Here is a 57671-nt window from a genome sequence, read left to right on the forward strand (position 1 = left end):
AGTCAGCGCAGGGTGAAAAGCCACAGTTCAACTCAATCGGGTTATTGATCGTGAACGGGTTACCGCGAAAAGCTCTTGGGGTGCCATTACTTTGGAACCCGACAAACGCGCCCGCGGGGTTGGAGAACTGGTAGTATACGTTGCCGTTCACACCAACCAGAACAAAGGCGACGCCGCCCGCTTCGGGATATTCGGGCGGTAGCGAAAGACTTGTCCCGGGGACGTTTCGTGTAAAGGGTGTTGCCTGCGCGCTTTGCCCTAAGCCTACAAAAAACGCCAAGGCCATTAGAACCAAAAGCAACTTGTTAACAACAATCTTTGACATATCGAACCCACGCACACCGGTTTGTATGATTTTTCATACTTAATTAACGTGGGTATGCGGACACCTGCCTTGGAACGACAAGGGGAATGATGCCCGTGTTTCTATCAAAACTGGTATTTCCTTAAGTTGTTGCGCAAAGTCATCGCCCCAAAACCCTATATCGCGAACGCCAAAGCAGTAAATGTCAATTAGTACCTTGTTTTCGTTATGTATTTTGGATTGTCAGCTGACAATTAAGCCTCCGGCGCCGTGGTGCATCGTTTTAGAAGATAGTCAAAATCAATGCCACCTGACACATGGCGCTGGATGAGTCGTTGCAAGTAGCCAGCAGGATTATGGATGCGTCCGATATTCTCAAGAATACACAGGACTGATGTAATGGCACGCTTTGCTCCCATTTGCTGTGTCGCGCGTCCATAGAGGGGAAGGTCGATACCGATCATTGGGCACAGAGCATACGCACATCGTGACAAGTCCTGCCAATTCTGCGGGGGCTCTGGGAAAAAGCTCTGGTATTCTGAGCAATGGGAAACAACATCCTCAAAGCTCGGTGTATCCGTTGGACCGCTTTTTTTAAGAGAGGTTGGTTTTTCAGAATAAGTTTTAATTTCAGGTTGTATGTGCCGCTCATTTTGGGCGTCAGCGTCGCTCATTTCGCTTGCATGAAGTTGGACATCAAGGTGATCAAGAGCCGCAACGAGGGTTGCTTCGTCAGGCTTTCGGCGCAGTAGTTTGAAAGTATCATCCGTAAGATCAGACGGCCCCTGTGTATCAATGAGACGTTGACGTAATGATGCAACTTCGGCGCGAAGCGATTGCAAATGCATACGACGATTTGAGGCGACTTCACTTGCTGCGATGATCTGCGGGGCCAACCGTGCCATAGGCGACAGATCAAAGCCAAAGGCGATGCGCGCGTCCCCTGCCCCACATCTACGTGCAAACCGCTTCCTGTTGGCGCTGTCGTGACGGCTGACAATTCCGGCACTTACCAATGTTACCAAATGACGGCGCAGCGTGCTTTCGGGCATTCCGCCAAGGCGCTCTGACAATGTGCGGTTGGCGGGAAAGACGATGCAACTGTGACGGGCGGTGCTGATCATGCGATCTGGATGAAAGCTGATCAAGGCCCGCAGCACGGAAAGGCTGCGGTGGGTGAGGCCGAAATCCGTGGCTGCATCGGTGAGGGCAGACAAAAGCTGCCACTTGTCGAGCAGGTTTTCCTCATCGACAACGCGTGCGGATTTTATTGGGACAGCCGAGATCTGCCGCCCAAACGATGTTTGGTGGTCCTGTTTCATCACATAATCACGAAAGACAAAGAGATACCGGCACTGCACCGCGATGCAGAGTTGACAGAGTTTACGGTGGGGGCTATCTCAGATGTGCAAAGATCGAGAAGGGCCTTCCGGAAGTAATTCTGGGGGGCTTTTCTTTTTTGTCCTTAGGGTCGTGCCTTTCTTGTTGTTGCTTCTTCCTCAGTCATCGCGCCGCTGTGTTCCCCAGCGGTCGTGAAGCTCTTGCAGCAGGCCTTCGGCGTTGCTGTTGATCCACGCGTCAAACCCGTCAGCGCCCTTTGCGCTGATGTTGAGAGTGACGCCCTTGTTCGTTGTCTTGATGTCGCCCAATGCCTTGCCGCCTGCATCACGCAGGGTGCGCGGCTTTGGCTTTGCTGTGGGCTTTTTGGGTGTGCTGCGCGTGGCGCGGTCAAACACAGCTTCAAAGCGTGCGTCCGAGTCGAGCTGCGCAAAATCTGGCGTGTTCATCAGTGCACTGGCATGCCCGCGGCTGTTGTTGTCTTCCAGTGCCTTGGCAAGTGCCATCCAACGATCCCGCCCGATGCCCGGCGCACTGCCAATCTGGCGCAGGAAGGGCAGGGGGAAGGCAGTGCCGACTTTGAGCATCCTTGAGAGCATCGGCAAATCAATCGAAAGTGCATCCGCGATTGTCTGCCGTGCGTAATCTTGTGCGGCCAGTTGCGCAGTAAAAGACGCTTTTTCGATAAAGCTGAGATCCTGACGGGCGGTGTTCTCCTGACCTTGCGCCATAACCAATGCGTGATCGTCCAGCTGCCTGATCATCGCCTTCACAGGCTGGCCAAGGTCGCGAAGCGCTTTCAGACGGCGGCGACCATAAACAATCTCATAGCGGCCAGCAGTTTTGTGATGCGGGCGCAAAAGCACGGGCACTTGCTGGCCGTAGGTTGCGAGGCTCTCGCGTAGCTGCGATTGCGCGGCATCGTCCACGCCTAGGCGGTCTTCGACACCGGCATCGTCAATAAGGCTTGGATCGATCTCCTGAACTGCGTTCTCTTGTAGCTTGGTCAGCGAGGATTGCAGCGCACCAACAGCGCCGCGCGGGGCTGTTGGTGCGTCAGCGGGACGCCTGCGCTCAGCCTTTGCAGGAAGATCTCCACCCAGAATACCTTTTCGTGCCATAACTTAACGCCCCCATGCTTGTTGCAGCAGCATTTCAATCTCGTCATTCACAAGATTGAGTGAATCCAGCGCACGGTCATAGGTGTTGCGATGGAACGCACTGCGCTCCACTTCATAGATGGTTTGCTGGGTCAGCCCCGCATCGCTAATCGCAGTGGATTTGAGCATGGGGGCCACCATCACCTCATCGCCAAACAACTGACGCAAGAATGCTACGACCTGTTGTTGGGGCCCGTCATTCGGCTCATAACGGTTGATGAGGAAGCGCATGAAGTCAAAAGTCATGTTTGCCCCTGCGTTAGAGACTACATCGAGCAGGTCCGCACTCATTTGAAGGAACTGAGACATGGACGCCACGTCGAGCATGTTGGGTACAATTGTGATCATCACACCCGTCGAAGCACAAAGCGCCGAAAGCGTCAGATAGCCGAGTTGCGGTGGGCAGTCAAAGATGATGACATCGTATTGATCCTCAACCTCCTGCAAGGCAGCAGCCATCCGCGCATAAAACGCGGGCTGGATGTTGTTGCGTAGTGCTTGAGGCGTTTCATGCTCGAATTCCTGCAAGAGCAGACCGCCAGGCGCGAGGTCGATGCCCGTGAAAAACGTCTTTTGGATAATCTGCGAAAAGGGCAGGGGATCATCATAGCGGATCGCGTCATAGATCGTGCCAGAATTCAAGAAGTCCACTTCGGGTCTATAGCCAAACAGGGTGGTTAGAGACGCTTGGGGGTCGATATCGACAGCCAGCACCCGCATACCTTTGAGGGCCAGACGCTGGGCCGCGTGAATGGCGCTGGTGGTTTTGCCAGAGCCGCCTTTGAAGTTCAGAAAGGAGAGCACTTGTACCTTGTCCCCCTCACGCCGCCCACGCATATAAGTTCCGGGGATCTTGGCGGAGGCTTCGAGGATTTTGCGGATTTCCAGAAGCGTTTCGGCGTCGTAATGCCTGCGACCGCCTGAACTAGACTCTACATCGGGGATTTTCTCGTCAAAATGTAGTTTGCGCAGAAAGCTGGTGGAGATGCCGAGCATCTGCGCGGCTTCCCCAGCAGAGAAGCGGCGCAACTCTTTTTTCGCATCGGGGGCGAAGACTTTGAGCATGTGGCTGTCGAGGGCCGCAGCGAGGTCTTCCGCATTCTCGCGAATACGGGTATTAATATTGAACTGCGCAAGCCGCTCTGCCATGGGTTCTGTCCGCCTGTAAACGAAGGCTCTGCGGCCTTCTTCGAGTAACGCTTTATTTCGCCAGCGCCTTTAATATCGTTTCTTAGCGGAGAATCGATACGTTTGGCAACTGATTCCTGAACAGTGGTAAAACAGCCGTCGAAAAAGAAAAGCTATACAGAGCTGTCAAAATTGTTATGACTTATAACTAAATGACACATGAAGGGCTTTCACATGGATATTTTTGGACAGGTTGCATTGGTTACAGGCGGCGGTAGTGGGCTGGGTGCAGCTACGGCGCGGCACTTGGCAGCACAGGGCGCAAAGGTTGCGATCCTTGATTTTGACATTGCCCGCGCGCAGGTTGTGGCCGACGAGATTGGCGGCATTGCAGTGCAGGCCGACGTGAGCGATGAGGCGGCAGTAAGCGCAGCCTTTGATGCGGCCACTGCACATTTCGGATCGGCACCGCGCATCGCTATCAGCTGCGCAGGCATCGGGCTTGCTGCACGGATCGTGGGCCGCGAGGGGAAGCTGTCGTTTGATGTGTTCGAGAAGACGCTCAAGGTGAATCTTTTTGGCACATATAATGTGATGAGCCACGCGGCGCGCCGCATGTCCGAGATGGAGCCGATGGAAGATGGCGAGCGTGGTATTGTGATCAACACCGCTTCGGTTGCGTTTGAGGACGGTCAGTTGGGGCAGGCGGCCTATGCTGCATCAAAGGGCGCGATTGCGTCGATGTGTTTGCCTGCCGCGCGGGAGCTGGCCCAGTCGGGCATCCGTGTGATGGCGATTGCACCGGGTCTGTTCATGACCCCGATGATGGAGAGCCTGCCCGAAGAGGTGACAACCAAGATCACGGCGAACATTCCCTTTCCCGCCCGCTTGGGGGCGCCGCATGAATATGCGCTGCTGGCAGAGCAGATCATTGCAAACAGGTTCCTGAACGGAACCACAATCCGGTTGGACGGCGCTGTGCGCCTGCCGCCACGTTAAGGAAAGCTGATGTCAGAACCCGTGCTCAATATCGAGGTCGACGGCCTTGTGGCGACCCTCACCATGAACCGCCCTGACAAGCGGAACGCGATGTGTGAAGAGCTGATCAATGCGATCGATGCATTCTTTACCACGCCACCCAAGGACGTGCGTGTTGTGATTTTGACGGGCACGGAAGGGCATTTCTGCTCGGGCCTTGATCTGTCGGAGCATGTGCACCGCACGCCCGAGGAAAACCTCTATCACTCGCGGCACTGGCATAGTGTGATGGACAAGATCCAGTTTGGCGGTCTGGCCGTTGTGTCGGCCATGTACGGGGCGGCGATTGGGGGCGGGCTTGAACTGGCGGCGGCGACCCATGTGCGGATCGCGGAGCGTTCAACCATCTTCCAGTTGCCCGAGGGGCGGCGCGGTATTTTTGTCGGTGGTGGCGCTACTGCGCGTGTGGGCCGCCTGATCGGGGCGGACCGCATGACAGAGATGATGCTGACAGGGCGCAAGTACACTGCGGATGAAGGGCAGGCCCTTGGCCTGTGCCATTACGCAGTGGACGAGGGTGCGGCGATGACATTGGCCGAAGAGCTTGCCGGTAAGATTTCGCGCAACGCGCCGTTGTCAAACTACATGATGATCCAATCGATTGCGCGGATCAATGACATGTCGCAAAGCGACGGGTTGTTCACGGAATCGCTGGTCGCGGCCATGTCGCAGACTACACCTGACGCGGAGGAGGGGCTGCGCGCATTCCTTGAAAAACGCGCGCCCCAGTTCAGATGACGCGGGCGCAGAAAACAGTCTCTAACATAGGCGATACCGTCATTGTGCATGAAAGCGAGACGCTTGACCAACTGTTCGGCTACCACCTCAAACGGGCGATGAATGTGTTCCAAATGGACCTTAAGCAGACGTTGAAGCCGTTTGACCTGCGCATGCTGACCTATACCGCACTGGTGATGATCGTCGAGAACCCGGGCCTGCGGCAATCGCAACTGGCCCATGCAATGGAGGTGGAGCGGCCCAATATGGTTGTGATCATCGACACGCTGGAAAACCGTGAATTGATCACGCGCGATCCTGTGGTGACAGACCGCCGCGCCTATGCGCTCAACGCGACGCTGGCGGGGCGGCGCTTGGCGGAGAAGGCGACGATTGCCGTGCGCACCCATGAGGAACGGCTGTTACACGCCGTACCGCCAGAGCGCCGCGAGAGTGTGATTGCGGCACTCACATTGATCCGCACCATCGGGGGAGGGGAGACCACATGAAACGGACCACAGATTTTTTACCGCATGCTGTAAAGCGGGAGGACCGCGCCGACGGGACGATCCTGTTGACCTCCGAATATCCTCTGGGTGAGGTTACGCAGCGCACGGGCGATTGGCTTCACCATTGGGCGGACGCAGTACCAGAACAGGTGTTTATTGCAGAGCGGAGCGGTGCGGGCTGGCGCGAGGAAAGCTATGCCGAGACATTGGGCCAAGTGCGTGCCATTGCGGCATCGCTGCTGGGGCGGGGAATGGGGCCGCACACGCCGATCCTCATCATGTCGGGCAACGGGGTGGATCACGCGCTGATCACCATGGCCGCGCATTACATTGGCGTTCCGACTGTGCCGGTGGCCGAGCAATACTCCCTCATCACCGGCGCGCACGGGCGGTTGAAACAGGCGATTGATCTGGTGAAACCCGCCATGGCCTATGTGGTGGATGCGGACCAATATGCCGCCGCCCTTGGGACAGATATGCTCGACGGGATCGAAGTTGTGGCGAGCAGGGTTGGCGGCAATGCAAAGGTCACTGCCTTTGACGATCTGCTCAAAGGGGTGGGGGGTGTTAACGTGGATGGCGCATTTGCCACAGTCACGCCTGACACGATTGCGAAAATCCTGATGACCAGTGGTTCGACCTCCGCGCCCAAGGGGGTGCTGACGACCCAGCGCATGATGTGCGTGAACCAGACCCAGTTGCGCGATGTGATCCCGTTTCTAAGCATGCGGCCCCCGCGTGTGGTCGACTGGCTGCCATGGAGCCATGTGTTTGGTGGATCGCATAATTTCAACATGATGCTGGCCAACGGCGGAAGTTATTACATCGACGATGGCAAACCCGCACCGGGATTGTTTGATCGCACGCTTGAAAACCTCGGGATGGTGACGGGCAGCATTGTGTTCAACGTGCCTGTTGGCTTTTCGATGTTGCTGGGCGCGTTGAAGCAGGATCAAAGCCTGCGTGAAAGGTTCTTTGCCGATCTGGATATGTTGTTTTACGCAGGCGCGTCGCTGCCGCAGGATGTCTGGGAAGGGTTTGAGGCCTTGGCGATGGAGATTAAGGGTGAAGTGCCGCTGATGACCTCCTCATGGGGCCTGACCGAGACGGCACCCGCCACGATGATGCAGCAGGAACCGACAGAGCGGTCGGGCGTGGTGGGCGTACCGATGACGGGTGTCACGCTCAAGCTGGTGCCGGATGCTGACATGCGCTGCGAAGTGCGGGTGAAGGGGCCGAACATCATGCAAGGCTATTTCAACGCGCCAGAGCAGACGGCGGCGGCGTTCGATGACGAGGGGTTCTTTATCACCGGCGATGCGATGGCTTTTGTCGATCCTGCGGACATGAACAAGGGTATGCGGTTTGACGGTCGGATATCGGAGGACTTTAAGCTCCAATCAGGCACATGGGTCCGCGCGGCGGCCCTGCGTCTGGATATGCTGGCCGCTTTGGCGCCACTGGCCGCTGATCTGGTGGTGACGGGGCAGGACCGTAGTGAAATCGGGCTGATGATTTTCCCCAACCGCGCAGCACTTGAGGCGGAGGGGTATACGCTGGAGCAAGAGGATGGCGCACTTACCTGTCCAGCACTTCTGGCGGAACTCACGCGGCGGCTGCGCCTGTGTGCGCAGGAGGGGGCGGGGTCCTCGACCCGTGTGGTGCGTGCCGTGATGCTGGCAGAGCCGCAGTCCCTCACCGACGGTGAGATTACGGCCAAGGGCAACTTGAATTTCCGTGCTGTGCTGACGCGCCGTGCGGGGCTGCTGAAGCGGCTTTATGAGGATGGTGCCACTGGCATCGCGACACTGTAAGGAACGACAAAATGGTAGATTTTTCCAAAGTCCGTGCGATTGATTTCCACACCCATGCGGAGGAGCCTTGTGGCTGTCACGCCGATGATGGCTATGACGATTTGCAGGCCACGATGGCCAGCTATTTCCGTGCGCCATGGAAGCATCCGCCGACCATCCCCGAGACGGCGCAGCATTACCGCGACCAGAACATTGCCGCCGTAATCTTTCCGGTCGATTCAGAGCGCGAGACGGGCTATCGCCGTTATAAGAACGAGGAAGTGGCCGAGTTGGCTGCCGAGAATGACGACGTGCTGATTCCGTTCGCCAGCATCGACCCGCATAAGGGCAAGATGGGCGTGCGCGAGGCGCGGCGGCTGATCAAGGATTTCGGCATCAAAGGGTTCAAATTTCACCCTACAATGCAGGGATTTTACGCCAATGACCGTATGGCTTACGGCCTCTATGAGGCGATTGCGGAGGAGGGGGGTATTGCCCTCTTCCATACAGGGCAGACGGGTGTTGGATCGGGCATGCCCGGCGGCAACGGGATGCGGCTGAAATACTCCAATCCGATGTATATGGATGATGTGGCGGTGGATTTTCCCGACATGAAAATCATCCTCGCGCACCCCAGTTTCCCGTGGCAGGAAGAGGCGCTGGCCGTGGCCCAGCACAAGCCCAACGTTTATATCGACTTGTCAGGGTGGTCGCCTAAATACTTCCCTGATATTCTGGTGAAGTACTGCAATTCGATCCTCAAGGATAAGGTGCTGTTTGGCTCCGACTGGCCGATGATCTCTCCCGAGCGGTGGCTGTCGGATTTCGAGAAGATCGCGATCAAGGATCACCTGCGCGAGAATATCATCAAGGGTAATGCGATGCGCCTGTTGGGTGTGAGCGAGTAGCCTTACTTCTGGATGGATTCGAGATAGTCGAGCATATCCTCGAATGCCGCCTCCAACACTTCACCATCTGCGCCGCCGTCGGGATAGACATGGCGCAGACCCGTGTTGGCAAATTCGGGCATGGCGGCGGCGGGATTGTCGGGATTGTTTAGCCCCATGACAAAGCGGCGGACATATTCACGTGGAAAGGTGCCATCGTTGCGCTGACTTAGCACGGTGAGATCGGGAGGCGCTACACCCAGACCCAAGGAAGCCTCCCCCGCGCCCGCACCTGTCGCGCCATGACATTGAGAGCACTCTTTTGCAAAAACGTCCTGTCCGCGTTTGATCGCGGCGGCGGAGTTAATCGTCGCTGGATTACAGCCCATGAGCAGAGACGTGCATAATGTAAGAGTCACGAATGAAGTGTGCTTCATGGTGCGGGATGTCTCCGGTTGAGGGCTGTGAAATGCCACGATAGCCTATTCTAGGCTTGAGTTGATTGATCTGTGTCAAGCGCGTGGTGGCCTAGACCCGTCCAAGCAGGTCACGGGTAATACGCTCGAAAATAGCACTGCCAACGGGGATGAGGTCATCGTCGAAATCATAGTCGGGATTGTGCAGGGCGGCGTAATCCTCCCCCGGTCCGAGGCAGAGCATCGCGGCCTTAGCATCCCAACCGAAAACGCCAAAATCCTCCGAGGCACGCATCGGTACACCCGTATCGCCGTATGGCACGCCAAGGGCATCCATTGCTTGCGTTGCCACAGCAACAGCCTCTTCATCATTGATAGAAGCGGCGAAATTGTCGTGGACCTCGAAGGTGACGCCCAACCCGAATGTCTCAGCCGCTTGGGTGGCGAGGTCGCGTGCGCTGCGTTCAAGCGCCGCCATACCCGCGTCACCCGCAGTGCGCAGAGTGGCAAAAATCACGCCCTCCCCCGGTGCGATGCCGAATGTCGGCTCCCCGATATTTACATGAGTGATTGTGACAAGGCGGAAATCATCATCCAGCGCACCGCCCGTTCCCAAGGCGTCCAGTGTCGGGATCAGCGAGGCAATCGCAGAGGCGGGGGAGATGCCGTCGTCAGGATCGGCGGCATGGGCAGTTTTTCCTGTAAAGGTGATTTTCAGCCCTAAAGAGGCGCAGTTGATCAGCCCCGCACAGGTGGCGACAAAGCCGAAGGGGCGGCCCGGCTCAATATGAATGGCAAAGGCCCAATCGGGTTTGATCTGTTGAAACGCAGGATCGGCCACAACAGCCTTTGCGCCGCTACCGTCCTCTTCAGCGGGTTGAAACATCAGCACCACGCGGCCTTGTGCAACGGGACGCCGCGCGATCATCCGCCCCAAGGCGAGCAGCATGGTCATATGCCCGTCATGGCCGCAAACATGGCTTTTGCCTGCAACTTGGGAGGACCACGGGATGTCGTTGATCTCTGCTATGGGAAGGGCGTCAAGCTCGGCGCGGAAAAGCACGGTGGCTCCGTCAATGCCGCTGTCGAACACTGCCGCAACACCGTGGCCACCCAGCCCTGTGAGAATGAATGAAGGCGCAAGCGCAGTAAGTGCCGCCTTGATGGTGGCTGCGGTTTGCACTTCCTGCCCCGACACCTCGGGGTGGCTGTGCAGGTCGCGGCGGAATGCGGTCAACTCTACGAGATCGGAATTTGTCAGCATGGAGTGTACAGCGCCTCATTGTGTCCCAACGCCATTGTGCTGCACCCCGCGTGATAAGTCGAGTTTGCAGACGCGCCCGCAGGTTTAGATAAAGCCCAAGTGCAAGTTAGCCGCGATGAGGATCAGAATTGAACCACCTGCCCATGCCATGCCTTCGCGCAGCTTTTGCTGCTGGTTAAGCCGATTGGTAAGCGAACCGCCCATATAGGCCACCAGAATATCAGAAGGAATTGCAGTGAGCGGCACCAATGCGCCAAGGATGAGTAATTGATTTCGCACATCGTTAGTGGTGCTGTTCTGTGCCGCTTCTACAAAAGGAGGCAGGAAGAGCGCAAAAAACAGTACCGTTTTGGGATTGAGCAACTCAACGATGACACCCTGCCAGACAATGGCCGAGATCGGTTTGGATGCGAGTGTGGTCACTTCCAGTTTGGCGCGGGACGCAGCACGCGCGCGCCAGATCATTTCGAGCCCCAACCAGACCAGATACACAGAGCCAACATACCTAAGGGCCACCACAATATTTGGAACCTGCTCAAAGAGTTGGGCCAGCCCCAAAGCGGTGGCGATGGCCAAAGCCATCCCGCCAAGGGCCAGCCCAAAGGCCGATGCGTAACCCGCAGTGCGGTTTTGACCGACGCTGTGGGACAAGACATAGAGCATGGACGGGCCAGGTGTCGCGCTCAGGAAAAACCCTGCGACCAGCACAGCAAAAATGTTATCGATCGGTGGCATATATCAATTTGTACCTTGCTTTAACCGACCTTCAAACGGGTTGAGGACAGCCGTGTCATTGCCCGCATTTGCAACTGCGCTTTTCTCGACACGGTCGCGCAAGTAGGGGAAATCCCGTACCAGCATCCGCTCAAGATGTGCGCCTGCATAGAAGGGCTCATACTTGGATTTTTGCCCGACTTCGAGCAGCTGCGCAAACGGTTTTATCAAAGTATTATGGTTAGTTGCGACAAAATAGGGCAGGGAATACCTCTCGGGGCGCAGGTTGAGAACGCGGTGGGGCGTCGAGCGGAAAATGCCATTGCTCCACGCCTCCATCATGTCGCCGATGTTGACGACCAAAGCATCGGGATCGACAGGCACATCGATCCATTGGTCGTCTTGGGTCATCACCTGAAGCCCCTGATTGCGGGTGTGCAGCAGGGTCAAACATTCATAATCGGTATGTGCCCCCATGTTGACCGATTTACGCTCGACTGTGGCAGCCTGACGTACGTAGTGGAGCAGACGCAGCTGCGAGATCGGTTTGCTCATCTGGTCGGTCATGGATCCTGCGGGCAGACGCAGATGCGCCTCAAGCGCGGTTGTCACCAAACGGCCAAGCGCGGAGATTTCAGAGTAATACTGCGATACCGTCTCGCGAAATCCTGTAAGCATGGGCCAGACGTTTGGCCCCAGAACGCGATTGCCAGCGAGGTAGTCGGGATCATCATGCGGCAGATCAAGTCCCATATCGAAGGCTTCATAGCTGCGGTGCACTTCGTCCGGATAATCGCCCTTTTCTGTGAAGGGGACATAGCCGCGATGGTTTGTGCTCTTGCCGATATAATACTGGTTTTTGAACTCTTCCTGAAGGCCAAAAAATTGTTCAGCGACACGGTAAACTTCGTTAACGGTTTGGCGGTCGATGCCGTGATCGCATATGCGGAAAAACCCGAATCTGCGGGCAGCATCCCCGATGGCATCGGCCGCATCCATGAATTTTCGCGGGTCGCCTGTTTTTAGCCCTTCGACGCTAATCAATGGTAATTGAACAGTTTTCTCAAGTGTTGAGTTGGCAAAAGTCATCGTATCCCCCTTCTGATGGCATTTACCTTTTGTTAAAGCGCATTGGTTAACAAAATCTTTCGAAGGGTCACTCAGCGGGAAAATAGAGGTGAAAAGTCGAGCCTTTGCCAAGGTCGGATTTCACTTCGACGGTGCCGCCCGATTGCCGCATGAAACCCAGCACCATAGACAGGCCGAGGCCTGTACCATCCCCCACGGGTTTGGTGGTGTAGAAGGGGTCAAAAATCTGCTGTAGGCTTTCTTGGGCGATGCCTGTGCCACTGTCACTCACGCTCAGGCGAACATAGTTTCCGGGCAAAAGGGTGGTGGAGAGTGTTTGCTGCTCGTGCAGGCCTTGGCTGACGTTTTTGGTAGAGATCGTGATGGTACCAAGGCTGTCCATGGCATCGCGGGCATTGCCCAGAAGGTTTGCTACTACCTTTTCCAGAACGCCCAGATCGACCTCAACGCTGCGCAGATCAGGCGCTAGGTCAAGCTTTACTGCACCATATTCACTGCTGTCGGCCACAGACCTTATGAACGTATTAAGATCGGTTGTTTGGGGGTTCAGCCGGGTGCGCTGGGAAAAGGCGAGCATCGACTGGATCACCGCAACACCGCGTTTCGCGGCAGTTTGTGCGGCGTTCAATGTTTCGGTTGGTAGCCCAGCGGGGATGTCCTCTTCAAGGAACTCAAGATTGCCCGAGATGACGGTAAAGAGGTTATTAAACTCATGGGCAAAGCTGCCTGTGAGGCGGCCAACCGCCTCAAGCTTGCGGGTGTTGAACAGCTCTGCTTCAAGCGCCTTGCGATTGGTGGACTCGCGGCTGAGTTGGGCATGCGCCTCGACCAGATCGTGATAGCGCTGCTGCGAGCGCTCGGCCTCTGCCAGTAATTCAAGCTTGGCCCCTGTGAGTGCGGCGATGGTGATGAGCACTTCGAGTTCACCATCGCCAAAGGCGTTCGGTTCGGGGTGTTCACTATCAATGACACCGACGACACGGTTGTCACATAAAATGGGTACACAGATTTCCGAACGGGCCTGCTGGGTGTCGGTTATGTAATGCGCATCCAGTTTCAGATCGTGAACCACGATTGCCTCGCGGCGCTCTGCGGCCTGACCTGTTATACCATTGCCAAAGGGGATTCTCAGCGGGTTTAGTATATTGCGACCAAAGGGATTCTTCTCGCCAAGGGCTGCGACCTGAAGCAGCTCTGTCTGGGAGTCGTTGGCCTGATAAATGACGCAGTCGTTGAACTTGAGCCGACCAACAACATTTTGGGCCACGTACCAAAACAGGTCTTCGACACTGGGTATTGAAATCAGGTCCACAGCAAATGAATTAAGTATTCTAAGCGTTGTAATGTCGGTGTCTTGAACAGTATTTTCTCTATTTTCACCGTCTGGTGCGTGCATATTTATTGCCCCCTTCCGGCATTAGCTTATTCAATATAAACAACTTTTTCGAAAATTGGTAAATAAATTTCACTTTTGATCAAAATAAGCAGTCGGTTGCGCAAAATCCGCAACCGCCGTGTTTTATCGGTTCTCAATTTCGTAGGTAGCGCTTAGGAATAGGCCGCTTCGACGATGAACTCGACTTTGAGTTCGGGGCGCGCCAGTTTGGCCTCGCCGCAGGCGCGTGTGGGGGCATGACCCGCTGGAACCCAAGCGTTCCACACTTCGTTAAGGCCTGCAAAATCGCTCATATCAGCGAGCCATATGGTCACGCGCAGCATGTGTTCGCGCGATGATCCTGCCTGCACCAGAAGGGCGTCGATTTTGTCGAGACAGGCGTGGACCTGATCCTGAATCGTCTCCCCTTCGGCGACCTGACCCGTGAGGTAGGCAACGCCGTTATATTTCACGATTTTAGAGGAGCGTTCACCTGGTTCAATGCGTTCGATCATGGTCATATTCCTGTGCTGGTTGTTGGCACGGTTATGGGTGCAGGGGGCAGGTTAGGCAAACCCGAAATCGGACCAGAGCAGGGATATTGCGAAAACGTCAGTCCGCGATGTCCAGATTAGCGCGGGCCTGCGCGATCAGGGAAAGCACGCGCGGGGCGTCGCCAATTTCATGCGATAGCAGGAGCGCGAGTTTGGCCAGAAAAAGCTCCCCCTTTTTCTCGCCGACGGCATCAAGGGTTTCAGCAAGCGCGTCATAAACGGTTTCGACATCGGTGCTGTTCATATTGTGGCTCCTGTCAGGGCGTGGGTCAGGCCGTCTGCGATCTGTATTGGGGTTGCTGTATGCCAACGGGCCGCGATGTGCAGATCGGGGCGGATGAGATAGACGCTGTCTGCTCCTGCCGCGAGGCGCTGCGCCCCTTCTGAATCTTGAGGAAGCAGGATGACCTTCACTCCTTCAAGGTTGATGGCATCGGCCAGCGTCTCGTTGAACACCACGACCGAGAAGCCAGCCCCCAGCAGATCAACCAAGTGGCCTGCTTCGCACTGCGCGTCGGGCAGAATGGCGCCTGCAACAGGGCCGCCATTGAACATAGGATCATCGGCGATCACAGCCGGACTATCCGCATAGGTATAAGGCGTCATCTGGCGCGGGTTGGCGAGCCGCCCTGCGAAGGGATGGCTCAGTGCGAGGTTCAGCGCGGCATCGCGCATTAGGGTCCAGCCACGGGTGGGCGGCGTCATAAACCGCGCTGATTGTGTGGCATTTGCAAAGACATCCAACGTGGCGCCCCGCCGCTCGGGCGTGTAGCTGTCCAGCAGGCTTGGCGCGGCCTTGCCGTTCAGAACCCAGCCGAGTTTCCATGCGATGTTATGGGCATCGGCGAGGCCATTGTTCAGCCCGCGCACGCCAAAGATTGGCACGATATGGGCGCTGTCACCGATAAAGAAAATGCGCCCGTCGCGGTAATCGTCAAGGGCCAGTGTATTCGCGGAATAGGTGCTCCACCACTCAAGCTCCCATGGACCGTCATAGCCGATTTCCTCAAGAACTGCCGTGACGGAGGCGCGGACGGTGGCCTCCTCCATCGCGTGTGCGCCGTCTTCATCATCGGCAAGCTGGTAGTCGATGCGCCAGATATCGTCGGGTTGTTTGTGGATCAGAATGGTCGCACCACGGCGGCAGTCCGGGTCAAAAAGCGCGCGGCGGATGGTGGGATAGTCATGCGGCATCTGCACATCGGCGATGACATAGCGCCCCTCGTAGTTGTCCCCTTTGAGGCGCAGGCCGCGCATTTTCCGCATCTGGCTGCGCGCGCCATCAGCGGCGAGCACCCAATCGGCGTTGAGGGTGTATATGCCGTTCGGGTCTGTGACTTTGAGTTGCACGGTGCTGTCGTGATCCGATACCCCTGCGACTTCGCTCTGCCAGCGCACTTCGATCAGCGGTTCTTTTTCAACGGCGTTCCAAAGGAACTGTTCGATATACTGTTGCTGGAGGTTGTACATGGGGCGATATTTCTCGGATGCGCTGTCGGGCATCTGGAATTCAAGGATTTGTGTACCGCGGTAAAAGCTGCGGCCTGTGGTCCAGCCCAGTGCCTTTTCCAGAAACGGAGCTGCGGCGCCGATACGCTCGAATATATTGATGCTGGAACGGGCGATGCAAATGGCGCGGCTGCCGTCGTTGAAGGTCGATTTATTGTCGAACAGGATCGAGCGGATGCCCTCCCGCGCCAGCCCGAGGGCGGCGGTCATGCCGATGGGACCTGCGCCCACAATCGCGACAGGGGCGGGGTTGCCCGAACCGGTGCTTCGCACAGGCGCGTCAAAATGCGGATAGGTGAAATAGAGTGAATCGGTCTCGCTGCGCCCTTCGGGTCTCATCGTATCCTCCACGTTTTTGCACATCATAGGAAGGGTCCGCTGTTGTGTCTGTCCTCTTTGGGAGGGGACATGCTTTTGAGGCAAAGCCATGCTAGGTTTTGTCGATGAATGCGACAGCACACCATATTGATCTATGTCTTGCCCATCTGGGGCAGGCGCGTTTTGCGCAGGTGTTTTGCGATTTTGTCGAGACGCTTGAGATTGACCAGATCATGGTCTTTTCCATCGAGGCGCAGGGAGCCTCCTGCCTGCTGTCGCGCCATTTTCGTGAGGGCGCTTTGGCCGATGTGCTGGCGGCGCAATACCTTGACGGCTGGTACAAGCAGGATCCCCTGCTGCCAAAGCTCCTTGCGGCGGAGCCTGATACGATTACCCTGTGCACATTCGAGCAAATCCAGAGCGGGATGAGCGACGCTTACCGCCAGATTTTCTTTGACGCACCCGGATTGTATGCGAAAACGACCTTGATAGGGGTGCGGCGTGATTTGCGGCTGTTTATCAGTCTCTATCAAGGGGATTTAACAGCTGTTCAGCCTGATCCGGCGCTTGCGCGGTTGGTGGGACGGCTGGCGCTTTTGCATTTTGACCAGCTGAGGCAATCGGACCATCCAGCGCTGTTGGACGTCCTCAGCCTGCGGGAGCGGGCGGTCTGTTCGGGGATGCTGGCGGGGCAGAAGGCCGAAGAAATTGCGGCGCAGATCGGGGTCGCGCCCTCGACTGTCGTGACCTACCGCAAGCGGGCCTACGGAAAGTTAGGCATCAGCTCACGGGCGAGCCTGTTTGCGCTGTGTCGTGCAGGCGATCCAGCTGTGTCGACAGAGGAATAAGCGCCATGTCGCAACGTGATCTCGAGTTTGATTATGTCGTTGTGGGCGGGGGCGCTGCGGGTTGTGTCCTTGCCGCGCGTTTGGCGGCGGAAAGTGATGGCACTGTTGCGTTGCTGGAGCGGGGGCGTCGCGATACAAACCGCTGGATTCATATCCCCGCTACCTTTTTCAAGGCGCTGCAAAGTCAGGATAGTGACGCGGTGGTGTCCGAGCCTGATGCCTCGCTCAACGGGAAGCCCATTCCCGTGCCGCAGGGCAAAGTGTTGGGCGGCGGGTCGTCGGTGAATGGCATGATCTATATGCGCGGCCAGCACCGTGACTATGACGATTGGGCGCAGGTGCATGGCTGCACGGGCTGGTCCTTTGCCGAAGTCCTGCCGATCTTTCGCAGGCAGGAAGCGAACACGCGGCTGGATAATCCTTTTCACGGGACTGCGGGCAAACTGGTGGTGGCCGACCCCTCCGCGCCGCATCCTGTGGGGGCGCAGATTATCGCGGCGGCGGTGTCCGCAGGCATCGCGCCCACGGATGATTTCAACGGGGCCGCGCAGGAAGGCGCGGGGTGGTATCAGGTCACTGCCCACGCGGGGCAACGCCAATCTGCGGCGCATTGCTTTTTGCGGCCCGAACTTGATCGCGAAAACCTGAGCGTTCTGACGGGGGTTCTTGCCTGCCGCATCGACATTCAAAACCGTCGCGCCGTGGCAGTGGAAGTGCGCAATGACGCGGACGTGGTGCAGACCATCAAAGCGCGGCGGGAGATCATCCTGACGGCGGGTAGTTTTCACAGTCCCAAGCTGCTGATGTTGTCAGGCATCGGGCCGCGCGATGAGTTGGAGCGTCACGGCATCGCGATTGTGCATGAGGCCGATGAGGTCGGGCGCAATTATCAGGATCATGTGGGCGCGCCCGTCACGCGGCATCTGGTAGGGGCAAAAGGGCTTCACGGGGCCGATCGTGGTTTGGCCGCATTGAAACACGGGTTTGATTATTTTCTGCGCAATCGCGGGTTGCTGACCTCGAACCTGTTGCAAGCTGGGGCCTGTGTGGACACAAGCGGGGAGGGCAGGGCGGACGTGCAATATAACTTTGCCCCCTTTGCCCCTGGCGCACCGGGTCAAGCGCCGCTGGGCTTTCACGCGATGCAAATCCATCCCATGACCATGCGGCCCAAGTCGCGGGGGCGTTTGGGGCTGAGGTCGAAGGACCCGAGTGACGGGCCGAAGTTTTTTGCAGGTGTGCTGGGACATGAGGACGATATGGACACGCTGCGGCGCGGTGTGTGGCTGGCGCAGGACATCTATAGACAGCCGGAGTTAAAAGAGATCATCGGCGATGAGGTCTGGCCCAGACCTGATGTCAGGACGCAAGCGGGGTCAAACCGCCTTGATGATGCGATCCGCGATCATGCCCGTACGATATTTCACCCTGCTGGAACCTGTCGTATGGGGCCGACCCCTGCGGCCGTGGTGGACCTTGAGCTGAGGGTGAATGGCATTGACGGGCTGCGTGTGGCGGATTGTTCGATCATGCCTGCGCTTGTTTCTGGCAATACAAATGCACCGACGATGATGATTGCGGACCGCGCGGCCGATTTCATTACTGGGAGTAAAAAGTTGACGCAGGCTTCCGAAAAGTCATAAATTCGTTGACTCAACGCGTCATTAGTTAACAGATTAATGAATAATAAAAAAAGTTCTGGGAGGAACACATGTCAAAACATTATCTCGCGGGGGCGATCATCGCCGCCAGCCTTTTTGCAGCACCTGCATTTGCCCAAGCCAACCTGACCGCCGAGACAGCATCTGCTGGCGGTTCAACGCATTTGGCGCCGTCGCACCTGACCGAAGTGACTGGCACGCGCGGCATTGCCAACATCCAGCTGGCCGAGGGCCAGACGCTTACCAACTCGATCCAGAACGTGGCCGAGGGTAAAACAGATATCGCCAGCGCGCCGCACATCCTGCCGTTTTTGATGAGCCGCGGTGTCGGTCCCTACGGGAAGCTGGGCAAGGAAAAGGGGGCCGAACTCGCCTCCAACCTGCGCTCTATCTACCCTTACACGCTGGGGATTTTCTTTCTCTATGCCTATGATGCCAAAAACCTCGGTGGCTGGGACGATCTCGAGGGCAAGGTGCTGTTTAACGGCCCGCCACGCGGGGGTGCCTTGAACAATGCCCGCACCATGATCGAGTTGATCACGGGTCTTAAGGATGGCGACGGCTACACTGGTATTCAGGCCAACTGGGGTCAGGCGACGGCAGTCATTAGCGGCGGGGAGCCGGACGGCGTTGTTCTGCCAGAGCTGTTCCCGAACACGCGGGTTTCCACGCTTGGCTCCTCGGGCAAAGTGACCGCATGGTCAATGCCCAAGGATGTCTATGAGAGCGAAGCGATGCAGAAGTATATGAAAGCGCCGGGCAGTGCCTCGGTCGAGCTTCCTGTTGCTGATCTTCAGGCCGCGATGGGCGATGATTGGACTTTTGTCTCCGAGGACGGCACCTTCCGTGCGCTGGCAACCATTGGCGGTGATGTGGTGAACAAGGATATGGATGAACAGCTCGTCTATGATCTGGTGTCTGCCTATATCGCCACGCTGGATGAGTTGAAGGCCAAAGCGCCGTTTGGCAATACGGTCAACTATGACAACCCCGGATTTGGCATGTGTGGTGCGAACCCGATGAAGTACCACAAAGGGGCTGCCCGCGCGTGGGAAGACGCCGGTTTTGAAGTGCCTGATTGCGCAAAAGATGAATCTTAAGCCAACCCTCTAACGACAAACCGCCGCCCCTGTTTAACCATCGGGGCGGCGGCCTTTTCAGCGCTTGGGAGAATGATGTCATGACGGATCAAACCGATCAGCCAGCGGATGCGGGGTTCTTCCCCAATCGGGCGGTTTATGTCGTGGCGCTTGTCTTTGTGGTGCTGGGTATCCTGAACAGCATGCCCACCATTCCCGGCTGGGATGATATGTGGCGTAATGTGACGGGTGTGGAAAAGCTCAAGGTGCGCAATTTCGCGACCGAGATTTTCTATCCTATAATTTTCTTTGTGATGATGCTGGTGGTCGCCCTCAAGCATTCCATGTGGCGCGACTGGCAAGGGACAAGCCGCGCGTGGTTTGGTTTGTTTATGGATGTGGCGCTGGTCGGGGCTGCGGCGGCGATTTCGCTGACGTATCTCATCGAGATTGACAGCGTATGCATGATCGACGTCATGACCGGAGAGCGCGCACGTCTGATTGCAGCGACGCTTGAGGCCGAGATTGCCTTTGCGCAGGACATGGGCCTGCCTGTGCCGCAGTCGGTGGATGATCCGGGATGTGTCTCGACCACGGGTGTCTGGCTGGTGGCGATCATGGGCATCTCGATCCTTGTTTTCCTAGCTTATAATATCAAGGTATGGGGGCTGCCGCTGGTCCTCGTGTCCCTGCTTATCGCGTTTTATACGATCGGCACGGTGCTGGTTTGGTATTTCCACGGACCTGACGACATCAACAAATACCTGATGACAAAGCTGGGCGGCGAGCCGCGCCAGTTTATCGACGGACGCCCGAATGTGCATGATGCCCTGGTCAACAATGCCTCCGGTATTCTTGGGCGGTTTATGAACATCATCATGAACGTGGTGTTTCCCTATATCATTCTGGGCGCTATGTTCGGCAAATCGGCTGGTGGTCAGTCGCTGATCAAGATCGCCTTTCGCTGGACGCGGCACCTGCGCGGTGGTCCTGCGCATGCTGCGATTGTGTCCTCTGCAATGTTTGGTACGATCACAGGCGGACCTGTGGTTAACGTGCTCTCGACGGGTGTCCTCACGATCCCGATGATGCTCAAGCGCGGGTTTTCGCGGACCTTTGCGGGTGGGGTTGAGGCGGCGGCCTCCTCTGGTGGATCGATCATGCCGCCTGTGATGGGGGTCGCGGCGTTCATTCTTGCCGCGCTTACGGCAGTGCCCTACCGCGACGTGATTATTGCGGCTACGCTCCCCGCGATGGCCTACTTCTTTTGTCTGTTTCTCTCGGCGATGTTCCAGTCGCGCAAACAGGGGATTGAGGCCTTTGGCGAATTAACTCCTGACATGCATCTATCCCGTCAGGACTACTTGCACCTTGCTCAAATCTTCTTGCCCATTTTGCTGATCTTGTTCCTGCTGCTGACGCCAAAGGATGGCATCGGCTGCGGCTGGTTCGGCGCGCTTTTCGGGGTTGAGACGGTGATCCGGGGAGACGCATGCAGTGCTGTGAACCTGCCATGGTTCTTTGAAGCCTTACAAAACGCGGCGGGGGATGCGGGGGCCACGGGGTGGTGGGCCGCTGCTTTTGTGACGGTACTGCTGTTTCTGGATAAAGAGTTCCGCAAAAAGCCACGCCTTGTGCTGGATGCGCTGGCTGAAGCGGGGATCACGATTTCCTCGCTCTATCTGATGTTTCTTGCGGTTACCGTGATTGATGTTTGTCTCAGCTTTACAGGTCTGTCCAAGTTTGTGGGCATCGACATTCTAAGCTTTCTGATCTCGCTTGATCTCGGGGGGGACGGCTCTGACTTCCTCATGTTTGTGGCGCTGTTTATCACCATGTTGTTGGCGGTTTTGCTGGGTATGGGGATGCCTGCGGTGCCTGCCTATATCAATGTAGCCCTCCTGATGGGGCCGATGTTGGTTGGTCTGGGGATTGCTACGCTGACGGCGCATATGTTCATCTTCTACTTTGCTGTGGCCTCGGCCATCACACCACCTGTTGCACTGGCCGCTTTTGCGGCGTCGACCATCACCAAGGCTGACCCCATGGCGACAGGATTTAGTGCGGTGCGCTCTGGCATTGTGATGTTTGCTATTCCCTTTGTCTTTGCCTTCTACCCTGAATTTCTGCTGATCGAGCAAGCGTTGATTGATCCCGCCTCGCCCAGTGGGGCGCCTTTGGCAGGCTATGAAAACGGTGTGAGTTGGCCCTCCTTCTTATGGCTTCTGGCGCGGTTGGTGCTGGCGCTTTATCTGGTGGCCAGTGCGCTGGCGCGGTTTGATGCGGCGGCACTCGGGATGGGGTGGGTGTTTGGCCGATTGGCATTGGCGGTGTTGGTCATGTTGCGGCCCGAGGTGATCCATGTTTCGGCTGTTGGCGTGACCATTGCGATGCTGGTCTGGCACCGTGCGCAGGCCGGCAAAGCGCCCCCGCTGGAAGGGGCAACAGCATGACCAAGCGTCCTAATTTCCTGTTCATCATTACGGATCAACAGCGGTCGGATTGGCTGGGATGCTACGGACATCCAGTGCTGAAAACGCCCAATATTGATGCTATCGCTGCGCGGGGTGTGCGGTTCGAGAACTTTCACGTGGCCACACCAGTCTGTATGCCAAACCGCGCAAGCCTGCTCACAGGGCGCTATCCCAGCCGTCATGGGCTGCGCCACAATGGCTGCCGCCTGCCGCTGTCGGCCAATACATTTGTGGACCAGTTGGCGGAGGTGGGATACCATACAGCCGCCATCGGGAAGAGCCATTTGCAACCCTTCACGGGCATGACCCCTTTGGGCCAGACCGAAGAAGAGATCGCTGCGCGCGCGGAAGCGTGGAAGCCTGACACGGGCGACTATACCCAAGAGGAACCGGGCCAGTATGACAGCGCGGGGCGTTATAGCTTCAAGACGCCCTACTATGGCTATCAGCATGTGGATATGGTCACGACGCATGGTGACCGTTGCGGGGGACATTACCAACAGTGGTTCCGCGAAAATGCCCCCGATTGGGAGGCGTTGCATGACGACGCCAACCAGTTGCCGCATGACTATACCTGCCCGCAGGCCTATCGCACGCCGATCCCTGCGGAGCTATATCCGACCGCCTATGTCCGTGACCGCGCGATTGACTACCTCGACAGCCGTGTGGGCGAGGATGATCCCTTCTTTGGGTTTGTCTCCTTTCCCGATCCGCATCATCCATTCAATCCCCCGGGCAAATACTGGGACATGTATAGCCCTGATGATTTCGAAGTATCACTGCCTTATGCCGCGCATAAAAACCCCACGCCCCCGATGCAGTGGCTTGAGAACAACTGGAAGACAGGCGGCGGGCAGAAGCTGCCGCAAGAGGCGATGATGCTGAATGATCGACAGATCAAAGAGGCGATGGCGCTGACCGCTGGCATGATGGCTTTTGTCGATGATGCGGTGGGCGATATTATGGGAGCACTTGAGCGAAACGGGCAGTTGGAGAATACCATCATCTGCTTTACCTCCGATCACGGCGACTACCTCGGGGATTTCAATTTGATGCTCAAAGGGGCGCTGCCGTTCAAGTCCATCACGCGGGTGCCTTTCATCTGGTCGGACCCTTTGCAGCGTGATGCGGCGACTTCGCCCGCGTTGGCTTCCACTGTTGATCTGGCTGCGACGATCCTCGAACGTGTGGGCATCGCGCCGTTTAATGGCAATCAGGGCAAAAGCTTTAAATCCGCGCTGGAAGGTGGGGCAGGGGTGCGCGACGAGTTGTTGATTGAATTTAACGATGGCGGCAACCGCCTCGGGTTTGACAGCCCTGCGCGGGTGCGCACGCTGCTCACGCCCGACTGGCGCTATACCATGTACCGCGATCAGGATTGGGGAGAGTTATATGACCTCACGCACGACCCTGACGAGACCCATAACCTTTGGGATGATCCTGCGCATTTCATCACACGCGCCCATCTGGCCGAGCGGCTGACCCATCACCTGACCGCGCAGATGGATGAGAGCCCCTCGGCCAATCGGGTGGCCTGACGGCTAGCTGCGGACCAGCGACATGGTGGGATCATAGATGCCCGCGTCGCAGACAGTGGCGCGGACACGCTTGCCCAGCATATCAATCTCTACCTGCGTTCCGACCTTGGAGAATTCAGGGTCTAAAAAGGCCAAAGCGATGTTTTGCTGTGTGCGGTGGCCAAAGCCGCCAGAAGTCACAGTGCCCACGACACTGTCCGCTTCCATAACGCTGGCACCGCCATGCGCGGGGGCGTCTTTTGAATCGACAAGCATGGAAACCAGTTTCTTTGTAGGGCCTGCGGCGACCCGCTTCTCCAGTGCTGCCTTCCCCACAAAATCGTCCTTCTCCATCTGGACGAACCGATCCAACCCAGTCTCAAAGGGGTCGAACTCTGTGAGGATTTCGGCCTTCCAGTGCAAATACCCTTTCTCGAAACGCATGGAGTCTACCGCGTGCGCACCGAACAAGCGTAGGTCATGCGCTTTGCCAGCCTCCCGTAGGGCCGTGTAGGCGGCATAAAGTGACGCGTTGGGGATGTGGATCTCATAGGCCAACTCCCCCGAGAAACTCACAGCCATAACAGTGGCAGGGGCGAACCCGATGAAGCATTCGCGCACCGACAGCCACGGGAAGGCCGCCTTGGACCAGTCCGCGCGGCTGACCGCTTGCATCACATCGCGGGCTTTGGGACCTGCGAGAACAAGGATGGTCATGTCATTGGTGAGGGATTTAAGCTGAACATCTTCGTCGGGGTTCAGATGGGACTGTAGCCAGTCCATATCGTGAAACTCTGACGCGGCGGCAGAGCCATACCAGATGCGCGCAGGTCCGCGATCAGAGGCGGGGATGTTGGCGAGTGTCGCCTCCGCCTTGAGCATACCGTGCTGGTTGAGCAGGTAGGCGAGCCCCACGCGCCCGTCCTTGCGCGGCAAGCGTCCGCAAATCATGCGGTCAAGGAAGCTTTGCGCATCACTGCCTGTAATCTCGATACGGTTGAAACCGTTGACTTCGCACAGGCCGACGTTATTTTGCACGGCGGCGACTTCTTGCGCGACAATAGGAAACGTCTCGTCGAAGTGGAAACCATGGGTGACGTGGAAATCGGGGGAGGGTTTGAAGAACTCCGACCGCTCCCAGCCGTTGACCACGGTGAACTCAGCGCCCTCAGAGGCGAGAACGGGAGTGAGCGGTGTTGTCTTGGCCATGCGCCCTGCGGGGCGATGTTCGTTCGGGAAGTGGAAGCGGAATTCGTTCTGGTAATCCTCGATCGCCTTGAGGGCCGTCAGTTCGACATTGGTGTGGCCGACAAAGCGGCGCGGGTCGATGCACCAAGTGTCATAGCATGCCTCACCGTGCACGATCTGTTGCGCCAGCATCCAGCCATGGCCTCCCCCCTCACCAAGGCCCGCACGCAGGCCGATGATGCAAAAGGCGTTACGCTTGTTCGGGATAGGACCGACCAGCGGTGCGCCGTCGATGGTATAGGTGATGGGGCCGTTTACGATGTTCTTGATGCCGACTTCGGTGAGGGCTGGCATCCGCTCGAACGCGCCTTCGAGGACATCGGTGATGCGGTCCAGATCGTCGGGGCAAAGGGCGTTCACAAAATGCGGATCGATCCCGTCCATCCCCCATGTGCGGCAGTCCTGCTCGTAGAACCCCACCAGCAGGCCATTCTTTTCCTGACGGCAGTAATAGTCGCTGATCGGGCAGCGCAGCAGGGGCATGCGGTGGCCAGCATCGGCAATGGCGGGGATGTCTTCGGTGACAAAATACTGATGCTCCATCGACATAACAGGATGGTGCACACCCATCATTGCACCCACTTCGTTCACGCGGTAGCCGCAGGCGTTTACCACAATCTCGCAGGTGATATCGCCATGCTCTGTGTGCACGGTCCAGCTGTCGTCATTGTGCTGGGTCAGGCCCGTAACGGGGGTGTTGCGGTAGACCTCTGCGCCTGCCTTGCGCGCGCGGCGTGCAAGCGCCTGACACAGGCTGGCGGGATCAATGTCACCGTCACTGGCATCCCACAATCCACCGACCAGATTGTCAGTCGAGATCAGCGGATGGCGGCGTGCGCATTCCTCGGCGTCCAGCACTTCAAACTCGACCCCCATACCCCGCGCCATGGAGGCGAAGTGGCGGTAGCCGTCCATCTGGGCCTCGGTGTTGGCCAGCCTGATGCCGCCATCGCCGTGATTGTATCCTACGGGGTAGTCGGGATCATCGCGCAACTCTTTGTAGAGGTTGATCGAGTGGGATTTGAGGCCAACCATCGTCTGGTTCATGCCAAAATTCGTGACCTGTGCGGCCGAGTGCCATGTGGTCCCCGAGGTCAGCTCGTCCCGCTCCACCAGCACAACATCGCTCCACCCTTCTTGGGTCAGATGATAGAGGGTTGAGCAGCCGGCAATGCCGCCGCCGATAACAACGACGCGAGTGTGCGATTTCATGTGATGGACCTTTGTACAAATTTGAACGGATCAAACACCACATCGCGCAGTTTGGATAGACCGTTACGCAGGATTAGAGCCTAATTTATGCGTGCGGCCTGAATCCAGCTGACGATCTTGCCACGGTTCTCCGGGGTCATGGTGGCGATGGCGTTGGGAGGCGGCATTGCGTTGCTCAGCCCTGCGTGGAGATAGATCTGCTCGGCGTTGCGCGCGACATCGCTTTTCGTCTCTAACACGACACCTTTCGGGGGCCAATGCAGTCCTTCCCACGCAGGTTCGCGCGCGTGGCACATGGAGCAGTTGCCAAGCACCACATCATATGCAGCGTCAAACCCTTCGGCGCTTGCGAACTGCTGCTCATAGGGGGTCAGGGTGCGGCTCTCGGCAATCTCGTATGTATCGGGGCCGCGCACGGTAGACAGCCATGCGATCACAATCATCAGGATCACCGTGACGGCCCATGTCCAATGCGGCCCTTTGCCTGTGGCGTGCATGGTGTTGAAGTAGTGGCGAATGGTGACACCCGTCAGAAAGATCAGGCTGGCGATGATCCAGCTGTATTCCGTGCCGAATGCGAGCGGGTAGTGGTTGGCAAGCATCAGGAAGACAACGGGTAGAGTGAGGTAGTTGTTGTGGGTCGAGCGCAGCTTGGCGATCTTGCCATACTTTGCATCGGGTTTTCGCCCCGCCTTGAGGTCGGCGACGACGATGCGCTGGTTCGGCATGATCTGGAAAAAGACGTTGCCCGTCATAATCGAGGCGGTGAAGGCTCCGAGGTGCAGGAGTGCTGCGCGGCCCGTAAATATTTGGTTATAGCCCCATGACATCACTACCAGCAGCACAAACAGCAGCAGCATCAGCAGGGTGGAGTGTTCGCCCAGTTTGGATTTGCACATAAAGTCATAGGCGATCCATCCGATGGTAAGCGAGCCACCAGAGATCAGGATGCCCTGCCACAGGGTCAAGTCCGCCTTTGTCGGGTCGAGCAGAAAAATCTCGCCGCCGACCCAATAGACGATCATCAAAAGCGCCGCACCCGAGACCCAAGTGATATAGCTTTGCCATTTGTGCCAGATCAGATGCTCGGGCATGTTTTCGGGCGCGACCATATATTTCTGGATGTGGTAAAAACCGCCGCCGTGAACCTGCCATTCCTCGCCGTGCACGCCTTCGGGCGCATTGGCCGCTTTTCGCAGACCCAGATCGAGGGCGATGAAAAAGAACGACGCACCGATCCACGCCATTGCGGTGATGACATGGAGCCAGCGCACGGAAAAGGCAATCCAGTCCCAGATGACTGCGAAATCGTACATAAAAGACTCCAGTGGCTCGGGTTTTCATAACACTAGGCGAAAGTTCATTCTTCTGGTATTACTCAAAAAGCCAAACAGCATCAAAAAAATCAAAACAATGTCATATCTCGATAATATCCGCACCTTCGTCCGTGTCTACGAGCTTGGCAGTATGTCGGCGGCGGGGCGCGATTTGCGCATCTCGCCTGCGGTGACGTCCTCGCGCATATCGCAGCTGGAGGAACACCTGAGCGTGCGCCTGTTCCAGCGCACCACCCGCAGTTTGACGCCGACCGAGCAGGGTAAGGCGTTTTATGGCGGGGCGAGCGAGATACTGGAAGCGGTGGAGAGCGCCGAGGCGCAGGTGGTGAACATCACGGACAATCCCAAGGGGTCGCTTTATGTGGCGGCCCCTTTGGGGGTGGGCAGGCGGTTGATCGCGCCCTTGGTGGCGGGGTTTCTCAAGGAGTATCCCGAAGTGAGCATCAGGCTGCGCCTCACCGATCGCAAGGTGGATCTGACCACGGAGGGGTTGGATTTGTCGTTCTTCCTTGGGCAGCCCGAAGACAGCAATCTGCGTATTCGCAAGATTGCCGATGTGACACGTATCCTCTGTGCAAGTCCTGAATATATCGCGGCGCGGGGGCATCCGATGTCGGGAGAGGAGTTGATCAGCGGCGGGCATGAATGCCTGAACTTGCGGTTCCCCGGTGCCACGGAGTTTCAATGGCGATTGATCACTGCACAAGGGCCAAAGCGGTTTCGCGTGTCGGGTCGGTTTGAATGTGACGACGGGGATGTGCTGACCGACTGGGCCTTGGCAGGCAACGGGATCGTGATGAAGCCGATCTTTGAAGTGGCCGAGCATGTGAAAGCAGGGCGGCTGGTTCAGGTCGCAACCGAAACACCACCCGAACCGATCCAGATGGCGTGCTTATTTACGCACCGCCGCATGCAGGACCCCAAAACGCGCCTGTTTATGGATTACGTGATTTCGCGCATTTCGGATTCCGTGCGCGATAGCCCGCTTTAGGCTCAGCTGCCGCGATAGGTGGAATAGCCGAACGGGGAGAGCAGCAGTGGCACGTGATAATGTGACGCTTCTGACATGCCAAAACGCAAGGGGATTACGTCTAGAAAACGCGGCTCCTCCGGCGGGGTGCCGATGGCATCCAGATAAGCCCCAGCATGAAAGACCAGCTCATAGGTCCCCGTCTCGAACTTGTCTGACGGCAGAATCTGTTCGTCTGTGCGTCCGTCACTGTTGGTGCTCAGGGTTTTGAGGTGGGTGCGCGTCTCCCCCTCCATGCGAAACAGCTCGATCTTTAGGCCGGCGGCGGGGCAACCGCGTGCAGTGTCCAATACATGTGTTGTCAGAAATCCGCTCATCTGTGTCTCGCTTTTGTAAATGCTGGCCGACTGCCAAATTCGATAACATCAGTATAGGCTGCTGTCATACGCTGTGACACAGCATAGTCTCTTTGAGGCTCCTTCGCATTTTTTTTGAAAAACGGGCCCATTGTTTTGAAATACAAGGTGTAAGACTTGGGAGGTCGGTTTTGAACAGATATATGCGTGATATGACAGGGTATGGTGCCAACCCGCCTGTGGCCAGCTGGCCGTATGGGGCAAAGATCGCTGTTCAAATTGTCCTGAATTATGAAGAGGGTGGCGAGAACAATATCCTGCACGGCGATGCCGCCTCCGAGGCGTTCTTGTCCGAGATTACAGGGGCCACGGCATGGCCTGACCAGCGTCACTGGAACATGGAATCACTCTATGAATACGGATCGCGCGCAGGTTTTTGGCGTGTGCACCGTATCTTAGCCGACTTGCCCGTGACAGTTTACGGGGTTGCGACAGCATTGGCGCGCGCGCCAGAGCAGGTTGCGGCGATGAAAGCCGCAGAGTGGGAGATTGCCAGCCACGGCCTGAAATGGGTCGAGCATAAGGATATGCCCGAGGACGAAGAGCGCGCGCAAATTGCCGAAGCAATCAAGTTGCACACCGAAGTCACAGGCACGCCGCCACGCGGTTGGTACACGGGTCGGTGCTCGAACAACACTGTACGGCTGGCGGTGGAGACGGGGCAGTTTGCCTATGTCGCCGATAGTTATGCCGATGATCTGCCCTATTGGATCGCTTTTGACGGCACCGATCAGTTGATCGTGCCCTATACGATGGATTGCAACGACATGCGCTTCGCCATTCAGGCGGGGTTCACCACAGGCGGCCAATTCGAGAGCTATCTCAAAGACAGCTTTGACGAGCTCTATGCCGAAGGTGTTGCGGGGCAGCCGAAGGTTCTGTCGATTGGTCTGCATTGTCGGATCATCGGCAGGCCAGGGCGGGCAGCGGCCTTGCGCCGTGTGCTGGAGCATATCAAATCGCACGACGGGGTCTGGTTCGCCACCCGTTTGCAGATCGCAGAGCATTGGGCGCAAACGCATCCCCCTGTGCATCGGGTGCGCCCGTCACAGATGGATCGCGAAACTTTTGTAGCCGAGTTTGGCGGGATATTCGAGCATAGCGCGTGGGTTGCAACGGGCGCTCATGCGCTTGAGCTGGGGCCGACACATGACACGGCGCAGGGCATTCACCAGATGCTTACGCGGGTATTTCGCAGTGCAGATGCCGATGCGCGGTTGGCCGTTTTGAACGCGCACCCCGATCTGGCGGGGAAGTTGGCCGAGGCCAAGCAACTGACTGCGGAGTCGACCGCAGAGCAGGCTTCGGTCGGTCTGGATGCGTTGACTGCACAAGAACGCAGCACTTTGAGCGAATTGAACACTGCCTATACGGATAAATTCGGGTTCCCGTTCATTATTGCCGTGCGCGACAATACAAAGGCCTCCATCATTAAAGCATTCAAGCGGCGCATCAGTCAGGATCGAGACACCGAATTTGCAGAGGCTTGCAAACAGGTAGAGCGGATTGCCGAGTTGCGCCTTTTGGAGAAATTTCAGGCTCAGATCTGAGCAAAGAAAGAATATGCGGCGGGCGTTACTGCCGTTCGAGACGACACCAATGCCCAGCATAGACTGGCAAAAAACTACCCAGGGGAGAAAGAAAAAAATGACAGACCACTCAATCGGAACGCCGGAGCAGATGCGCGATCCCGACTATATGCCACCGATCTACAAGGCGGTGCCACTGGGGCTACAGCATGTGTTGGCGATGTTTGTGTCCAATGTGACGCCTGCGATCATCATCTGCGGCGCTGCGGGCATCGGTTTCGGCTCGGATCAGGGGGCGCTGGGGTTTCCGGCGATGACCTATATGATCCAGATGTCGATGTTCTTTGCGGGCATCGCGACATTGCTCCAGACCATCGGCTTGGGCCCTGTGGGTGCACGGCTTCCGATTGTTCAGGGGACGTCATTTGCGTTTATTCCGATCATGATCCCGCTGGTTGCGGGAAAAGGGGAAGAGGCCCTTGCCGTGGTGATGGGCGGTGTGCTGGTCGGTGGCTTGTTCCACGCTTTCCTCGGCCTGTTCATCGGTAAAATCCGCTTTGCCCTCCCGCCTTTGGTGACGGGTCTTGTGGTGACTATGATCGGTCTGGCATTGGTCAAAGTCGGCATTCAGTACGCAGCGGGCGGCGTGCCTGCGATTGGCACCGAAGAATATGGTAGCCTGCAAAACTGGACTGTTGCGGGTGTCGTCATTGTTGTGACACTGGGTCTCAAGTTCTATGCCCGTGGTATGGTCGCAATCTCGGCTGTCGTGCTGGGCCTGCTGGTTGGATATGTTGTCGCCTACATGATGGGCATGGTCAGCTTTGCCAATGTCGGGCGTGCGGCGCCTTTTGCCTTGCCCAACCCGCTACACTTTGGTCTTGAGTTCGGCGTTGCGGCGATTATCGGCTTTTGCCTCATGGGCTTTGTTTCCGCAGTGGAAACAGTGGGCGATGTTTCAGGCATCACCAAAGGTGGCGCAGGACGCGAAGCAACGGATAAGGAAATTCAGGGCGCAACATTTGCGGACGGTCTGGGTACTGCAGTGTCGGGTCTGTTTGGCGCATTGCCTAACACTTCGTTCAGCCAGAACGTAGGCCTGATCGCCATGACGGGCCTGATGTCGCGCCATGTCGTGACCATCGGCGCGCTGTTCCTGATCGCTGCGGGATTGATCCCAAAAGTCGGCGCAATCATCTCGACCATCCCGATCGAAGTTTTGGGCGGTGGTGTGATCGTGATGTTTGGCATGGTTGTCGCGGCAGGTATGTCGATGCTGTCCGATGTGGATTGGAACCGTCGCAACATGGTGATCTTTGCGATTGCTTTGTCACTTGGTCTGGGTCTCCAGCTTGAACCAGGTGCCTTGCAGCACTTGCCAAGCACTTGGAAAGTTCTCGCGACGTCCGGCATCTTGCCAGCCGCGTTGATTGCGATTGTCCTGAACCTGATCCTGCCGACAGAGTTGGCGGGCGAGGCGACCGAGGAAGTCTCGGGCGGGATGCACGGTGAAGGCAAAGGGCGTTTGCCCCACGACTGAGCGTTCTACTGATCGCAAATAAAAAGCCCCCGTTGCATGCGCAGCGGGGGCTTTTCTTTTTAGAGTGTGCCGTGTTGTGCTTTAGGCGTTTTGCTGCGCCTTCAGTTCGAGGCGGCGGGCATGCAACGTAGGCTCGGTATAGCCGGACGGGTCGGTGGTGCCGCCAAAGACCAGATCGCAGGCCGCTTTATAGGCGATCCCGTCAAATCCGGGGGCCATAGGACGATAGAGCGGATCACCAGCGTTCTGACGGTCCACAACTGCGGCCATCTGTTGCATGATTTCGTTTACCTCATCCTTGCTGATCACATCGTGGTGCAGCCAGTTGGCCATATGCTGCGCCGAGATGCGGCAGGTGGCGCGGTCTTCCATCAGGCCCACGTCATTGACGTCCGGCACTTTGGAACAGCCGACACCCTGATCAATCCAGCGCACCACATAGCCAAGGATACCTTGGGCGTTGTTCTCGACCTCGGCGCGGATGTGCTCTTTGCTCCACCGGCGATAGCTGGCGGTTGGAATGTCGAGCAGCGCCTCGACATAGGCACGACGGCCCCCTTTGGCGATCTGGGCCTGCACGGCAAAAACATCGACCTTGTGATAGTGCAGCGCATGCAATGTTGCGGCGGTCGGGCTTGGAACCCATGCGCAGTTGGCACCAGCGCGGGGGTGCTCGATCTTGGTATCGATCATGGCGCCCATGCGGTCAGGCATTGCCCACATGCCTTTGCCGATCTGCGCCTTGCCTGACAGGCCACACTCCAGCCCGATATCGACGTTCTGGTTCTCGTAGGCGGTGATCCAGCCTTTGCGCTTGATGAAGTCTTTGCGGCTGAAGGGCCCTGCCTCCATCGAGGTGTGTATTTCGTCGCCCGTACGGTCAAGGAAGCCAGTGTTGATAAAGCAGACACGCGCAGAGGCGGCGCGGATACATTCCTTGAGGTTGACGGAGGTGCGGCGCTCCTCGTCCATAATACCAAGCTTGACCGTATTGGCAGGCAGGCCAAGCGCCTTTTCCACATGGGAAAAGATGCTGTCGGTAAAGGACACTTCTTCGGGGCCGTGCATCTTGGGCTTCACGACATAGAAAGAGCCGTGGACCGTGTTGCGCAGGCCGCCCGATTTCTGGAGGTCGTGCATGGCGATGGCTGTTGTGACCATTGCATCCATCAAACCCTCAAAGATCTCGTTGCCGTCTTTGTCCAGAATGGCGGGGTTGGTCATCAGGTGACCGACATTGCGCACGAGCAGCAGCGCGCGGCCCTTTACGGTTATGTCGCCGCCGCCCGCTTTTGTGTAATCACGATCCGCGTTGAGTGCGCGTGTCATCTGCTTGCCACCTTTTTCAAAGGTTTCCTGCAGGTCGCCTTTCATCAAGCCAAGCCAGTTGCGATAGGCGAGCACTTTGTCCTCTGCGTCCACACAGGCAACGGAATCTTCCATGTCCACAATCGCCGAGACAGCGGATTCCATCAGCACATCAGCCAGACCAGAGGCTGCTTTGCTGCCAATCGGATGGTCACGGTTGAACACCAGTTCCACATGCAGGCCGTTGTTGCGCAGCAAGACGGAGGAGGGGGACGCCGCATCGCCACGGTAGCCCACAAATTTCTCGGGCTGCATCAGGGGCGTGCCATCCACATGCAGCGCACCGTTCACGATCGCATAATTGGAGGCTTTGCCGTGGCTGGTTCCTTTTGCGGGAAATGCCTCGTCGAGGAAGACAGCCGCACGGGCCACAACCCGTGCACCGCGCCCGTCATCAAAAGCACCGGCTGGCGGCAGGCTGCCCATGGCGTCGGTGCCGTAGAATCCGTCATACAAGCTGCCCCACCGTGCATTCGCGGCGTTCAGGACAAAACGCGCATTGGTGCTGGGCACAACAAGTTGTGGCCCTGCGATGCTGGCGATTTCGGGGTCCACATTGCTTGTGGTGATTTGGAAGTCATCGCCCTCTGGCAGCAAATAACCAATCTCGGACAGGAACGCTTTATATGCGACTGCATCATGGGCCTGACCGCGCCGCGCGATGTGCCATTCGTTGATGGCGGCCTGCAAAGCCTCACGCTTTTCCAACAAGGCGCGGTTGCGCGGGCCAAAGTCGTGGGCAAGCTCGGAGAGCGCTTTCCAGAATGTTTCGGGTGTGACGCCCGTGCCGTTCAGAGCTTCGTCTTCGATAAACTGGACAAGTTCAGTCGAGATGCTGAGGTCGGAGCGTTTCAGGCGTTCGGTGTTCATTCGCAAAATTCCCATGGGTTAACATTTTTCATCGGCAGCGTGCTGCATATGCTTTTTTACATAGGTCTTAAACGCGGAACGTCCCGATGTTTCCAGCCCACAAATCACCCGCAGGCCAATAGCTGTTTCAAACTGAATTTGAAATTCGGGCGGCGCGGTGTCGAAACGGCGCTGGGGGAGGGGCGAATGCCATTGCACGCGCCCCTGTTGGTTTAGGCGGCCAAAGAGCGATCAATCGCGAGGGAGAGCTTGCCCACAAGCTCGTCAATTTGGGCGTCCTCAATGATGAAGGGAGGGGCGAGCAGGATGTGATCGCCGTGCTGGCCGTCTATGGTGCCTGACATGGGATAGCAGATGAGGCCAGCAGCAAAGGCTTCTTTCTTGATCCGCGCAGCAAGGCCGCGTTTCGGGTCAAAGGTCGCCTTCGTCTCGCGGTCAGCAACCAATTCTACACCGCGAAACAACCCGCGCCCGCGAATGTCGCCGACATGGGCATGTTGGCCAAAGGTAGCGCGCAGCGCCGCGTCGAGTTTCGCGCCTTGGGTGTGGACCTGTGCGAGCAGACCCCCGTCAAGGATTTCGCTCAGCACTGCGTTCGCCGCAGTCGCGGCCATGGCGTGGCCCATATAGGTATGGCCGTGCTGGAAAAATCCGGTGCCTGCGGCGATGGCGTCATAGATCGCGCCTGACGTCAGCAGCGCGCCGATGGGTTGGTAGCCTGCGCCCAGCCCCTTTGCGATGGTTATCATGTCGGGGGCAACGCCGTCCTCGGTGCAGGCAAACAGATGGCCTGTCCGGCCCATGCCGCACATCACTTCGTCAAGGATCAGAAGGATGCCGTATTGATCGCAAATCTCGCGCACACGCTTGAGATATCCAGGCACTGCGGGGACAGCGCCCGATGTTGCGCCGACAACAGGCTCGGCCATAAATGCCATGACGCTGTCGGGTCCAAGGCGGAGGATTTCGGTCTCTAACTCGTTGGCAACGCGCAGGCCGTAGGCCTCCTGTGTTTCGTCCTCTGCGCGGTCGCGGTACTCGTAACAGGGGCTGATGTGGGTGGTATCGGCCAAGAGTGGCGCAAATTGTGTGCGCCGCCATGCATTCCCACCAGCGGCCAGTGCGCCGAGGGTGTTGCCGTGATAGCTTTGACGCCGCGCGATCACGCGGTGGCGGTTTGGCTGACCGATTTCCAGAAAATACTGTCGCGCAAGTTTGATCGCGGCTTCGACCGCTTCGGACCCGCCAGAGACAAGGTAGACGCGGTCGATCCCTTCGGGGGCGTTCGCCACCAGACGGTCGGCCAACTGCTCTGCCGGCTGGGACGTGAAGAAACCTGTATGTGCAAAAGCGACCGTGTCGATCTGGGCATGCAATGCCGCCCGCACGGCCGCGTTGGAATGGCCAAGGCAGGACACAGCCGCCCCGCCAGAGCCGTCAAGATAGCGCCGCCCTTCGGTGTCGATCAGATAACATCCCTCCCCGCCTGCCACGACAGGTAACGCGCCTTTGGTGGAGCGGCCGAAAATGTGAGTGTTCATATGCGTGTCCTTGGGAGGGGGATAAGCCTACGGGAATCGAGGGCTTGTCCTTGAATAATACAAATGTGTTATTTATACGCAAAATAAAAAGCAAATGATTTATTTTGACTTGCTGGAAATGGCTAATGGACGCTAACTGATCGGGTATAGAGATGGATAGCATACGGATGACAACCGCAGAGGCGCTGAAAGATGATTTGGCCCTCATGAGTGTGACGGGCACCCCTGCGCTGCGTACTTTTGCCCCTTGGGTTCTGGATCATCTGCCGTTGGTTGCGTTTCACTCCATCCGCAGTCTGGCCAAGCAAGCGGGCGTGAACCCCAATACTGTCACGCGGTTGGCCAAAGAGTTGGGGTATGCAGGTTTTGATGCGCTGCGTGCAGATGTCCAAACCTTGTTGCACAGTCCCGCGCCGACCTATGGCGACCGCGCGCGGTCCCTGCGTGCGCAGGTCGATGGCAACGGGTTCGCAGGTATGATTGCCGCCAACCGTGAGAATGCGGAACAGCTTTTTGCACCAGAGATACTCGAGGTTCTTGAGTCGTGTGTGGCGCCGCTTTTGAATGCGCGGCGGGTGCATGTGGTCGGCGTGCGCAGCTGTTATGCGATTGCCCATCACTTTGCCTATGTGGGCGGCATGGCTTTCTCGAATTTTGCCGATGTTCCGTCCTTGCCAGGAAGTATTATTGATCAGATGTCCCAAGTCGGGGAGGATGATATTGTGGTGGCGATCACCTATGCCCATTACTCCGCCGAAGTGGTGGCAGCCTGTGCGGTGGCGCGGGAGAATGGTGCGCGCATACTTGCACTCACCGACAGCCATGCCGCGCCGATTGCGGTTGGCGCGTGGAAAGTGCTGCGCCTGCCGATGGCGGGGCCGCACTTTGTCCCCTCGCTGAACACTGCGTTTCTGGCGGTTGAGATGCTGCTGGGCGGGATGGCGGTGCGGTCGGATGATGCCTCTGATAACGTCACCCGTTTCGAGAACCGCATCCGCAGCGCAGGGGGCTATGTGGAAGGCTGATCCGTGCTGACGAGAGTGCGGTCGTAGGTGTCCCGCTTGTCGTGCAGGAACGTATAGTCGCTGCGCGCGGTATCCATCATCTGTCGCTCCAGCGTGATGAATTTGAAATCTTCGGCGTGGGCGTCAAACGACAGCGGATCAAGGTTTTCGTCCATCCACGGATAACAAAACAGCGAATTGCCAAAGTGTTCGCCTGCGCGGTTGAGCGAGAGGAAGAAACACTGGTTCTCGATGGCGCGGGTCATGGCGAAGGCGTGCCACATGTGGAACGAGGGGTCGCGGTAATAGGCCCCGCTGTGCAGGATCACTTCGACGCCATGTTTGAGGACCAGCGTGCGCGAGAGTTCGGGAAAGCGGATGTCGTAGCAGATGATCGGCGAGAGGGTGAAACCCTTCGCCTTGAACCTCATCAGTTGATCGCCTGCGGTGAAATAGTCCTTCTCCATCGACGCGCCATAGTGGCACAGGTGCAACTTGTCATAATGTCCGGCAAGGGCGCCTTCGGGCGTGACCACTGCTGCGCAGATATAGGTGCCGTTCGTATCCCGTCGGGCAAAACTGTAGGTGACAAAAACCCCAAACTCGATGGCGAGTGCGGCCCACGTCTGGAACGATGCACCGTCCAGCGGCTCTGCGATCTGGTCGAGGGCGTCAAAAGCGGCGCGGGAGTATTCGATGCTCGACAATTCGGGCAGCACCACGACATCGGCGGTTTGTGTGCTGAACTGGTGGCGGATTTTGTCAGCTGTTGCAGCTAGATGCGCATCGCGTGCTGCCGCTGTTGTTGTCGACGGGATTTCGATCTGGCAGGCAAGAAGCGTCAGGGTGTCTTGGGCTGTCATCGGTTTTAATCCTGCTGTTGGGCTGCGTCAAACGTCTTGCAGGTCATAGGTGCGCTGCGCAAGGGGCAGTGCGGCGATGCGGTGCTGGAACATTTCGAGCAGGGCAAGTTCGGCGCGGTTCATGCGGGCGCTTTTATGATGCACCAGATGCACATCGACTATCATTTCATTGCCGTAAGGCGGAAGCCGCCAGAGTCTACCCTGTGCGACCAAGTGCGCTGCCACATGAACGGGCAGGGGGCCAAAGCCGAGGCCTGCGGTGATCATGCGCTGCGCTTCTGTGAGGTTGGAAGTGTAGCCGATCACCTTGTTATCCAGTTTGTGCTGCGCCCTCAGGAGGGCCACGGGGCGCAGGGCGTCCCACAGCTGGTCCGTGCGAAAAGAGACGGAGGAGTGATCGCGCATATCTTCAAGCGTCAGGTTGTGCTGTCCAAAGAGCGGATGTCCCGCACCGCAAAAGAAGCCAAAGTAAGAGCGATAGAGCAGATCATACTGCAAATTGGGATGGGGATCATGCATGATGCAAACGCCAAGGCCGACTGATTTATCAAGCACCGCCTGCTGGACCTTTGTGCTCGACATGACTTCGAGGTCAAAGCTCACTTGTCGGTTTTCGCGGTGAAAGTCGGCCAGCACCCCGTCAAAGAAATCGCTGACCACACCGCTCAGCAGGGCCAGCTTGACCTTGCCTGTGACCACGTCCTTTGTGCCTTGGCTGTTCTCAATGGTGCGGACCAGATTGCCGAACAACTCCTGACACTCATGATAGAGAATTTGCCCCGCAGGCGTGATGCGGAAATGGGAGGGGCTGCGGTCAATCAACGCGATGCCCAGCTGTGCCTCTAACCGCTGAAGTGCCTGACTGACCGAGGGCTGGCGCCGCATCAGTCGTTTTGCGGCGAGGGTGATGCTGCCCTCCTGTGCGATGAACATGAAGGTGCGCAGCAGGTTAAGGTCAAGCTCGCGGATCAGCTTTTCCTGCTTGTGGGGATTTGTCGGCATATCGATGGCCCTTCATTGGTTTCATCAATGATATCCATATATCTTATCTATTTGCACTATGACAAAAACAAGCCCACTCTTTGCGCAATGACTGCCTGATGCCCGTCGCTGGCACTTTCAAAGGATGAAGCCCGTGAAGAAATCCAACCTGTTCTATCAAACGCGCCAGCGCCGACCAGAGGTGGAGCGTGCCGAGGGGATTTACATTTGGGGCAAGAATGGGGAGCGGTTCATCGACGGCTCTTCAGGCGCGATGGTGAGCAACATCGGTCACTCTAACCCCAATGTACTGGCCGCGATGAAGGCGCAGATGGACAGCGCGACCTTTGCCTACCGTCTGCATTTTGAGAACGCAGCTGCCGAGAATTTGGCGACTGCCATTGCTGAGCGGATGCCCGAGGGGTTGAACCGCGTCTTCTTTGTCTCGGGTGGATCAGAGGCGATGGAGTCGTGCATCAAGTTCGCCCGCCAATGGGCATTGGCCGCAGGGCAGGCAAGCCGCTGGAAAGTCATCTCGCGGTTTCCTTCCTATCATGGGTCCACGTTGGGCGCATTGGCGATAACGGGCTATGGTCCCCTCACTGATGCGTTTAAGCCCCTCTATACGGACATGCCGAAAATCCCCGCGCCGACATGCTATCTGGACCGCGATAACCTGTCGGATCATGATCGGGGCCTCAAATATGCCGAAATGCTGCGCGACGAAATTATTGCCCAAGGGCCGGAGACGGTGATGGCTTTTGCGATGGAGCCTGTGGGTGGTGCGTCGACGGGCGCGCTGGTCGCACCTGACAGTTATTACACCCGCATCCGCGAGATTTGTGACGAGTTTGGCATTCTGTTGATCATGGATGAAGTCATGTCAGGTGTCGGGCGCACGGGTGCCTTTATGGCGTCGGAGCATTGGAATGTGCGCCCTGATCTGGTGGCGGTGTCCAAAGGGTTTGGCGCGGGCTATGCCCCACTTGGCGCGATGATCGCGGATGAGGGGATGGTCGAGACAGTGCTGGCCGCAGGCGGGTTTGCGCACGGCCATACCTATGCGGGCAACCCGTTGGCGTGCAGTGCGGGATTGGCGGTTCTGGGCGAGATTGACCGCCTTGATCTGATGAGCAATGCCGCCGCGATGGGTGACACACTCATGGCGGGGATGCGCGATTTGATGGACCGCTACAGCTTTATCGGGGATGTGCGCGGCAAGGGGCTGCTCACCGCGTTTGAAATGGTGAGCGACCGCGAGACGATGGCGCCGCTGCCAAAGGCACTCAACGCCTATGACCGATTTGTCGAGATTTGCTATGCACGTAACCTGATCACCTATTCGCGGCGCACGCGGGGTGGCATTGATGGCGATCATTTCCTGATCTGTCCGCCGATGATTGTGACAGAACCGCAAGTGGGCGAGATTTTGAGCATCCTTGATGACAGTCTCAAGGTTTTTGCGACTGAAGCTGGATTGGAGGGCTGAATATGCCACGTAAAATTGTCCTGACCTGCGCCATCACCGGCTCCATCCACACGCCGAGCATGAGCCCGCATTTACCAATCACCCCCGACCAGATTGCCACGTCGGCGATAGAGGCGGCGCAGGCGGGAGCGTCGATCCTGCATCTACATGCGCGGGAGCCTGATACGGGGCGGCCCAGTTCTGACATCGAGGTGTTTCGCCAATTCCTGCCACGGATCAAGGATGCCACTGACGCGGTAATAAACCTCACCACGGGGGGCAGTTCACAGATGAGCGTAGAGCAGCGGCTGTCCGCGCCTGCGGCACTTGCGCCCGAGATGTGCTCGCTCAACATGGGGTCGATCAACTTTGGCCTGTTTCCAATGAAGGATCAGCAGAGCGAGTGGAAGCATGATTGGGAAGAGCAGTTCCTTGAGAACACGCGCGACACGGTATTCAAAAACACGTTTCACGATATTGAAACTGTGTTTCGCATGCTCGGGGACGAGGGCGGTGCGCGGTTCGAGTTCGAATGCTATGATGTGGGCCATATCCAGACGGTCGCCTTTTACCTGCGCAAACACCGGATCAAAGCGCCTGTGTTTTTGCAATTCGTGATGGGGGTGCTGGGCGGAATTGATGCCAGCCCGCAAAGCCTGATGTATATGAAGGAGACTGCCGACCGCCTTCTTGGTGATACGTATCAGTTTTCTGTGCTGGCGGCGGGTCGCCAGCAGATGACCCTTGGCACGATGGCGGTGATCTTGGGAGGTAATGTGCGCGTGGGGCTGGAGGACAGTCTGATGATCCGCCGTGGCGAGTTGGCGACCAGCAACGCGCAGCAAGTCACCAAGATACGCAGTATTCTCGAAGAATTGGGATATGAAATTGCAACGCCCGATGAGGCGCGTGCCATGCTTGCCCTCAAGGGCGCAGATAAAACAGGATTTTAGACCGATGCGTGTATTTGTCGATCAAGAAAAGCAGAGCCAACATTACCCGACAGGGTTCCTTGTGAATGGCCTGATGCAGCCGAACCCCGAGATGCCGGAGCGTATGGAGCGGTTACTCAGCGGTGTTGCGGCAGGGGGGCATGATGTTGAAATGCCCGATGATCACGGTCTTGGCCCCATCGCGGCGGTGCATACGCCTGCTTATCTCAAATTTCTGTCGACGGTTTATACCCGTTGGAGCCGTATACCCGATGCCACGCCAGAGATTTTTCCCAACATCCACCCTGACAGGCGCACGGCCAGTTATCCGCTATCTGTTGTGGGGCAGGCGGGGTTTCACATTACCGATATGTCCTGTCCCATTGGCGAGCATACGTGGGAGGCTGCGCGGTGGTCTGCCAACTGCGCTGTCTCGGCGGCTCAAGCGGTTGTGGAGGGGGGCAAGGCGGCCTATGCGCTGTGCCGCCCACCCGGTCACCACTGTTTCACCGATCTGGCGGGGGGGTTTTGTTATCTGAACAATTCCGCCATCGCAGCGCAATATCTGCGGCGGACGCATAACCGCGTCGCTATCATTGATGTGGACCTCCACCATGGCAACGGCACACAGGGGATATTCTATGGCCGCGATGATGTGTTCACCTTGTCCATTCATGCTGATCCTGCGCGGTTCTATCCTTTCTTCTGGGGTCACGCGCATGAGACGGGGGAGGGGGCGGGCCTTGGCTATAACCTCAACGTGCCCTTGCCGCGCGGCACCGATGATGCGGGGTTCTTGCAAGGTCTTGAGGGTGGATTAGAGCATGTGAAGGCTTTTGCACCCGATGCTATTGTGATCGCTCTTGGCCTTGATGCGTTTGAGGGCGACCCGTTTGGCGGGCTTTCTGTCTCCACGCCCGGTTTTGAGCGCATCGCAGCGCTCCTTGCGGGGTTGAAGCTGCCTACGGTCATCGTTCAGGAAGGTGGATATCTGTGTGACGCGTTGGGAGAGAACCTGCACTCTTTCCTGAATGGATTTGAAAACACCTAGGTCTGGCGGCAGGTCTACTGTGCCTAGGCCAAAAACGTCTTTAGACCCAGATGATCTGCGTTGATGTCCAATCGCAGTCGATTAGGCTTGGCTACCGCGAATAACATGCACGAAATGCCTAAATACAAGCGTGACGCGCAAAACAAATTGCTATGCGTAATATATTTGCCTAGCATCTTAAAATGCACTGAAAGGGCTCGCCTGCTGTCGCGATTCTCGTTCACGCAAACAAAAATAAAATAGGGAGAAAACTCAATGAGTTTCACAAAAATCACCAAGGTTCTGACCGCAGGCGCGATCACCGCGCTGATGTCCACGGCCGCTTTTGCACAAGACACCACACTGCGTTTTGCAGGCGTTTTCCCGATTGACCATCAGGGTACAAAGATGATGGAGCAGGTTGCTGCTGATGTCGCCGCCGCTGATGTTGGTCTGAAAATCGATATCTTTCCTGCGAACCAGCTGGGATCCGGCGAAGCACTCTTCGAAGATGTAGCCCGTGGCAACATCGATCTGGCCGGTGCGTTCATCTATGCCGATACCGATCCCCGTCTCGAGTTTCTTTCCATGCCCTTCCTCGTAAGCGGCTGGGATGACATGGACAGCGTGATGCGCAACATGGATTCCGAATATAACAAGATCCTTCAGGAAATCACTGACGAGTACGGCGTGCGCGTTATGTCCCAGAACCCTGAGGGTTTTGTGGGTGTTGTTGCCACGAAAGAGCCTACAAACTGGAACACATTTGATGACAAAGGCATGAACATCCGTGTTTGGTCCTCGACTGTTGTGAAATCCATGATGGAAAGCATCGGCTTTAAAGCGACAACGATGGCATGGGGCGATATCTTCCCTGCGATCCAGTCCGGTATTGTTGATGGCGCGATCTGCTGCACAAAGACAGCGACTTACACGATCTTTGCACAGTCCGATGTGGGCACGCACTTTGTCGAGTATAACGCGATTTCCGAGCTGACCAGCTTTTACGCATCCCAGCGTTCCCTCGATAAGCTGACACCAGAGCAGGTTGAAGTTCTGCAAGCCGCGATGACAAAAGCATCCGATGATTTCTTTGCGTATAACCGCGAGAATGACGATGCCTTCGGTCAGAAACTGCTCGACAGCGGCTATACCATCCTGAGCCTGAACGCCGAAGACCAAGCCGCCATGGCGACAAAAGTCCGCGAAGAAATCTGGCCAATGATGGCCGAGAGCGTCGGCCAAGACATCATCGACCGCCTCAAAGGCGCGATGAACTAAGCACAAGCGATCAAGGGCTGGCAAATTTGCCGGCCCTTTTTGTGTCTGTAGATTGACCAAATACAAAAAGGGGCAAGCGGTATGTCGGGCAAAAACGACGATCACGCACAACTTGATGATTTGCCAATAGGCGCCGGTGGCGAAATTGACGGCCATCCCATAAAAGTAACAGACGAATTGCCGCGGGTTATTGGCGTGCCGATGAACTTGATGCTGATTGCCATGAAGGGCATCGTCATGTTCTCGGGGTTTCTCATGGCCTTCACTTTTGGTGCTGTTGTGGTGATCCGCTACGGCTTTGGCGGCGACCTGTTTGCCTACGAAGAGTGGCTTTTGGCGATTAGTATCGTGGGCTTTTTCGCCGGTGCTGTGCTGGCCTCCGAGCGGCAGTTGCACATCAATGCCGATATTCTGGGGATTATCATCCAAAATCCACGCCTGATCTGGATACGCGGCTTTGTCGTGCTGTCCATCGAATTGGGTGTGACGCTGTTTATCGTCTATGCCTGCTATATCTCGCTGCTTGATGATTTCTCGTTCCCGAGACTGCGTGCCACAACTGTTTTGCGCATCCCGTTTGTGTCATGGCGCATCGCGATTATGGTCGCGTTTACCTTCATGTCCATGTTCACTGCCGCGTATCTTTACGTGCATATCCGTAAAGGGCTCGGCCTGCCGCTCAAGTCCGATAGCCTCGGGAAGGTCGCATCATGATTATTACTGGAAGTCTGCTTATCGTCTGCATCATGTTGTTGCTGGGCGTGAGCGTTTATGTGGCGTTCGGATCGGTTCTGATTTTCATCGCTTTGGTTGGTGATCAGTCGATCTCGGGTTATCTGCCGACTGGCTCTACGGGCATCCGTTCGCTTGTGCTGCTGGCGGTGCCGCTCTTTATGATTGCCGGTGGCATTATGGAGAAGGGCAAGATTGCCGCGCCCCTTGTCGCCTTGGCCGAGATGTTTATCGGCCATATCAAGGGCGGTCTGAGCGCGGCGGGTGTGCTTGCTTGTGGTATTTTCGGCTCCATTTCGGGCAGTGCGAACGCCACGCTGACGTGTATCGGTGGCATCATGATGCCACACCTCAAGCGTGCAAACTATCCCACGGGCCTGTCTGCGGCGCTCATCGTCTCGGCCAGTCCGCTGGGCCTTCTGATCCCGCCGAGCGCGTCGCACATCCTCTATGGCTGGGTCGCACAGCAAAACGTGCTCAAGTGCTTCTTGTCCACAGTCATTCCCGCAATGATCCTGATCACGCTATTGATCATCACCAACCAGTTCATGCTGCGCAAAGTGACTGATATCCAACTCAAGGATCGCCCGTCGCCCTTCATGCCTGCCTTTGTCGGCCAAGGACGTTTGGCAGGACCGGCGCTTATGATGCCCCTTATCATTCTTGGCGGTATCTATGGCGGTATTATGACCCCGACAGAGGCTGCTGGTATCGCAGTTGTCTATGCGATCCCGATTGCGATCTACTTCTACAAAGGTTTGACGTGGAAAACACTTGCCACAACGATTGGCGGCTCCGGTGTGACCATCGGAGTGGTTATGGTCATGATCTTTATGGTTCTGATCGTATCCGATAACCTGATCGCCCAAGGTGCGCCACAACTGGCAAAAGATATGGTTTACTCCGTATCCGATAATCCGATTGTGATCCTGCTGATGATCAACGTTGTGATGATCCTCATCGGTATGCTGATGGACGATATCTCTGGTCTGCTTCTGGCGACACCGATCCTGCTGCCCATCGCACAAAGCGTTGGTATGGATCCGATCCATTTTGCGGCTGTTATCGGCGTGAACCTTGGTATGGCGAACATCACACCACCAACTGCACCGCTGCTTTATCTCGGGGCGCAGATTTGTGATGTGCCTGTGTCAAAGATGCTGTGGCCCACTTTGGTCTTTATCATCTTCGCCTGGTTGCCAACGCTGATGCTGACCACCTTTGTACCAGAGCTGGCAATGTGGTTGCCTGAACTACTGCTGGGGTAATAATCTCCGGTGGATAACAAATAGAAAAAGGCGCTCAGGGGTTGAGCGCCTTTTTTGTTGAAAGCCTTCTTGTACCGTCAGGGAAGTCTATCCTACTGGATGAACTGCCAGGAATGCAGGGTGATGAAAAGCGCTGTTACGGAAAGCAGGGCCGCGATGCTGAGAACGTCTTTTACCATTTTTGTCATTGTGCTGATCCTTACGAAAAGCGGGTTATGTTATGAACGGGATATAGGGGTGCCCTTGACCCCTGACCACCACCAAACGATGCATAGGTGGTTTGTGATTTACGCATGACGATAAGAACTTTTGAAGATGTCCTCGCTTGAAGCGCAATCATTGGCGCAGAGAGGTTGCTCAAGGTGAAACCGGAGCAAGCACACCCATCAACCCTCCAATGAGAGATTTCCAATACTTGGAATTAAGCTGACTATAATCAACATTATGTTAATTTTTATTTTTGATGTATCTATTAGGTCCGTTGTGTTGTCCAATCGGTCATCAAAGGCAATAAATCATCCAATAACCCCTGAAATGCGCTGACAATCGCTTCGGGTGTATCGCTCTCGACACTTGCCGACTGCGAGAACCTGCGCGAGGCCACAATGCGCTGATCACGATCATTGATGAGGGTGAGGTCAAAGTCCGCCGTCGCCTCAAACGTCCCATCTGGCAAAACAGTGACGTCAAACGCATCGATGCGCACCAAAAGTGCTTTGTCCGGGACCGGTCCTGCGCCAACTGCACCCACATATGCAACACGCCCCGTGGCAGAGACGCTGCGGATCAACAGACTTTGGATGACCGCGGGCAACTCGTCGCTCCACCGTGCATTAGGCAGATAGGTGATGGCGGCCGCATCAGGCTTGATCATGATGCGGTCTGTCGCAAGGGCAGCGGTGGCTTGTGGCAATGCTACAAGCAGGGTGCGCGATGATTTGCCCCCGCGTTTTGCCCCCGTGACGGGGCGCAGGTCATATGTATTCAGCGGCTTGGCCGCAGCGTTGAGCGATGTGATCGCACTGCATCCGCTCAGCGAGAGGAAAGCGCCCGTAAGGGCCATACGGCGGGTTAGGTCGGGCATGGGTCTACTTCCTATAGTCGGGAACACGGCCATCAAGGATGAAGCCTGTGGGGTTTCGTTCAATCTTGCGGGTGAGCGTGCCGAGAGTGTTAAGAAGGGTCCGCGCCTCACTGGCAAGGCGAGTGAGTTCAGGTAAGCCTCTGTTGGCAAAGTCACCAAGGCCAGGACCGGATTGCGCTACAACGCCTTGGATCTGCCGCGCTACTGCGTCGCTGCGGGCAATGAGTGCCCGTAGATCTGCCGTGATGGCGGGTACATCTGCTGCGACGTCTGTGACGGCACGGGTAATCTGGTCGGAGGCGTTGCGAATATCAGTCATCATCGGTGCAAGATCAGTGTCGAGCACGGTTGTCGCCGCGTCAAACGTGACTTGCGCTGATCCCAGCGCGGCCTCGGCGGTGGTTAGGGTGCTGTCGAGCGTGATCAAGCTGTCTTGCGCTTTGGTAAACAGCGCATTTGCCGAGGTAATTGCCTGTTGTGCCTGTTCAGCCATGGGATCAAACCTGTCTGTGGCACTGGTGATATTGGTCGCAACATCTTCTACCGCTTTGTTCGCCCGCGTAACGCCGCTCCGGATATCTGCCATGATCGCGGGGACATCATTGACCACCGCCGTTTCGATTGTACTCACAGCGCTTTGCATATCGGCGACCACGGCGCGTGTTTCGGCCACCAGCAAAGTCCCGTCCCCATCGACAAGCTGGTCAAAACTTACCGAGGCTTCGGTCACAGCGATAAAGGCGGTGTTGGCCTCGCGCAGGGAATTCTCCAACTCGACCAAGCGGGCGTTAAGCAAGCCTGCTGTTTCACCAAAGCCGTCGAGCGTGGCACCAGAGCGGGTTTGAAGATCAGCGATGGCAGTATTTGTGAGCGTCGCCGCCTCAGAGAGTTGTGCGAGGATATCGGGGACTTGGCCCGCCATAATTACCTGTGCCTGCTCAAACACGCCCTGTGCGCTGTCAATCGCCTCAACCGAGCCTGATAATACTGTATCTGCCTGCTCAAACGCACCTGTTGCTGCCGCTAGCGTGCTGTCCGCCTGTTCAAGCGTTTTGGTGACGGATGCGCCGATCACATCCAGACGGTCGGTGAACAAACTGATTTGAACGGTCGCATCGCGCACGGTGCCTGTAATCTCGGTAAAATCGGTCAGCGCTTCATCCAGACGCCCCGAAGTGGAATCCAGATTGCGTAGGATATTGGTCACATAAGTCTGGTTCTCCGGGCTGCTCAGGCTCTGGAATTGTTCGAGCAATTTCGTTGCCTCAGTCAATAAATCAGGCGCATCCTCAACCAGTGCCTGCACCGTCGAGCGGCGCGAGGGGATGATCGGAATGCCCTGAGCATTCGGCACCAAGGGTTGCGCTGTTGGCGTGCCTCCTGACAGCGAGATATAGGCCACCCCTGTAACCCCTTGGGATTGCAACTGCGCGACGGTATCAGAACGGATCGGAATATCCGCTTCAATCTCGATGGTGGTAAAGACCTTCGAGGGGTCCTCCTCTGCGATGCGCAGGCCGATCACACGGCCTACGGAAATGCCGTTGAAGGACACATCGCCCGACGCATCAAGGCCCGAGACATCATCGAACAGGATACCATAGGTCTGGTACTGTTTGTTCACCTGAACACTTGCCAGCCAGATGAAAAACGCGAGCGTGCCCAGAATGGACAGCAGCGTGAAGATACCAATCAGGATATAATTCGCACGGGTTTCCATCAGTGGGTTTCTTCCTTTTGTGCCGAACTCAGGGCTGCGCGTGCCCGTGGCCCATGGAAATACTCATGCACCCACGGATGATCAATTTGCAACATCTCTTCCATTGTTCCCACGGCGAGCACCTTTTGATCGGCCAGCACAGCGATACGGTCACAGATCGCGTGCAGGCTGTCCAGATCATGGGTGACCAGAAATACAGTGAGACCCAAGGACGCCTGCAACTGCTTTATCAGAATATCAAAGGCGGCTGCGCCGATGGGGTCAAGCCCGGCAGTCGGTTCATCCAGAAAGACGATCTCGGGGTCCATTGCAATGGCACGGGCAAATCCTGCGCGTTTTCGCATGCCACCCGACAGCTCGGAGGGGTATTTCGCCATCGCATTTTCGGGCAGGCCCACCATCCGCACTTTGATCCCCGCCAATGTTTCGCGCAGGGTATCTTCAAGCTTGAGTTGTTCACGCATGGGCGCCTCGACATTCTGGCGCACGGTGAGCGATGAGAAAAGCGCACCATCTTGAAACATCACCCCCCAACGGCGGCGCAAAGCGCGATATTCTTCGTCAGAGGTTGAGCGCACGCTCTCGCCAAAAACTTCGATCTGGCCTGCATTAGGCTCTAACAATCCCACGATTGCGCGTAACAGCACCGATTTTCCTGTGCCTGACCCGCCGACAACGCCGATGATTTCGCCGCGCCGCACATCAAGGTCGAGGCCGTCATGGACCGTATGTGTGCCAAACCGTGTCACCAATCCGCGCACGCGGATGATCGGATCGTCCACCGCTTCCATCACACCCCCACCACTGCAAAAAAGATCGAAAACATCGCATCGACTACAATCACCATAAAGATCGACAGCACCACCGAGGCTGAGGTCAGCCGCCCCAAACTCTCCGCATCGCCGCCAACTTTCATCCCTTCATAGCATCCGATGATGCCAATGATGAGTGCAAAGAACGGCGCTTTGATCATGCCCACTGCGAAATGCCAAACGTCCGTATTGCTCACAAGCCGTGACTGGAACACAGCGGGCGATACGCCCAACTCGATCCATGACATGAGTGCACCACCAATCAGCCCCGATATGTTGGCGATCAACCCGAGTGCAGGCAGCATCAGCATCAGCGCCAATACCCGCGGCACCACAAGGATGGTCACAGGATCAAGGCCAAGGGTGCGCATTGCATCAATCTCTTCGCGCATTTTCATAGAGCCGATGGCGGCAGTAAAGGCAGAGCCAGAGCGCCCCGCGACAATAATCGACGTGAGCAGTATCCCCAACTCACGCAGGATCGAGATGGCGATCAGGTCGACGACAAAAACCTCCGCCCCGAACTGGCGCAGCTGTGCGGAGCCTTGAAAGGCCAAAACCACCCCGATGAGAAACGCCATTAGTGCTACGATGGGCACCGCACTCACTCCGATCTCCTGACAGTGGTGCACCACCGAGGTCAGGCGTAAACGGCGAGGGTGGCGTATGATGCCGCCCAATGTGGCAATTACCTGCCCCAGAAACGAGACAAGCTCGACCGTCATTCTGTATCCGCGCACCACCTTGCGGCCATAACCTTCAAAACGGTCCGCAATCGACAGCGCTGCTGGCGTGCGCTGGTCTTCAGGGGCCATGCTGCGTTTCACCGTCTCGATCAGCTGCGCCTGTTCAGGAGACGCGCCTGTGATCTCCAGCGTTATGCCGTGCTGTGCCGCCAGCCTTTGGTGATCGACAACAAGCCACGCGCCTGCAGTATCCATTTGAGACAAAGACGATATATCGATGGATAAAACAGTATCCAGATTGGTGTGATGCATGCTTCGTTGTGTCTGCTCCACACTATCAATGAGCAACCGCCCCTCCAGCGTCAGCACGCTTTCCTGAACCGACACTGTGACGGTTTTCGACTGGGGATTCGGTGAAGTATTCATGAAGCGTTGCGGCAAGGTTGGCTGTTCAGTCGCCGCATTTTATGCGCCCCCAAAATCTGGTCCTGCAAACCCATGTTGAAATCTTTCGCTCTTCATCGCGGTGGCCTTGATCTGAACCTTTCACGGCCCTTGTTTCATCCGCATGATGAGTCGCTGTTGTTTGTCAGTGCTAACACAATCTTAGCGCGATCCAAGAGGGCCCGAAAGTATTTAAAAGCCCATCCGCACTGCCACTGTCTCCAGACGAAAGCGCGCACCGCCATTGATGAGGACAGTGCGGCGCGGGGATTAGCTTTGGCGTGCGCAATTCTTGCAAAGGGGTGCGTATAATACGGCGGTTAATCGAGCCTCCGAGATAGGTTCTTCGCATTTCTTGCAAATGCCGTAACTGCCATCCTCAATCCGTTCCATCGCAAGGTTGAGCAGGGCGATTTCCTTTTGCGCCGCGATCCCCAGTCCCTCAAGAACTTCATCATCTTCGAGATCAATGGCCTGATCGTTCATATCGGCGGTCATCGGCGCGCCCAGCTCGTGATCGACTTCGTGCATCCGTGTATCAAGTTCGGCAATACGTGCCGTGATCAGATCGGCATAGTGTTTCAGGTCGGTCATCTCATATCCTCGCTTGGTTTCTCCGACCATGATATAAGATGCAGAACTGCGCGTATTGACTTGGATCAAGGGCGCCTTGCGCGGGTGGGAAAGTTAAAGACTTCGACCAGAAATGCAGTGAACAGTCCGAATGTCAGCAATCCGTGGGTCGCGGTCATCCCGGCCAACAACCGCCATTCAGGATCAAGAACAACATCGCCATAGCCAACAGTCGTGAATGAGGCGATCGAGAAATAGAGCGCAGGTTCAAGGCCGGTGAACAGGCCAAGTGCCATATAGAGTGCCGCCCATCCCCAAACCGAGCCTGTCAGGACAAGCAATATCCAAAGCCCTGCAATGCCCAGATCAAAGACCAGAGGCAGCCGTTCATATCCAAGGCTGCGTGTCTGCTCCAGCCAGCGCAGCATACGGGCCGCAACGCCAAACAGAACAATGGAAAGGGCGAGAGAGCTGATCATCATCACAGAACCGACGAAAAGAGCAAAAAACATTGTGAGACGCCTTTTCGGTCAATTCATGTCGCGGTGTTTGCGGACCAACTTCTGCGATATCTTTTCACCAACTGCGCGAAAAAGAGACACCCTGAGTAAATACCACCCGTTTATCTAAAGCTTGCAAGTCGAAACGCCAAGCATCCTGTAGAGCGGACAGAACCTGAGAACTGCCGTGACTACAAGTACCAAACCGGCCGCCATACTGCCATATGCAAGTGCTGCACTGGACCAGATCGCAGGTATGTTCAGGAGCGGTGCTATGATCAGCAAGAGACCCAAAAGCCCCCTTACGATACGGTCGATATTTCCTACGTTATTAGACATCCCATTCTCCTCTTTGGTTTGATTTCATCCAAGGTGTCCACCATGAAGCAGGACTGCCCGCGTTGATAGCACACCTGACAAGATCAGGCTGCATTCTATGGTTGCGCCGCGGTCAAGCGGCCTAGTGGCGGGTCATGTTCTGCAAGGTTTGCGCGTCCTGACGCCCGAATAGTCTTTGATTGGCACAGGTATTATTCTGACGGACCGCGCTTTCGTCAATCGCTGTAAACAGATCGGTAATCCGCTTTGAATAGGCCTCAAAAACAAATCCACGGAACTGTGGGGAGGACTCCATAAGGTCATCAAGTGTTTCGCGGGGGATCAGGATCGCGTCCACGTCTGTCTCTGCAATGCCTTGTGATAGATAGTCCTCGAATGCCAGCAGGCATGCCGAATTTAAAACGGAGCGTTCGCCAGCGTGCACGCGGTACAGCATAACCTCATGCCCCGCCTTGGAGCGTTGTTGTACCCGCACTGTACCACAGGTCAAAAGCAACAGGTCTTCGGCGGGATTGTCAGGTCCGAAAATCACCGTGTCTTTGCCAACGCTGATATAGTGTACCTGTCTGCTCAGCACGTCTGATACCATGTCTGGTATACCGTCCAGACCGTAAAAGGATGTGCGCCATGAAGATGTCGTTAACATAATAACTCACTCTTGTTTTACCCCTGTGTAGCGCTTTTTGCAGAAACTGGATTGATCTCGCTCAATCGCAAAATCTTGGGCAGCGCTTCGGGAATGTCTTCCGCGATCAGCCCTGCCCCGATCGCCTCCGCGCATGAAAAATGGAGGTATGCTGCGATGCAGGCCGCGTCGAGCGCGTCAAACCCCCGCGCCAACAAACCTGTGACAAAACCGGCAAGCACATCCCCCGAACCCGCTGTCGCAAGCCAGCTGGTGCTCTTGAACGGCTGCGCAGATACAATTCGGGAGGCGGTATTTGGCGCTGCGACAATGGTTTCAGGCCCTTTGAACAGGACGACACAACCCATCTTATCTGCCGCTGCCTGTGCAAGGGTGCGGCGGCACGATGTCGTTGCGAATACGTCAGGGATCAGACGGCGCAATTCCCCTTCATGGGGTGTCAAAACGCTTTGTGGGTTTGATAGGGTTGGCAAGGAAACCGAAGAGTCCGCCATAAGCGTTATGGCATCAGCATCAAAGCAGGCAGGCAGGCCGCGCGACACCACATCACTCAAAAGGTTCTGGCTTGCATGACCAAGTCCGAGGTTCGGACCGATGCAAACCGCTTGCGGGCTGACCGCAGCTAAGTGTTCTGCAAATTTGGACGGTTTTGCAAAAGGCTTTACCATAATCGCGTTAAGCTGTGCTGCGTGCTCTTGCAGTGCGTCGGCTTGACACAGAACGCTCACAACCCCTGCACCGATGCGCAACGCGCCGCGTGCAGCCAGCCGAGCCGCACCTCCCTGCCCTGTAGGACCGGACACAATCGCAGCATGCCCATAACGGTGCTTATGGGCGGCACCGGATTTTCCCAAGGACTGCCAATGGGCCGTTGTCATCTCAAAAACCGTGCAATCGCTCGCGGTAGTGTTCATCGGTTGCTCCTGCCTGAACCTGTGTGCGTCTTGAAAAGCTCAACTGGCCTTCACAATCAATCCCTCCTCGCGGTACGATATCGCCTCTTTCAGTGGTATATGTCTCTTTTCACTTCTGAATTTGATATTACTCAATCAATAGTGACCCCATCCGAGGGACACCAAAAACCTGACGACAACTCATGAGGTGGCTTTGTGCCTGATACTGCCCGACCCACTGGCCTGACGGCCGCGCAAGTCTCTGATGCGCGAAAAATCCATGGCTGGAACGAGCTGCCTGCTGTGGCACAGGTCGGCCCTTTTCGCGTTTTGCTGCGTCAGTTTACCAGCTTTCTTGTTTTGATCCTGATTGTCGCGGCTGGTGTTGCCCTCGCATTGGGGGAGCGGGTCGATGCGATCACGATTGGCCTTGTGGTTGTGCTGAACGCGGGCCTCGGATTTGTCCAGGAATGGAAGGCAGAGACGGCGTTGACCGCGTTGCGCGCGATGCTGTCCCCCCAAGCGATGGTTTTGCGCGAGGGTCAGGAACAGATGATTGCGGCCAGAGAAATCGTGCCGGACGATATTATCGTGCTTACGGCAGGATCCAAAGTCGCCGCCGATGCGGTTATCATCGCCGCAGCAGAACTCCGCATTGACGAGAGCGTGCTCACGGGCGAGTCCGTTTCTGTTTCAAAAAACGCAGCGGATGAAAAAGTGTTCGCAGGCACGTCTGTCACGCAAGGACGTGCAGAAGCCTGCGTTACCGAAATCGGGTCACAGACTGAATTCGGCAAGATCGCCCACCTCACAGGATCAGTCGGAACCAAAACAACCAACCTACAGGACAAACTGGGACAGCTTGCGCGGCAACTTGGCATCGCGGCACTTTTGGTTGCCGGGAGCGTAACAGGTCTGGGGCTCTGGCTTGGGCGTGACATGGCCGAGATGGTGATGACGGGCCTGTCCTTATCGGTTGCGATGGTGCCTGAGGGGTTGCCCGCAGTGGTCACAATCACCCTCGCCTTGGGTGCGACAGCGATGGTGCGCCAAAACGCCTTGGCCCGCCGCCTCCAAGCGGTCGAGACATTGGGCGCGGCGTCGGTCATTTGCACGGACAAAACCGGCACCCTCACTGAAAACAAGATGACGGCGACGCAGGTTTGGACGCTGGAGCAGACCTATGATGTGACAGGAACAGGTTATGATCCTGCGGGACATATTGCGGCAAATGGCATGCGTGTGCGGGCTGCAGATGATGCAGTGCTGTCGCAGCTTTTGCAGGTCGGATTGTACTGTAGTCATGCCCGCCTGAACCGAAAAGGTGACGCATGGCAGATGGTTGGCGCCCCCACCGAAGGGGCGCTGATCACGCTGGGTTACAAAGGTTGGTGCGATCCGCCGGACGAGCGCGGCCTGCTGGCAGAAATACCTTTCAGCAGCGCACGCAAACGGATGTCGGTGTTGTATGGGTCCGCGACAGGGAAAACTGTTTTGACCAAGGGCGCACCAGAGCAAGTTCTTGAAGTCTGTACAAAAGTGATGACACAAGCAGGCGCGCGCCCTTTGTCGGACGTCGATCGTGCAGATATTCTAGAAGCTTACAGTAAACTTGCCGCGCAAGGGCTGCGGGTGATCGGCTTTGCACAGCGGCCGGCTGAGACGGCTCAGATCGTCGAAGAGGACTTGGTGTTTTTAGGACTGGTTGGATTGATCGACCCTCCCCGTGCCGAAGTACGTGACGCCATCAAACTGGCCCGCGCGGCGGGGATCAAAGTTGTGATGATCACGGGTGACGGTCCGGTTACGGCAGGAGCCATTGCGGACCAGCTTGCCCTGCAAGTAACGCAGCATCTTACGGGTGCTGATGTGGATGCGCTCGATGATGCTGCTCTTGCCGATGTGCTCCGCGGCGATGTCCTGTTTGCCCGCACTAAGCCTGCGCAAAAAATGCGCATCGTCTCGGCCCTTCAGGCGCAGGGCCAGATTGTTGCGATGACAGGTGACGGGGTGAACGATGCCCCAGCCCTGAAACAGGCGGACATCGGTATTTCTATGGGGATCAGGGGTACGGATGTGGCGCGGGATGCGTCTGATCTGGTGCTGCTGGACGACAATTTCGCCACCATTGTCACAGCTATTGGCGAGGGCCGCCGCCAGTTTGCCAATGTCCAGAAATTTGTGCGCTATTTGCTCTCGTCCAATGCGGGAGAAGTGATAGCTTTGGTCGTGAACATCGCTATTGGCGGCCCGCTTGTCTTCCTCGCGACGCAAATTTTGTGGATGAACCTTGTGACAGATGGTGTCACGGCCGTCGCGCTTGGCTTGGAGAAGTCAGAACCAGATCAGATGCACCAGCCACCGCGCCGCAAAGACACAGCCATACTGGGATGGGGCGGTATTCTGACCATCATCGTGCTGGGCTCCTATACAGGCTTGTCCAGTTTATGGATCTTCTTTCATCTCATGGACCTCGGCGTTGATCTGGCCCGCACCACTGCCTTTACCGCGATGGTTGTGTTCGAAAAAATGAGCGTTTTTGCCTTCCGCTCCTTGCGATTGCCCGGTGCGCGGATTGGCTGGCTCAGTAATCCGTTTTTGTTGCTTGCTCTTGGCGTGACATTGGGCGCGCAAGTGCTCGCCGTCTATTGGCCACCGCTTCAGATCATGCTGCATACGGTGCCAATGGGCCTTGATGAGTGGCTGTTGGTGTGTGGGTTTGCGATCCCTATTCTGGTCGTGCCCGAAGTGCTCAAAACATTTGGGGCACGCGCTGACCGCACCGCGTAAAGCATAAGTGGTCTGGCCAAGAAACACGGCATCAGAAAGGGGTCATATCATTTGATATGGCTCAATCGGGGTGCCCTGTGATTGGGCGATATAGGTCGCATGACACAAGAGCATGGACACACCCGAACAGAGATTGCCGCACGCCTTTCGGCTGGCCCGCAAAACAGCAACCTGAAAGATATGATTTATGGTGGCATTGACGGGGCGGTGACTACCTTTGCGATCGTCGCCGGTGTTGAGGGGGCGGGGCTGCCGCATACCATCATCGTAGCGCTTGGGCTGGCTAATATTCTGGCCGACGGATTCTCGATGGCGGCGAGCAATTATTCCGGAACCAAGGCCGAACTGGACGACCGCAAACGCATCATCCAGATAGAGGAACGCCACATCACCGACCATCCCGAGGGGGAGCGCGAAGAGCTGCGCCAAATCCTTGAGATGCGCGGATTGTCGGGTGCCGTACTGGAAGATGCGACCCATGCCATTGCGATGCGGCGTGACAAATGGATCGGTATCATGTTGACGGACGAATACGGGCTGACGCGCGATGATCCGGCCCCTCTGCGCGCAGCAATTGCGACTTTCATCGCTTTCCTGATTGCAGGTGCGGTGCCGCTGTTTCCTTTTGTGCTGGGGCTGGAAAATGCCTTTGCCATTGCCGTTTTTGCGACCTTGCTGACCTTCTTTATGATTGGGGCGGGCAAAAGCCGCTGGTCGCTTGCCAAATGGTGGCGCTCTGGCACTGAGACGCTGTTGATCGGCGGGGTTGCGGCGCTGCTTGCCTACGGTGTGGGCGGCTTGTTCCACCCGTAAGGCTGACAATTTGACAGATATCAATAGATGCTTTCAAGCACACGATATGCTGGGGGAAAAGTGGAGCTTGCGATGTTCTCGAATTCTGTAAAGATTTTGTCTGTAGACGGTTTTGAAATTAAAGTTGACCCGAGTTGGCTGATTATAGCGTCTCTGGTCACTTGGAGCCTTTCGCAACAATACTTTCCAGATGTCATGCCTGAGGCGACTGCACATACATATCTGATAATGGCGCTGATCGGGATGCTGGGTCTGTTTGCCTCTCTCCTCCTGCACGAATTGGCCCACTCCGTTGTGGCACGGCGTCTGGGCATCGAGATCAAGAGCATCACATTGTTTATCTTTGGCGGTCTGGCTGAGTTGGGGAGTGAGCCAAACTCGGCCCGTGACGAGTTCTGGATCGCCGTTGCTGGTCCTGTTATGTCGCTTTGCCTGGCGGCTTGCTTTTGGGTGTTTGCACAGATTGCTGTGCTGGCCTCCGGGGCGGACCCGTTTGTCGCGGTGCTGTCTTATTTGGCGTTGATCAATCTGGTGCTGGCGCTGTTCAATCTGGTGCCGGCCTTCCCGCTGGACGGGGGCCGTATCCTGCGCGCCTATCTGTGGCACCGAGGCGGCAATGCGCTCAAAGCGACCCAGATGGCGGCACAGTCCGGCACTGTGTTTTCCTACTTCCTGATGGCAATGGGTGTTCTGGCGCTGTTCCAGGGCGCATTCGTATCAGGGCTGTGGTACCTTCTGATCGGTGGCTTTGTGCTGATTGCAGCACGGTCGACGTATACCTCAAAGCTTGCCCAAACCGTGCTCGCAGATAAAACCGTGAGCGATCTGATGACGCTAACTCCTGTGACAGTTGCCCCTGAAATGACCCTGTCAGAGTTCGTCAACCAGATCATGTTGCGCCACAGCGTCAGCTTTGTGCCAGTTGTTGATGGAGATGTTTTGCTGGGCCACATTGATCAAACTGTTCTGGCTGGCATTGACCGTGAAAACTGGGGCAACGCACGCGTAGGCGATGTGTTTGTTGGTTTGGACACTGCGACGATGGTTGCACCGGATATGGCGGTACCCGACCTCTTTGAACAGATCTCA

At 56.7% G+C, this 57671-nt stretch carries 51 protein-coding genes (2 of these 51 cut by a window edge); 23 read left to right on the forward strand and 28 right to left on the reverse strand.

The features are described from left to right. The 4 genes from Q0775_RS17810 to repA all read right to left on the reverse strand — a co-directional run. A protein-coding gene (locus tag Q0775_RS17810; protein WP_298864210.1) for a hypothetical protein crosses the window boundary here: on the reverse strand, positions 1-325 show its beginning. Its footprint begins 19136 nt before the window's first position; 325 of the gene's 19461 nt are visible here — the first part of the coding sequence; it begins with the start codon at positions 323-325; its stop codon lies off the left edge, out of view. A 233-nt stretch (positions 326-558) separates the two neighbouring features. Then, the gene (gene repC, locus Q0775_RS17815; RefSeq protein ID WP_298864212.1) at positions 559-1626 is read right to left on the reverse strand and encodes a plasmid replication protein RepC; all 1068 of its coding nucleotides are present in this window, start codon (positions 1624-1626) and stop codon (positions 559-561) included. A gap of 177 nt (positions 1627-1803) precedes the next feature. Further along, complete coding sequence (repB, locus tag Q0775_RS17820; protein WP_298864215.1) at positions 1804-2763, reverse strand: plasmid partitioning protein RepB; 960 nt, start codon at positions 2761-2763, stop codon at positions 1804-1806. A gap of 3 nt (positions 2764-2766) precedes the next feature. Next, complete coding sequence (gene repA, locus Q0775_RS17825; RefSeq protein ID WP_298864218.1) at positions 2767-3951, reverse strand: plasmid partitioning protein RepA; 1185 nt, start codon at positions 3949-3951, stop codon at positions 2767-2769. Between the two features lie 213 nt (positions 3952-4164). On the opposite strand from repA, the gene Q0775_RS17830 reads away from it, so the two are divergent. From Q0775_RS17830 to Q0775_RS17850, 5 genes are read left to right on the forward strand one after another with little or no spacing between them, the layout of a single operon-like run. Then, positions 4165-4929: an SDR family NAD(P)-dependent oxidoreductase gene (locus Q0775_RS17830; protein ID WP_298864221.1), complete on the forward strand. Its 765-nt coding sequence runs from the start codon at positions 4165-4167 to the stop codon at positions 4927-4929. Between the two features lie 9 nt (positions 4930-4938). After that, a complete protein-coding gene (locus tag Q0775_RS17835; RefSeq protein WP_298864224.1) occupies positions 4939-5706 on the forward strand; it encodes a crotonase/enoyl-CoA hydratase family protein in 768 nt (255 codons plus the stop codon). Next, positions 5703-6194 (forward strand): MarR family transcriptional regulator, encoded by a 492-nt coding sequence (locus Q0775_RS17840; RefSeq protein WP_298864227.1) that lies wholly within the window; start codon positions 5703-5705, stop codon positions 6192-6194. The genes Q0775_RS17835 and Q0775_RS17840 overlap by 4 nt, the downstream gene beginning before the upstream one ends. After that, positions 6191-8008 (forward strand): feruloyl-CoA synthase, encoded by a 1818-nt coding sequence (locus Q0775_RS17845; protein ID WP_298864230.1) that lies wholly within the window; start codon positions 6191-6193, stop codon positions 8006-8008. Before Q0775_RS17840 ends, Q0775_RS17845 begins: the two co-directional genes overlap by 4 nt. 11 nt (positions 8009-8019) lie before the next feature. Further along, complete coding sequence (locus Q0775_RS17850) at positions 8020-8895, forward strand: amidohydrolase family protein (RefSeq protein WP_298864233.1); 876 nt, start codon at positions 8020-8022, stop codon at positions 8893-8895. Between the two features lie 2 nt (positions 8896-8897). Here the strand turns inward: Q0775_RS17850 and Q0775_RS17855 are convergent, their stop codons facing one another. The 8 genes from Q0775_RS17855 to Q0775_RS17890 all read right to left on the reverse strand — a co-directional run bounded on the left by Q0775_RS17855 (position 8898) and on the right by Q0775_RS17890 (position 16161). Further along, on the reverse strand, positions 8898-9293 hold the full coding sequence (locus Q0775_RS17855) for a c-type cytochrome (RefSeq protein WP_298864234.1): 396 nt from the start codon (positions 9291-9293) through the stop codon (positions 8898-8900). A gap of 109 nt (positions 9294-9402) precedes the next feature. Beyond that, a complete protein-coding gene (locus Q0775_RS17860; RefSeq protein ID WP_298864237.1) occupies positions 9403-10554 on the reverse strand; it encodes an amidohydrolase in 1152 nt (383 codons plus the stop codon). 84 nt (positions 10555-10638) lie between these two features. Next, positions 10639-11289 carry a LysE family translocator gene (locus Q0775_RS17865; RefSeq protein WP_298864240.1) on the reverse strand — a complete coding sequence of 217 codons (651 nt, stop codon included), beginning with the start codon at positions 11287-11289 and terminating at the stop codon, positions 10639-10641. A 3-nt stretch (positions 11290-11292) separates the two neighbouring features. Then, positions 11293-12357, reverse strand: a complete 1065-nt coding sequence (locus tag Q0775_RS17870) for a 2OG-Fe(II) oxygenase family protein (RefSeq protein WP_298864243.1) — start codon at positions 12355-12357, stop codon at positions 11293-11295. A 67-nt stretch (positions 12358-12424) separates the two neighbouring features. After that, positions 12425-13753 carry an ATP-binding protein gene (locus Q0775_RS17875; protein WP_298864246.1) on the reverse strand — a complete coding sequence of 443 codons (1329 nt, stop codon included), beginning with the start codon at positions 13751-13753 and terminating at the stop codon, positions 12425-12427. A gap of 152 nt (positions 13754-13905) precedes the next feature. Next, positions 13906-14247: a RidA family protein gene (locus Q0775_RS17880; protein WP_298864248.1), complete on the reverse strand. Its 342-nt coding sequence runs from the start codon at positions 14245-14247 to the stop codon at positions 13906-13908. Positions 14248-14344: 97 nt separating this feature from the next. Continuing rightward, positions 14345-14530 carry a hypothetical protein gene (locus Q0775_RS17885; protein ID WP_298864251.1) on the reverse strand — a complete coding sequence of 62 codons (186 nt, stop codon included), beginning with the start codon at positions 14528-14530 and terminating at the stop codon, positions 14345-14347. Continuing rightward, positions 14527-16161 carry an FAD-dependent monooxygenase gene (locus Q0775_RS17890; protein WP_298864254.1) on the reverse strand — a complete coding sequence of 545 codons (1635 nt, stop codon included), beginning with the start codon at positions 16159-16161 and terminating at the stop codon, positions 14527-14529. Before Q0775_RS17890 ends, Q0775_RS17885 begins: the two co-directional genes overlap by 4 nt. Positions 16162-16238: 77 nt before the next feature. Between Q0775_RS17890 and Q0775_RS17895 the strand changes: the two genes are divergently transcribed. The 5 genes from Q0775_RS17895 (at position 16239) to Q0775_RS17915 (ending at position 23713) form a co-directional block, all read left to right on the forward strand. After that, positions 16239-16961, forward strand: coding sequence for a helix-turn-helix transcriptional regulator (locus Q0775_RS17895; protein ID WP_298864258.1), 723 nt, complete (start codon positions 16239-16241; stop codon positions 16959-16961). A gap of 5 nt (positions 16962-16966) precedes the next feature. Then, positions 16967-18604 carry a GMC family oxidoreductase N-terminal domain-containing protein gene (locus Q0775_RS17900; protein ID WP_298864261.1) on the forward strand — a complete coding sequence of 546 codons (1638 nt, stop codon included), beginning with the start codon at positions 16967-16969 and terminating at the stop codon, positions 18602-18604. 68 nt (positions 18605-18672) lie between these two features. Continuing rightward, positions 18673-19722 carry a TAXI family TRAP transporter solute-binding subunit gene (locus Q0775_RS17905; RefSeq protein ID WP_298864264.1) on the forward strand — a complete coding sequence of 350 codons (1050 nt, stop codon included), beginning with the start codon at positions 18673-18675 and terminating at the stop codon, positions 19720-19722. An 80-nt stretch (positions 19723-19802) separates the two neighbouring features. Then, positions 19803-22154, forward strand: coding sequence for a TRAP transporter fused permease subunit (locus tag Q0775_RS17910; RefSeq protein ID WP_298864267.1), 2352 nt, complete (start codon positions 19803-19805; stop codon positions 22152-22154). Further along, the gene (locus Q0775_RS17915; protein WP_298864270.1) at positions 22151-23713 is read left to right on the forward strand and encodes a sulfatase-like hydrolase/transferase; all 1563 of its coding nucleotides are present in this window, start codon (positions 22151-22153) and stop codon (positions 23711-23713) included. The genes Q0775_RS17910 and Q0775_RS17915 overlap by 4 nt, the downstream gene beginning before the upstream one ends. Before the next feature lie 3 nt (positions 23714-23716). Here Q0775_RS17915 and Q0775_RS17920 read toward each other — a convergent pair whose 3' ends face one another. Then, on the reverse strand, positions 23717-26152 hold the full coding sequence (locus tag Q0775_RS17920; RefSeq protein WP_298864273.1) for an FAD-dependent oxidoreductase: 2436 nt from the start codon (positions 26150-26152) through the stop codon (positions 23717-23719). 80 nt (positions 26153-26232) lie between these two features. Beyond that, entirely contained in the window at positions 26233-27468 is a 1236-nt protein-coding gene (locus tag Q0775_RS17925; protein ID WP_298864276.1) for a urate hydroxylase PuuD, read from the reverse strand. A 97-nt stretch (positions 27469-27565) separates the two neighbouring features. Here Q0775_RS17925 and Q0775_RS17930 point away from each other — a divergent pair, with 97 nt between their 5' ends. After that, a complete protein-coding gene (locus Q0775_RS17930) occupies positions 27566-28480 on the forward strand; it encodes a LysR family transcriptional regulator (protein WP_298864279.1) in 915 nt (304 codons plus the stop codon). Positions 28481-28482: 2 nt separating this feature from the next. Here the strand turns inward: Q0775_RS17930 and uraH are convergent, their stop codons facing one another. Beyond that, on the reverse strand, positions 28483-28836 hold the full coding sequence (gene uraH / locus Q0775_RS17935; RefSeq protein ID WP_298864281.1) for a hydroxyisourate hydrolase: 354 nt from the start codon (positions 28834-28836) through the stop codon (positions 28483-28485). Positions 28837-29006: 170 nt separating this feature from the next. On the opposite strand from uraH, the gene puuE reads away from it, so the two are divergent. Both puuE and Q0775_RS17945 read left to right on the forward strand, forming a co-directional pair. Beyond that, positions 29007-30425, forward strand: coding sequence for an allantoinase PuuE (gene puuE / locus Q0775_RS17940; RefSeq protein ID WP_298864284.1), 1419 nt, complete (start codon positions 29007-29009; stop codon positions 30423-30425). Positions 30426-30522: 97 nt separating this feature from the next. Further along, positions 30523-31944, forward strand: a complete 1422-nt coding sequence (locus Q0775_RS17945) for a nucleobase:cation symporter-2 family protein (protein WP_298864286.1) — start codon at positions 30523-30525, stop codon at positions 31942-31944. Positions 31945-32025: 81 nt separating this feature from the next. Here the strand turns inward: Q0775_RS17945 and Q0775_RS17950 are convergent, their stop codons facing one another. Both Q0775_RS17950 and Q0775_RS17955 read right to left on the reverse strand, forming a co-directional pair. Next, the gene (locus Q0775_RS17950) at positions 32026-34182 is read right to left on the reverse strand and encodes a malate synthase G (protein ID WP_298864295.1); all 2157 of its coding nucleotides are present in this window, start codon (positions 34180-34182) and stop codon (positions 32026-32028) included. 212 nt (positions 34183-34394) lie between these two features. Beyond that, entirely contained in the window at positions 34395-35723 is a 1329-nt protein-coding gene (locus Q0775_RS17955; RefSeq protein ID WP_298864298.1) for an aspartate aminotransferase family protein, read from the reverse strand. 167 nt (positions 35724-35890) lie between these two features. Here Q0775_RS17955 and Q0775_RS17960 point away from each other — a divergent pair, with 167 nt between their 5' ends. After that, a complete protein-coding gene (locus Q0775_RS17960; protein ID WP_298864301.1) occupies positions 35891-36748 on the forward strand; it encodes a MurR/RpiR family transcriptional regulator in 858 nt (285 codons plus the stop codon). Here Q0775_RS17960 and Q0775_RS17965 read toward each other — a convergent pair. Beyond that, positions 36733-37590, reverse strand: coding sequence for a carbon-nitrogen hydrolase family protein (locus Q0775_RS17965; protein WP_298864304.1), 858 nt, complete (start codon positions 37588-37590; stop codon positions 36733-36735). The genes Q0775_RS17960 and Q0775_RS17965 overlap by 16 nt on opposite strands. Before the next feature lie 27 nt (positions 37591-37617). After that, positions 37618-38592 carry a LysR family transcriptional regulator gene (locus tag Q0775_RS17970; RefSeq protein ID WP_298864307.1) on the reverse strand — a complete coding sequence of 325 codons (975 nt, stop codon included), beginning with the start codon at positions 38590-38592 and terminating at the stop codon, positions 37618-37620. A 133-nt stretch (positions 38593-38725) separates the two neighbouring features. Between Q0775_RS17970 and Q0775_RS17975 the strand changes: the two genes are divergently transcribed. The 6 genes from Q0775_RS17975 to Q0775_RS18000 all read left to right on the forward strand — a co-directional run bounded on the left by Q0775_RS17975 (position 38726) and on the right by Q0775_RS18000 (position 45282). Then, a complete protein-coding gene (locus tag Q0775_RS17975; protein WP_298864310.1) occupies positions 38726-40060 on the forward strand; it encodes an aspartate aminotransferase family protein in 1335 nt (444 codons plus the stop codon). A 2-nt stretch (positions 40061-40062) separates the two neighbouring features. After that, positions 40063-40992, forward strand: a complete 930-nt coding sequence (locus Q0775_RS17980; protein ID WP_298864313.1) for a 3-keto-5-aminohexanoate cleavage protein — start codon at positions 40063-40065, stop codon at positions 40990-40992. A gap of 4 nt (positions 40993-40996) precedes the next feature. Further along, on the forward strand, positions 40997-42022 hold the full coding sequence (locus tag Q0775_RS17985; protein WP_298864315.1) for a histone deacetylase family protein: 1026 nt from the start codon (positions 40997-40999) through the stop codon (positions 42020-42022). Positions 42023-42277: 255 nt separating this feature from the next. Then, positions 42278-43282: a TRAP transporter substrate-binding protein DctP gene (dctP, locus tag Q0775_RS17990; protein ID WP_298864317.1), complete on the forward strand. Its 1005-nt coding sequence runs from the start codon at positions 42278-42280 to the stop codon at positions 43280-43282. Between the two features lie 81 nt (positions 43283-43363). Beyond that, a complete protein-coding gene (locus tag Q0775_RS17995) occupies positions 43364-43996 on the forward strand; it encodes a TRAP transporter small permease subunit (RefSeq protein ID WP_298864320.1) in 633 nt (210 codons plus the stop codon). Further along, the gene (locus Q0775_RS18000; protein WP_298864323.1) at positions 43993-45282 is read left to right on the forward strand and encodes a TRAP transporter large permease; all 1290 of its coding nucleotides are present in this window, start codon (positions 43993-43995) and stop codon (positions 45280-45282) included. Before Q0775_RS17995 ends, Q0775_RS18000 begins: the two co-directional genes overlap by 4 nt. A 472-nt stretch (positions 45283-45754) precedes the next feature. Here Q0775_RS18000 and Q0775_RS18005 read toward each other — a convergent pair whose 3' ends face one another. The 9 genes from Q0775_RS18005 to Q0775_RS18045 all read right to left on the reverse strand — a co-directional run bounded on the left by Q0775_RS18005 (position 45755) and on the right by Q0775_RS18045 (position 53000). Next, a complete protein-coding gene (locus Q0775_RS18005; RefSeq protein WP_298864326.1) occupies positions 45755-46366 on the reverse strand; it encodes an ABC-type transport auxiliary lipoprotein family protein in 612 nt (203 codons plus the stop codon). A 4-nt stretch (positions 46367-46370) separates the two neighbouring features. After that, entirely contained in the window at positions 46371-48086 is a 1716-nt protein-coding gene (locus Q0775_RS18010) for an MlaD family protein (RefSeq protein WP_298864328.1), read from the reverse strand. Then, the gene (locus tag Q0775_RS18015) at positions 48086-48877 is read right to left on the reverse strand and encodes an ABC transporter ATP-binding protein (RefSeq protein ID WP_298864331.1); all 792 of its coding nucleotides are present in this window, start codon (positions 48875-48877) and stop codon (positions 48086-48088) included. Before Q0775_RS18015 ends, Q0775_RS18010 begins: the two co-directional genes overlap by 1 nt. Next, positions 48877-50010, reverse strand: a complete 1134-nt coding sequence (locus Q0775_RS18020; protein ID WP_298864334.1) for an MlaE family lipid ABC transporter permease subunit — start codon at positions 50008-50010, stop codon at positions 48877-48879. Before Q0775_RS18020 ends, Q0775_RS18015 begins: the two co-directional genes overlap by 1 nt. A 288-nt stretch (positions 50011-50298) precedes the next feature. Further along, positions 50299-50622 carry a TraR/DksA family transcriptional regulator gene (locus Q0775_RS18025; protein WP_298864337.1) on the reverse strand — a complete coding sequence of 108 codons (324 nt, stop codon included), beginning with the start codon at positions 50620-50622 and terminating at the stop codon, positions 50299-50301. 65 nt (positions 50623-50687) lie between these two features. Next, positions 50688-51113, reverse strand: coding sequence for an ion channel (locus Q0775_RS18030; RefSeq protein ID WP_298864341.1), 426 nt, complete (start codon positions 51111-51113; stop codon positions 50688-50690). A gap of 114 nt (positions 51114-51227) precedes the next feature. Next, entirely contained in the window at positions 51228-51440 is a 213-nt protein-coding gene (locus Q0775_RS18035) for a DUF2892 domain-containing protein (RefSeq protein WP_298864344.1), read from the reverse strand. A gap of 121 nt (positions 51441-51561) precedes the next feature. Then, the gene (locus tag Q0775_RS18040; RefSeq protein WP_298864347.1) at positions 51562-52086 is read right to left on the reverse strand and encodes a Crp/Fnr family transcriptional regulator; all 525 of its coding nucleotides are present in this window, start codon (positions 52084-52086) and stop codon (positions 51562-51564) included. Positions 52087-52103: 17 nt separating this feature from the next. Continuing rightward, positions 52104-53000, reverse strand: a complete 897-nt coding sequence (locus Q0775_RS18045) for an NAD(P)H-hydrate dehydratase (RefSeq protein ID WP_298864350.1) — start codon at positions 52998-53000, stop codon at positions 52104-52106. A 195-nt stretch (positions 53001-53195) separates the two neighbouring features. On the opposite strand from Q0775_RS18045, the gene Q0775_RS18050 reads away from it, so the two are divergent. The 3 genes from Q0775_RS18050 to Q0775_RS18060 form a co-directional block, all read left to right on the forward strand. Next, positions 53196-55769, forward strand: a complete 2574-nt coding sequence (locus Q0775_RS18050) for a cation-transporting P-type ATPase (RefSeq protein ID WP_298864352.1) — start codon at positions 53196-53198, stop codon at positions 55767-55769. A 99-nt stretch (positions 55770-55868) separates the two neighbouring features. Next, a complete protein-coding gene (locus tag Q0775_RS18055; protein WP_298864355.1) occupies positions 55869-56582 on the forward strand; it encodes a VIT1/CCC1 transporter family protein in 714 nt (237 codons plus the stop codon). A gap of 72 nt (positions 56583-56654) precedes the next feature. Then, on the forward strand, positions 56655-57671 hold the 5' portion of the coding sequence (locus Q0775_RS18060) for a site-2 protease family protein (protein WP_298864358.1). The gene runs 129 nt beyond the window's last position; the window shows 1017 of its 1146 coding nt (coding positions 1-1017); it begins with the start codon at positions 56655-56657; its stop codon lies beyond the right edge, outside the window.

It is taken from the genome of uncultured Sulfitobacter sp. (assembly GCF_947499945.1).
GTDB lineage: Bacteria > Pseudomonadota > Alphaproteobacteria > Rhodobacterales > Rhodobacteraceae > Sulfitobacter.

Bases quoted from the DNA above. Each gene is read 5' to 3' on its own strand.
- repC (WP_298864212.1), bottom strand. From the start codon at position 1,626: ATGAAACAGGACCACCAAACATCGTTTGGGCGGCAGATCTCGGCTGTC.
- repB (WP_298864215.1), bottom strand. From the start codon at position 2,763: ATGGCACGAAAAGGTATTCTGGGTGGAGATCTTCCTGCAAAGGCTGAG.
- repA (WP_298864218.1), bottom strand. From the start codon at position 3,951: ATGGCAGAGCGGCTTGCGCAGTTCAATATTAATACCCGTATTCGCGAG.
- Q0775_RS17830 (WP_298864221.1), top strand. From the start codon at position 4,165: ATGGATATTTTTGGACAGGTTGCATTGGTTACAGGCGGCGGTAGTGGG.
- Q0775_RS17835 (WP_298864224.1), top strand. From the start codon at position 4,939: ATGTCAGAACCCGTGCTCAATATCGAGGTCGACGGCCTTGTGGCGACC.
- Q0775_RS17840 (WP_298864227.1), top strand. From the start codon at position 5,703: ATGACGCGGGCGCAGAAAACAGTCTCTAACATAGGCGATACCGTCATT.
- Q0775_RS17845 (WP_298864230.1), top strand. From the start codon at position 6,191: ATGAAACGGACCACAGATTTTTTACCGCATGCTGTAAAGCGGGAGGAC.
- Q0775_RS17850 (WP_298864233.1), top strand. From the start codon at position 8,020: ATGGTAGATTTTTCCAAAGTCCGTGCGATTGATTTCCACACCCATGCG.
- Q0775_RS17860 (WP_298864237.1), bottom strand. From the start codon at position 10,554: ATGCTGACAAATTCCGATCTCGTAGAGTTGACCGCATTCCGCCGCGAC.
- Q0775_RS17865 (WP_298864240.1), bottom strand. From the start codon at position 11,289: ATGCCACCGATCGATAACATTTTTGCTGTGCTGGTCGCAGGGTTTTTC.
- Q0775_RS17870 (WP_298864243.1), bottom strand. From the start codon at position 12,357: ATGACTTTTGCCAACTCAACACTTGAGAAAACTGTTCAATTACCATTG.
- Q0775_RS17875 (WP_298864246.1), bottom strand. From the start codon at position 13,753: ATGCACGCACCAGACGGTGAAAATAGAGAAAATACTGTTCAAGACACC.
- Q0775_RS17880 (WP_298864248.1), bottom strand. From the start codon at position 14,247: ATGATCGAACGCATTGAACCAGGTGAACGCTCCTCTAAAATCGTGAAA.
- Q0775_RS17885 (WP_298864251.1), bottom strand. From the start codon at position 14,530: ATGAACAGCACCGATGTCGAAACCGTTTATGACGCGCTTGCTGAAACC.
- Q0775_RS17890 (WP_298864254.1), bottom strand. From the start codon at position 16,161: ATGATGTGCAAAAACGTGGAGGATACGATGAGACCCGAAGGGCGCAGC.
- Q0775_RS17895 (WP_298864258.1), top strand. From the start codon at position 16,239: ATGAATGCGACAGCACACCATATTGATCTATGTCTTGCCCATCTGGGG.
- Q0775_RS17900 (WP_298864261.1), top strand. From the start codon at position 16,967: ATGTCGCAACGTGATCTCGAGTTTGATTATGTCGTTGTGGGCGGGGGC.
- Q0775_RS17905 (WP_298864264.1), top strand. From the start codon at position 18,673: ATGTCAAAACATTATCTCGCGGGGGCGATCATCGCCGCCAGCCTTTTT.
- Q0775_RS17910 (WP_298864267.1), top strand. From the start codon at position 19,803: ATGACGGATCAAACCGATCAGCCAGCGGATGCGGGGTTCTTCCCCAAT.
- Q0775_RS17915 (WP_298864270.1), top strand. From the start codon at position 22,151: ATGACCAAGCGTCCTAATTTCCTGTTCATCATTACGGATCAACAGCGG.
- Q0775_RS17920 (WP_298864273.1), bottom strand. From the start codon at position 26,152: ATGAAATCGCACACTCGCGTCGTTGTTATCGGCGGCGGCATTGCCGGC.
- Q0775_RS17925 (WP_298864276.1), bottom strand. From the start codon at position 27,468: ATGTACGATTTCGCAGTCATCTGGGACTGGATTGCCTTTTCCGTGCGC.
- Q0775_RS17930 (WP_298864279.1), top strand. From the start codon at position 27,566: ATGTCATATCTCGATAATATCCGCACCTTCGTCCGTGTCTACGAGCTT.
- uraH (WP_298864281.1), bottom strand. From the start codon at position 28,836: ATGAGCGGATTTCTGACAACACATGTATTGGACACTGCACGCGGTTGC.
- Q0775_RS17945 (WP_298864286.1), top strand. From the start codon at position 30,523: ATGACAGACCACTCAATCGGAACGCCGGAGCAGATGCGCGATCCCGAC.
- Q0775_RS17950 (WP_298864295.1), bottom strand. From the start codon at position 34,182: ATGAACACCGAACGCCTGAAACGCTCCGACCTCAGCATCTCGACTGAA.
- Q0775_RS17955 (WP_298864298.1), bottom strand. From the start codon at position 35,723: ATGAACACTCACATTTTCGGCCGCTCCACCAAAGGCGCGTTACCTGTC.
- Q0775_RS17960 (WP_298864301.1), top strand. From the start codon at position 35,891: ATGACAACCGCAGAGGCGCTGAAAGATGATTTGGCCCTCATGAGTGTG.
- Q0775_RS17965 (WP_298864304.1), bottom strand. From the start codon at position 37,590: ATGACAGCCCAAGACACCCTGACGCTTCTTGCCTGCCAGATCGAAATC.
- Q0775_RS17970 (WP_298864307.1), bottom strand. From the start codon at position 38,592: ATGCCGACAAATCCCCACAAGCAGGAAAAGCTGATCCGCGAGCTTGAC.
- Q0775_RS17980 (WP_298864313.1), top strand. From the start codon at position 40,063: ATGCCACGTAAAATTGTCCTGACCTGCGCCATCACCGGCTCCATCCAC.
- Q0775_RS17985 (WP_298864315.1), top strand. From the start codon at position 40,997: ATGCGTGTATTTGTCGATCAAGAAAAGCAGAGCCAACATTACCCGACA.
- dctP (WP_298864317.1), top strand. From the start codon at position 42,278: ATGAGTTTCACAAAAATCACCAAGGTTCTGACCGCAGGCGCGATCACC.
- Q0775_RS17995 (WP_298864320.1), top strand. From the start codon at position 43,364: ATGTCGGGCAAAAACGACGATCACGCACAACTTGATGATTTGCCAATA.
- Q0775_RS18000 (WP_298864323.1), top strand. From the start codon at position 43,993: ATGATTATTACTGGAAGTCTGCTTATCGTCTGCATCATGTTGTTGCTG.
- Q0775_RS18005 (WP_298864326.1), bottom strand. From the start codon at position 46,366: ATGCCCGACCTAACCCGCCGTATGGCCCTTACGGGCGCTTTCCTCTCG.
- Q0775_RS18010 (WP_298864328.1), bottom strand. From the start codon at position 48,086: ATGGAAACCCGTGCGAATTATATCCTGATTGGTATCTTCACGCTGCTG.
- Q0775_RS18015 (WP_298864331.1), bottom strand. From the start codon at position 48,877: ATGGAAGCGGTGGACGATCCGATCATCCGCGTGCGCGGATTGGTGACA.
- Q0775_RS18020 (WP_298864334.1), bottom strand. From the start codon at position 50,010: ATGAATACTTCACCGAATCCCCAGTCGAAAACCGTCACAGTGTCGGTT.
- Q0775_RS18025 (WP_298864337.1), bottom strand. From the start codon at position 50,622: ATGACCGACCTGAAACACTATGCCGATCTGATCACGGCACGTATTGCC.
- Q0775_RS18030 (WP_298864341.1), bottom strand. From the start codon at position 51,113: ATGTTTTTTGCTCTTTTCGTCGGTTCTGTGATGATGATCAGCTCTCTC.
- Q0775_RS18035 (WP_298864344.1), bottom strand. From the start codon at position 51,440: ATGTCTAATAACGTAGGAAATATCGACCGTATCGTAAGGGGGCTTTTG.
- Q0775_RS18040 (WP_298864347.1), bottom strand. From the start codon at position 52,086: ATGTTAACGACATCTTCATGGCGCACATCCTTTTACGGTCTGGACGGT.
- Q0775_RS18045 (WP_298864350.1), bottom strand. From the start codon at position 53,000: ATGAACACTACCGCGAGCGATTGCACGGTTTTTGAGATGACAACGGCC.
- Q0775_RS18055 (WP_298864355.1), top strand. From the start codon at position 55,869: ATGACACAAGAGCATGGACACACCCGAACAGAGATTGCCGCACGCCTT.